We start from the raw sequence: 56,025 nt of genomic DNA on the forward strand, positions 1-56,025 counted from the left end.
TGGACCCCAAGCACCGCGACCGCATCGCGTTCATGCGCATCTGCTCGGGCAAGTACGAGAAGGGCATGAAGATGCGCCACGTGCGCACCGGCAAGGACCTGCGCATCGGCGACGCACTGACGTTCTTCTCGTCCGAGCGCGAGCAGCTCGAAGAGGCGTTCGCCGGCGACATCATCGGCCTGCACAACCACGGCACCATCCAGATCGGCGACACCTTCACCGAGGGCGAGAGCCTGGGCTTCACCGGTATCCCGCACTTCGCCCCTGAGCTGTTCCGCCGCGTGCGCCTGAAGGACCCGCTCAAGTCCAAGCAGCTGCGCCAGGGCCTGCAGCAACTGGCCGAAGAGGGCGCCACCCAGGTGTTCTTCCCCGAGCGCAGCAACGACATCATCCTCGGCGCCGTGGGTGTGCTGCAGTTCGACGTGGTCGCCAGCCGCCTGAAGGAAGAGTACAAGGTCGAGTGCGGCTACGAGCCGATCACCGTGTGGTCGGCGCGCTGGATCAGCTGCGACGACAAGAAGAAACTCGAGGAATTCAGCAACAAGGCCGTGGAAAACCTGGCCATCGACGGTGGCGGTCACCTGACCTACCTGGCGCCGACCCGGGTCAACCTGGCGCTGATGGAAGAACGCTGGCCGGACGTGAAATTCCGCGCCACCCGCGAACACCACTGAGTTTTCGCACACCCCACGCCCGCGCAGCCCCCTGGCTGCGCGGGCGTTTTCGTTTCAGCCCCCCGCCGCCGGTGGGCGATGGCTTGCCTGGCCCAGGCGGTAGACCAGCAGGGTCAGCGAGTCGGCGTTCTTGAGCATGATTCGCGAGCGCACCACCGCATCGTCCAGAAAGCGCTGGCGCGCGACCGCCAGGTCACGGGTGTCGGCGATCTTGAGGATCAGGCTCAGGCCCTTGTTGTCGTCGCGGGTGATGTCGCGTCGGGTACCGTCGCGTGAGCGCACCACGAACAGGCGCCGGGCCGGTGAACGGTGAGAGAACGCCTCGTCGTGCTGGCGCCTGAGCCAATCCTGCTGCTCGCCGGGCATGAGCAGGTCGGCAAATGCCAGCGAGGCATCCAGGTAGCGCATGTCGCGTGTGTCATAGGCGATATGCGAGAACTCGTGCAGCAGGCAGTTGGCACGCGCAATGGCATCGGCTTCCTGCCAGGACAGCTCGGGCCTGAGCTGGAGCCTGCCCAGGTAGCTGACGTCGAAATAGGCGTCCAGCAGAAACAGTTGCCGGAGCGGGTCATGGGGCGAGGTGAAGGCGATGCCGGTGTAGTTGCCGATATTGCTGGCCAGGATGTAGCGCCTGGACGTGGCGACCGAATAGTCCTGCGAGGTCATCAGTTCGAAGAGTTTTTCCACCGGTTCGCGTACGCGCTGCAGCAGGGCTTCGTCGGGTTCGACGCCGAAGAAATCGCTGAGGATCGTGCGGGTCTGTGCAGGCATGCGTTGCACCGGGCTGGCCTGCTGCAGGTTGTCCAGGCAGATGCCCAGGTAGTCGAGCGCCGTGCGGTGAGCCTGGCGCAGCATGCGCGCGCGGGCCGGCATGAGTCGCTGGATCTGGCGCATGCCCACGGCCCGGATGACGATATCGTTGCCGGCCATCACCTGACGCGAGGCCCACCCGCCCAGCCTGCCGATGATGCCACCACTTAGCACGGGTATGGCCTGCTGCGGGTCGATCTGCCAGCGGCCGTTGCCTTCGCTGAGCAGGCGTGGCCCTGGTTCGTCGATGTCCGGCGCACTCAGGTGCCAGCGCTGGTCCAGCTGGCGAACGCCGTACACCTTGCCCTCCAGGCAGGCGAACTGCGTCTGGCCATCGACGTCGGTATAGATCTGCTCGCGGCTGGCCAGGCCATCGAGGGACTGCTGCGGCACTTCGTAGGCGGACAGCCGCTGGTGCGACGCCTGCCCCAGGCGCCGCCAGAATTCGCCTTCGTCGGCCGGCAGCGCGCCAGGGCCCTGTTCGCGCACGCCATGCCCGGCCAGCAGGCCCTGCACCAGGGTGCAGGTCAGTTCCGACAAGGCCTGCGCCCAGTCGCCCGAGGGGCGCTCGGCCAATTGCAGCAGCGACAGTTCGCCCTGCCACGCGGCCAGCAGCAGGCCGATGCGGCCGGGGATGAACAGGGTCAGTTGGCTCCAGAGCAGCCCGAGTACCTCTTTCAGGGTGGCCCAGCGGGCTTCGGCGGTACTCACCAGTTGCGTATGGGCCATGCCCTGCAGCAACGCTGCATTGGTCTCGAACAGGTACTGCAGGGCGTTGCCATGCACCGGGCGCCAGGCCAGGGTCACCGGCTGCTGGGCATACAGCGGCAGCTCGAAATCGAATTCGGCGCTGTAGGGCAGGTGGGCCTCGGTGAACCCACCGTGGTCGTAGCGCGGGCGCATCGTGTCGGGCATGCAGGCCAGTATCCGGGCCTGCAGGGCCGGCACGCTGCGAAGCTGCTGCAGCAGGTCGGCCGAACTGCTGAAGGCCTGGAACAGACCGCCAGCATGGTACGGCGTGTACATCACCACGGGGCCGGGCGCGGGGCTGGCGTACATGAACAGGTACACCCCGGGCACGGTATCGGGGGGCAGGCCGCTGTCGGCGATCAGTTCCAGGGGCACCAGTTGTGCGGCGGGGGCTGGCAGCTGGTCACGGGCGGTGGCGTCGGGCTGCTCGACGACGGCGCGGATGCACTCGACGTCGGCTGCGCCCAGTTGCCCCTGGAGCCGGGCGCGCCACGCCGCCTCCAGCAGTTGCCCCGGCAATTGCCGGCAGAACAGCCGCAGGCGCCTGGGGTAGCTCGCATGGTTGCGGTCCAGTTGCTCGGCCAGCAGCTGGCGATAGCCTTGACCCAGGTCCAGTTCGCGCACCAGCGCCCGCAGGTAGGCGGCATCGATGCGCGCAGGCACGGTCATGTCGCCCTCGAGCGTGATTGCGGTGATGGCGTGGTCCCAGTCGCGGTAATGGTTGAGCGCGTAGTCGACCAGCGTCTGGCGATGCTGGATGCTGGCGGCCGCTTCGCCTGTGGGGACCTCACCGGTGGGCGGCAACGCGGTGACCCAGCGCGTGGTGGTGATCAACAGCTGGTCGGCAGGGTAGCGGCCGGCCGCGAAGTCCTGGTCCAGGCGGGCCTGAACCCGTTGGCGGGCATAGTCGGTCACCGCCGGGATGTCGAACAGGTAGTCCTGTGGTGACGGGCTTTGCAGCAGGTTGCGCCCCAGAACCTGCAGGTAGCCGTACTGTTCGGTGGGGGCGGCCTGCGCCAGCCAGTCAGGCAGATGGCCACGCAGGCGCCGGGCACTGGCCAGGCGCTGCAGACGCTGCAGGTAGCGCAGCGTGCCAGGCGTGTCGAGCGTGCTGCGCAGCAGGTCGGGCAGGTGCGCGCCAGGCAGGCCGCGCCGGGTGAGCCGGTCGAAGGCGCGCCGCGTTGCGGCCACGTCGTGTTCGGCCTGCCAGCTCTGCAGGTGGTGCGCAGGCGCGCCTGCCAGCGCCAGCCATTGAAAGCGTTGCGCGGCGGGGTAGCGCGCTGCGACGGCCTGCTCCAGCGCAAGGCGCGAGGTGAATGCGGCAAAGCCCTGGTCGAGGGTCCACAGCAGCCACAGATCGGGCTGTGCCTCGAGCGGCTGGCGGGTCAGCAGCAGGGCCTCGCTGCTGGGCGCCTGGTCCAGGGCCAGTTGCCAGGCCCAGGCCGGCGCTGCCGGCGAGGGCGCCGGAAACAGGGCGGCGTGAATCAGCGCGCGTGCCGGGGCTGGCAGCAGGCTGTCGTGGTCGAGCAGACGGTATTCGAGGGTCAGGGCCACTTGCCACAGGTGCTTGAGGTACGTGCGTCGCTGCGCTTGATACTGCGTCAGGGCGCTCGCCAGTTGGCTGCCGGTGGCATCAGCGACCTGTGCGACAGCCTGTCGGGTCAGCGCCAGGTCGAGCGCAGGCAAGGCCACAGGCTGTTCGGCCACCACCGGGCCGCTGACCAGCCAGCGTTCATCCAGCGAGGTACCGATACCGCCGAGCCGCTGCCACACCAGTTCGGCCAGGCTCAGCCAGGTGCGCCCGGCGTCGGGCTGGCCCAGGCGTACCTGGGTCACTGGCGGGCCCTTGTCCAGCACTGCGGCAAGGGCCTGGTCGAGCCCTGCCGCAGTCACCGCCTCCAGGCCTGGCACCTCTTCGAACAGTGCCTGCGCGTGGCCGGTCAGTGCGCTCACCAGCCGGTTCAGTTCCTCCAGGTCAGCGCCGGCTGCCTGTGCCGACGCTTGCAGCCGGGCCAGGGTGGCCGGGCTGTCGTGGGCGTGGGGCGAGGTGCCCAGGCGCGCGAGTTCGCCGGCCAGTCGGCTGTCGAGGTCCAGCGCCTGGCGGCATGCCTGATAACCGTCGTGGCCGCTGTCAGGGCGCAGTTGTGTTTCGATGTCCTGTTGCTGGGCGCTCAGCACCTGGCCAACCCAGCTGTCCAGTGCAGGGGCGGCCAGCGGTTGCAGGTGCAGGGCCCTGATGCGCAAGGCGCCCAGTTGGCTCTGCCGCGATGGGCTGACCACCGGGCGCCAGCTGTCGCGCAACCGGGGGTCGGTCAGCGACGATAACAACGCCCGCTTGCTGGCATGGCGCTCCAGCCCGCGTGCAGCACACCAGGTGAACACCGGGCCGGCACGGGTGTCGAGCGCGAGCACGCCCTCCAGCAGTTGGCTGTGGCCTTGCGCGGTGGTGACGTTGAGGCTGAACGCCTGCAGGGGCGAGAGGGCCTCGGTGTCCAGCCATTGCAGCAGCGCTGCATGGTCGGTTTCGGCAAGGGCGCCGGCCCAGGCCTGGCGCGTGATCGCCTCGCGCACGCGCGCGCCCATCAGGCGGGCCAGTTGCCGGGCCGGCGTTTCGCTGCCGGCCTTGGCGGTATGCCAGTACCGGTGCAGTTGCCGTTGGCCGTCGCGTGCCGCCGCCAGGCGCTGCGGCGCCGCTGCAGCGGTAGCGGTGGTGGTGGCCAGGGCCTGCTCCCACAACGAGTCGGCTGGCGGCTGGCCCAGTACCTGCTGCTGCAACTCGCCCAGCGCCTGGCCCTGGCGAGCGGCGATGACCAGCATCAGGTACTCGAACACCTCGTCCTCCAGCCGTTCGACCTGAACATCCACGATGCCGCCCTGGCCTGCCAGCAGGCGATCCCTGGGGGCGATGTAGTGCAGCAGTACGTGCGGGTGGCCGCTGCTCAGCAGTTCAACGAGGTGGTGCTTGAGCTGGGTACGGTCTTCGAAGCGCAGCAGCCCCAGCAACGGGTGGTAGAAAAAAACACGGGGGTGCGTGCTGCGGCTCAGCAGCAGGCTGGCGGTCAGTTCGCTGGCGTGGGCGCTGGCGGTGATCGCGCTCAGGCGGTCGATTCGCGGCGCGTCGGACCCTGGCGCCTGCAGCCAGCCTTGCAGCCAACGATGCTCCTCGTCATCGAGGCTGTCTCGGGCCTGTGCCAGGTGATCGGCAAAGCGCTGGCGCAGCGCAACGCGGTGAAAGTACGGCAGGGTCTTCAAGGGCATGGTGTGTGCTCGGCAGTGGGTGGGCGCCGGGCAACGGGCGGGCTGCGCTGTTGCCCCGGCAAGGGCTTCAGGCTGCCGGGGCACACAGGCCGAGGGTGGTATCTATTGCAGGGTGGCTCAGTTGCCGGCCTTGATGCTGGTCCAGATACGGGTGCGCAGGCGGTCGATCTTGGCCGGCATGGCCTGCAGGGCGAACAGCTTGCCGAGCATGGCATCGGTCGGGTAGATCATGCTGTTGGCCTTGAGTGCCGGGTCCACCAGGCGGTCGGCTGCCTGGTTGCCGTTGGCGTACTGCACATGGTTGCTGATGTCGGCCATCACCTCGGGTTGCAACAGGTAGTTCATGTAGGCATAGCCGGCCTTTTCGTCCGGGGCATCGGCGGGCATGGCGACCATGTCGAACCACATCGGCGCGCCTTCCTTGGGAATCTCATAGCCCACCTTCACCCCGTTTCTGGCCTCTTCTGCACGGTTTCTGGCCTGCAGCACGTCGCCGGAGAAGCCCACCACCACGCAGATATCGCCGTTGGCCAGGTCGCCGGTGTATTTGGAGGAGTGGAAGTAGCTGATGTACGGGCGCACCTTCATCAGCAGGGCCTTGGCCTTCTCGTAGTCGGCCGGGTCCTGGCTGTGGTGCGGCAGGCCCAGGTAGTTGAGCGCGATCGGCAGCAGTTCGGGGCCGTTGTCGAGGATCGCCACGCCGCAGCTCTTGAGCTTGCTGATGTTCTCTGGCTTGAAGATCAGGTCCCAGGAGTCCACCGGGGCATTCTCGCCCAGCGCCGCCTTGACCTTGTCGATGTTGTAGCCGATGCCGGTGCTGCCCCACAGGTAGGGGAAGCCGTAGCGGTTGCCCGGGTCGTTGACTTCCAGCGCCTTGAGCAGCACCGGGTTGAGGTTCTTCCAGTTGGGCAACTGGCGCTTGTCCAGCGCCTTTAGCGCCTTGCCCTGGATCTGCCGGGCCATGAAGTGGTTGGAGGGGAACACCACGTCGTAGCCCGAATTGCCGGTCATCAGCTTGCCGTCGAGGGTCTCGTTGCTGTCGAACACGTCATAGGTGGGCACGATGCCGCTGGCGGCCTGGAAGTTCTTCAGGGTGTCGGGGGCGATGTAGCTGGACCAGTTGTAGATTTTTACCGAGTCGGCCGCCTGGGCGATGGAGGCGGCCAGCAACAGCGGGGCGAAGAGCAATGGGCGCATGTCCGGATTCCTTGCTTGGTCTGTTTTTGTCGAAGGAGGCAGGCGATCAAAGGATCAGAAAATCAATACGTAGGTCTTGCGCACGGTCTCGTGGATATCCCAGATACCGGTGCTGTTGGCCGGCAACATCAGTGCGTCGCCGGCTTCTATGGTCAGCGGCTCGCCGCCATCGGGGGTGAAGGTGCAGCGGCCCTTGATGAAGTGGCAGAACTCCTGCTGCTCGATCTGGCGCCGCCAGCGGCCCGGGGTACATTCCCAGATGCCGGTTTCGACGCCGTCGTTGCGCTCCACGCAGGTCACCGAGGTGACCGCCACCGGCTCGCCCAGGGGCACGGCCACCGGGTTTGACTGTTCGAGAGCGACGCTATGGGTGTGCTTGAACTGGGTAATGCGCATGCCGGTGGTCCTGTGCAGGGGGAAGTCAGTGCATCAGGCTTTCCATGAAGTCCGCCACACCGCTGGCCAGGCGCCGGCGCCAGGGGGCGCTGGCCGGGTTGGCAAGGGTCTGGTCTTCGTGGACGAAGCTCTTGATGATCGCGTTGTAGCCGAGCCAGCGGCATGGCTCGGGCTCCCAGCGCGCCAGGCTGGTCAGGCGCGCCGCGGGGTGTACCCAGGGCTGGGCGGTGAGTGCGTTGCGTTGGCCCAGGATCAGCGCCGCCACGGTGCGCCCGCCCAGGTTGCTGGCGCCCACGCCTTCGCCGCCATAGCCGCCGGCCAGGGCGATTCCCTGCTCGGCATCGCACAGCATGTGCGGGCGAAAGCGCCGCGCCATGCCCAGGTTGCCGCCCCATGCGTGGGTGATGTCGACGTTCTTGAGCTGCGGAAACAGCTCGCCGAACAGGTAGCGGCGCAGGCCGATTTCGCTGTCGCTGAGGGTGAAGTCTTCGCGCAGGCGCCCGGCGAAGCGATAGCCGCCGCGGGCGCCGAACACCAGGCGGTTGTCGGCACTGCGCTGGCCGTAGGTGACCTGGCGGCTGTTTTCGCTGAAGGCCTGACCGGCGTTCAGGCCGATCTGCTCCCACACCTGCTCAGGCAGCGGCTCGGTGGCCACCAGCAGGCTCTGTACCGGCAACTGATAGCGACCCAGCGGCGGCAGCCCGACGGCATAGCCTTCCACCGCCGGCACCACCCACTGGCAGCGCACCTGTGCCTGGGCGGTGCGTACCTGACCCTTGTGCCAGTCGATGACCGGGCTGTTCTCGTAGAGCTTCACCCCCAGACGCTCGACGGCCCGGGCCAGGCCGCGCACCAGTTTGGCCGGGTGCACGGTGGCCACGTTCGGCGTGTAGATCGCCCCATAGGGCTTGGCGATGCGCAGCTGCGCGGCCAGCTCGACCGGGCTCAGCCAGCGATACTCGGCCTCGTTCAGGCCCTGCCGGTAGAGCTTTTGCAGGTAACTGCGCAGGCTCGCTTCCTGCTCGGGGTAGCGCGCCGCGCAGTAAAGGGCGCCGCCCTTGCGGTAGTCGCAGTGGATGCCTTCGCGCTCGAGTACCGTTTCCACTTCGTCGGGGATGCCGTGCAGCAGGTCATAGGCGTCGCGGCGCTGTTCGGGGGAGCAATCGGCCAGCAGGCGGTCTTCGCCCAGCAGGTTGCCCATCAGCCAGCCGCCGTTACGCCCCGAGGCGCCGAAGCCTGCGATGTTGGCCTCGACGATGGCGATGTTCAGGTGCGGTGCCTGGCGCTTGAGGTAGTAGGCGCTCCACAGGCCCGTGTAGCCGGCGCCGATGATGCATACATCCACGTCCAGGTCCTGGCGCAACGCCGGGCGCGCGATCAGCGGCTCGTCAAGCTGGTCCATCCAAAGGCTGATACTGCGCCATGCCTGCATTGTGTTCGGCTCCACATCCGTAACGGTGTGGGCCGATGCTAGGGCCGGGCGGGCGGATTGTCTTGCGTGCGTGTCCGCAGAGAAATCTGTTGCACGTAGGCCTTGGGCGACAGGCCGGTGTGCTGGCGAAAGCACTTGTAGAACGCCGACAGTGAATTGAAGCCGGCGGCGAAGGCCAGGTCATCGACCTTGGGCGCCGGGCCTGCGCGCTCCAGTTCAGCCAGCAGATGCTGCAGGCGGGCCTGGTTGACGTAGCGGTAGAAGCTCTGGCCCAGCACCTGGTTGAGCAGGTAGGAGATCTGGTTGCGGCTGTAGCCGCACTCGCGGGCGACCTGTTGCAGGTCCAGTTGCGGGTCCAGATAGGGCTGGCGACGGGTGAAGTAGTGCTGCAGGTCCTGGGCCATGAAGCTCAGCTGGCGCGGTGACAGGCCCAGGCGGCTGGCGGCCGGGCGCAGGCTGGGGTGGCCGGTGTGGCGTGAAGGCTCGCGCACCAGCGAGGCGTATTCGTTGACCTGCCAGATCAGGCCGTCGCGCACGGTGATGGCCTCGCTGGCACGAAACGCGGTGATGCCGTCGCCGCCGCGCAGCGTTACCTGGTACTGGATGAAGGCGGTGCAGCCGTCGGTGCGGATGCGGTCGCTGTGCACGATGTCCTCGCCGTCCTGGCGCGGCATGCTGGCGGCCACGTATTCGCGCAGCTCGGCCAGGTGCAGTACGCGGTTCTGGAAGAAGTCGTTGTACTGGATGTCGGGGTGATAGAGCGCCATCACGCCGTCGAGGTCGCGGTGTTTCCAGCACAGGTGGTAGCGCAGCACGGTAGCGGCGGTTTCGGCGGTGTGTTCGGGGCCGTCGGGGATCGGGTGTGCGGCCATGGGGCTGGCTCATTGGAGGTAGGAAAGCAGAATACCTGCAGGGCCCTATCGCGGGTCAAGCCCGCTCCCACAAGGACAGCAGTGATCCGTGTGGGAGCGGGCTTGACCCGCGATTGCTGGCGCAGCGGTTCTAGAGAAACTGCTCCGCATAGTGGCACGCCACCTACCGTGTACCCACTGGCCGGAACGCCGGCTCTTCACTGGCACAGCGCTCGGTGGCATACGGGCAACGCTTGTGGAACGCGCACCCCGGCGGTGGGTTCAGCGGGTTGGGCAGCTCGCCCACGATCCTGATCTTTGGCTTGAGCGGGTCGGGGTGAATGGTCGGGGTCGCCGACAGCAGGGCCTGGGTATAAGGGTGCAAAGGCCTGGCATAGATATCCTCCTTGGGCCCCATTTCCGCCGGGCGCCCCAGGTACATCACCAGTACCTGGTCGGCCACATGCCGCACCACCGCCAGGTTGTGCGAGATGAACACGTAGGCGGTGTTGAACTCCTTCTGCAGGTCCATGAACAGGTTCAGCACCTGCGCCTGGATCGACACGTCCAGCGCCGAGGTCGGCTCGTCCGCCACCAGCACCTTGGGTTGCAGCATCATGGCCCGCGCCAGGGCGATGCGCTGGCGCTGGCCACCGGAGAACATGTGCGGGTAGCGCTGGTAGTGCTCGGGCCGCAGGCCCACCTGCTGCATCATCGCCTGCACCTTCTCGCGGCGTTCGGCCCTGGACAGCCGGGTGTTGATCAGCAGCGGCTCGGCCAGTTGGTCACCGACCTTCTGGCGCGGGTTGAGCGAGGCATAGGGGCTCTGGAACACCATCTGCACATCGCGGCGCAGTTGCCGGCGCTGCTGCTTGCTGGCACCGGCCACCTCCTGCCCGGCGATCTGCAACGAGCCCGACGAGGGTTCCTCGATCAGGGTCAGGGCGCGGGCCAGGGTCGACTTGCCGCAGCCGGATTCGCCGACCACGGCCAGGGTCTTGCCGGCCTCCAGTTCGAACGACACCCCATTGAGGGCGCGTACCAGGGCATGGCCCTTGAACAGGCCCAGGGACACTTCGTAATGACGGGTGAGGTCACGGGCGGTCAGTACGACGCTCATCACGCCACCTCCTGGTTGAGCGGGTAGAAGCAGCGGGCCAGGCTGTGGGCCTTGGGGTCCAGGCTCGGACGTTGCTGGCGGCAGTGGTCCTGCACGTAGGGGCAGCGCGGCGACAGCAGGCAGCCGTGGGGCCGGTCGTAGCGTCCGGGCACGATGCCGGGCAGGGTCGCCAGGCGCTCGGCGCCTTCGCTGTGCTCGGGGATCGCTGCCAGCAGGGCTTCGCTGTAGGGGTGCGCAGGCACCTCGAACAGCTCGGGCACCTGGCCGACTTCCACTGCCTGGCCGGCATACATCACGCACACGCGGCGGGCGGTTTCGGCCACCACGGCAAGGTCGTGGGTAATCAGGATCAGCGCCATGTCCTGCTCTTTCTGCAGGTTGAGCAGCAGCTCCATGATCTGCGCCTGAATGGTCACGTCCAGGGCCGTGGTGGGCTCGTCGGCGATCAGCAGCTTGGGTTCGCCGGCAATCGCCATGGCGATTGCCACGCGCTGGCTCATGCCGCCGGAGAGTTGATGGGGGTAGGCATCCAGGCGGCTTTCCGGGGCCGGGATCTCGACCTTCTTCAGCAGCTCCAGCGCACGCTGGCGCGCCGCCTTGCCGCGCAGCCCCAGGTGCTGGCGCAGCACCTCCTCGATCTGGAAACCCACGGTGTAGCTGGGGTTGAGTGCGGTCATGGGGTCCTGGAAGACCATCGCCATGTCCTTGCCGACCACCTTGCGCCGCTGCCGGCCGCTCAGGGTGAGCATGTCGCTGCCGTTGAAGGTCAAGGCGTCGGCGGTGATGCGCCCGGGGGCGTCGATCAGGCCCATCAGCGCCATCATGGTCACCGATTTGCCCGAGCCGGACTCGCCGACAATCGCCAGCACCTCGCCCTTTTCCACGCTCAGGTCGAGGCCGTCGACCACCGGTACCGCCGAGGCGTCGCCGAAGCGCACGCTCAGGTTCTTGATGTGTAGAAGTGACATGGGCTTCTCCTCAGGCGGCATTCTTGAGTTTCGGGTCCAGCGCATCGCGCAGCCCGTCGCCCATCAGGTTGATTGCCAGCACGCTGAGCAGGATGGTCAGGCCCGGCAGGCTGACCACCCACCAGGCGCGTTCGATGTAGTCGCGGGCCGAGGCCAGCATGGTGCCCCACTCCGGGGTCGGCGGTTGCACGCCCAGGCCCAGGAAGCCCAGCGCGGCGGCATCGAGAATCGCCGAACTGAAACTCAGAGTGGCCTGCACGATCAGCGGCGCCATGCAGTTGGGCAGCACGGTCACGAACATCAGGCGCGGCAGGCGTGCCCCGGCCAGGCGTGCGGCGGTGACGTAGTCGCGGTTCAGCTCGCCCATTACCGCGGCGCGGGTGAGGCGCACGTAGGCCGGCAGCGAGACGATGGCGATGGCGATCACGGTGTTGATCAGGCCAGGGCCCAGGATCGCCACGATGGCCACCGCCAGCAGCAGCGAGGGCAGCGCCAGCATCACGTCCATCAGGCGCATGATGGACGGGCCAAGCAGACGCGGGAAAAACCCGGCCAGCAGGCCCAGCAGCACGCCCGGGATCAGCGAGATCAGTACCGACGACAGGCCGATCAGCAGCGACAGGCGCGAACCCTGGATCAGCCGCGAGAGCAGGTCGCGGCCCAGCTCGTCGGTACCCAGCAGAAACTGCCACTGGCCGCCTTCGAGCCATACCGGCGGGGTCAGCAGGAAGTCGCGGTACTGCTCGCTGGGGTTGTGCGGCGCCACCCACGGGGCGAACAGCGCGCAGAACACGATCAGGCACATGAACAGCAGGCCGGCCACCGCGCCCTTGTTACGCGAGAAGGCGTGCCAGAATTCCTTGTAGGGGGAGGGGTAGAGCAGGCTCTGGTCGAGCGGCGCGGCGTCGACGGCAGTGGTCTTTGCAAGCGGATTGGTCATGAGCGAAGGCCTCAGCGCTGATGTCGGATGCGTGGGTTGGCCAGGCCGTAGAGGATGTCCACGACGAAGTTGACCAGGATCACCAGGCAGGCAATCAACAGGATGCCGTTCTGTACCACGGGGTAGTCACGGGCGCCGATGGCTTCGATCAGCCATTTGCCGATGCCCGGCCAGGAAAAGATGGTTTCGGTAAGCACCGCGCCACCGAGCAACGTGCCGACCTGCAGGCCGACCACCGTGAGCACCGGGATCAGCGCGTTGCGCAGGCCGTGCACGAACACCACCCGTGCCGGCGACAGGCCCTTGGCCCGTGCGGTGCGGATGTAGTCCTCGCGCAGCACTTCGAGCATCGAGGAGCGGGTCATGCGTGCGATCACCGCCAGCGGGATGGTGCCGAGCACGATGGCCGGCAGGATCAGGTGCATCAACGCGTCCTTGAACGCGCCTTCCTCGTCACTGAGCAGGGTGTCGATGAGCATGAAGCCGGTGGTCGGCTCGATGTCGTAGAGCAGGTCGATGCGCCCGGACACCGGCGTCCAGCCCAACCCGACCGAGAAGAACATGATCAGGATCAGGCCCCACCAGAAGATCGGCATCGAGTAGCCGGCCAGTGAGATGCCCATGACCCCGTGATCGAACAGCGAGCCGCGCTTGAGCGCGGCGATCACCCCGGCCAGCAGCCCGACGATGCCGGCGAACAGCAGCGCGGCCATGGCCAGTTCGAGGGTGGCGGGGAACAGCGCGAGAAACTCGTGCCACACGCTTTCGCGGGTACGCAGCGACTCGCCCAGGTCGCCCTGGGCCAGCTTGCCGACGTAGTCCAGGTACTGCTGCGCCAGCGGCTTGTTCAGGCCGAGCCGTTCCATGGCCTGGGCGTGCATCTCGGGGTCGACCCTGCGTTCGCCCATCATCACCTCCACCGGGTCACCGGGGATCAGGCGTATGAGCGCGAACGTGAGCAGGGTGATGCCGAAGAACGACGGGATCAACAGGCCCAGACGCCGTGCAATAAAACTAAACATCGTGTGGTGTACCTCATCAGCCTAAGGCATGCCTGCGAGCGCCCGGGGGCGGGCGCTGCAAGCGTTATCGTTCTACTTCACCCGCGTGGTGGCGAAGTTGTTGTTGGTCATCGGGTTGATGACGTAGCCCTCGACGTTCTCGCGCAGGGCGGTGAACACCTTCGGGTGGGCCATGTTGATCCACGGTTTGGCCTCATCGTACACCGCCAGTGCCTGGACATAGAGTGCGGCGCGTTGATCGGGGTCGGCGGTTTCGCGGGCGTGGTCGATCAGCACCTGGAATCGCGGGTTGCACCAGCGTGCGTAGTTTTCCCCATTCTTCGCTGCGGCGCAGCTGAGCAGCGGGGTCAGGAAGTTGTCCGGGTCGCCGTTGTCGCCCGCCCAGCCGGCCGACACCATGTCGGCTTCGCCGGCCTTGGCGCGGCGCAGCATCTCGGCCCATTCCATCACGCGGATGTCGACCTTCAGGCCGACCTGGGCGAGGTCGGCCTGAAGCATCTCGGCGCTCAGGCGCGGGTTGGGGTTGGTGGGCCCGCCGCCGTTGCGGGTGAACAGGGTGAGCACGGTGCCTTCGGGTACGCCGGCCTCCTTGAGCAGCGCGCGGGCCTGGTCCAGGTCGCGGGGCGGGTTGCGGTTCTGGCTGTTGTAGCCCATCAGGGTCGGCGGGTAGGGGTTCACCGCCAGCAGGGCGTTGCCCTTGCCGAACAGTTGCTCGACATGGTGTTCGCGGTCGAAGGCCAGGTTGATGGCGCGCCGTACGCGCACGTCGCTCAGGTACCTGTGCTCGGTGTTGAGCGAGATGTAGCCGGTGGTCAGGGCCTCCATTTCGGCCACCTTCAGGCGCGCGTCGGCCTTGATGCCGGGTATGTCGTCGGGCTTGGGGTACAGCGCCACCTGGCATTCGTTGGCGCGCAGCTTCTGCAGGCGCACGTTGTTGTCGGGGGTGATGGCGAAGATCAGCGCATCGCTCGGCGGCTTGCCGCGAAAGTAGTCCGGGTTGGGCCTGTAGCGCACCTGCGCGTCCTTGTTGTAGCGCTGGAAGATGAACGGGCCGGTGCCGACCGGCTTGCTGTTGAGTTCGGCGGTGGTGCCGGCCTTGAGCAACTGGTCGGCGTATTCGGCGGAATAGATCGAGGTGAAGGCCATGGCCAGGTCGCGCAGAAACGGTGCCTCGGGGCGGGTCAGGTGAAACGCCACGGTGTGCGGGTCGAGCTTTTCCACCGACTTGAGCAGGTGCTGGAAACCCATGCTCTCGAAATAGGGGAAGCCGATGCTGGTCTTGTCGTGCCAGGGGTGGGCGGGGTCGAGCTGGCGCTGGAAGCTCCACAGCACGTCGTCGGCGTTCAGGTCGCGGGTGGGGGTGAAGTAGTCGGTGGTGTGGAACCTGACCCCGCTGCGCAGGTGAAAGGTGTAGGTCAGGCCGTCGGGGCTGACCTCCCAGCGTTCGGCCAGGGCCGGCTGCACCTCGGTGGTGCCGGGCTTGAAGTCCACCAGGCGGTTGAACAGGGTTTCTGCGGCGGCATCGGCGGTGACGGCCGTGGTGTACTGCACGATGTCGAAGCCCTCGGGGCTGGCCTCGGTGCACACCACCAGGGGCTTGGCCATCAGCGGGGCTGCGGCGCTCAACAGGATGGCTGCAAGGGCAGCCTGTAGGGTTGACTGTTTCATGACACTTCCCTGCATTCGATTAAACCAGCGTAGCCATCGCGGCCGATTCGGCGAATCGGCCGCGACCCGCCGCCCTAGAGGATGTTGAACGGAATGGTTGTGACCACGCGCACCTCGTTCAGGCTCCCGTCACCCTGCAATTTGCTGGCGCGGTGGGTGGTGTAGGTGGCGCGCACGGTGGTGTCCTTGAACGCGCCGCCTTGTACGGCATAGCTGGTGCCGATGCCCCATTCGTCGTGGTGCTCGCCGTCGAGGTTCTTCACGTCGTAGCCACCGCCCTTGTAATGGGTGCCGTCGATGCCCCAGCCGCGGGCGTTGTACAGGTTGAACTTGAGGCCGGGCACGCCGAAGGGGGCCATGTTCAGCACGTAGCCGATCTGCAGTGATTTCTCGTTGGGGCCGTTGAAATCCGACAGCAGCGAGTTGGCCAGGAAGATCGCGTTGGTGTCGTGCAGGTAGTCGAAGTACTCGTTGCCGTTGACCTGCTGGTAGGCGACCGACACGGTGTGCGCCTGGTGGGTCAGGGCCAGCGACAGGCTGAAGGTGTCGTTGTCGATGGCGCCCAGCTTGCTCTGACCGGCGTCGCGGGTCTTGTAGTAGTTGAGCCCGGTGTTCAGGCCCAGCACCGCGTTGTCGCCCAGCAGGTGGTTGGCGCCGAAGTAGTACTGGTTCCACAGGTCCTCGACCTTGGACACGTAGAGGCTGGTGCTCAGGCTCTGCAGCGGCTGGTAGTTGACCCCGGCCATGCTGACCCGGTCGGTGAACTGGCGGGAATCGCCATACTCGGAGCGAAACTTGCTCTGGCCCTGCTCGGTACGCATCGACACGCGGTCGAAGGTGCCCACGTCGAAGCTCAGGTTGTCGAACTCGGCGCTGTGCAGGCTCACGCCCTGGAAGCTGGAGGGCAGTGCGCGGTTGCCGATGTAGGCGATCACCGGGGTGTCGATGGACTGGCGGCCGGCGGTGAGGGTGGTGTTGGACACCCGGGCCTTGAGGTTGGCCAGGCCGACCTTGCTCCACTGGTCGAGCACCTCGCCGTCGCCGTGGGTGAGGGTGCGGTTGTTCGGCCCGGCCACGCTGGCGCGACCGCGCTGCAGGGCCACCGCGTTGTACAGCGCCACTTCGGTGCTCAGGCCCACGGTGCCCTCGGTGAAGCCGGAGGTGTAGTTGAGGAGGGTGCCCTGGACCCAGTTGTCGCGGCTGCTGGTGGGGTGGCGGCTGCCGTCGCGCTTGCTGTACGACCACAGTGGCCCGCGGGTGGCGTGCTCGTGGGCGTACCAGTTGCGGGTCGAGCCGGACAGGCGCTGGCCGTCGAGAAAGCCGCTGGCCTGGGCCTGGTCGGAGGTGGTGCGCAGGGTAAGCGCAACGAAATCCTGGCTGACGGGCTCGGCCTGGGCCAGCGCGCTCAGGCCGCCAAGGGCCAGGCAAAGTGCTGCGTGTCGGGTAGGTCTCAAGGTGATGCTCCTTTGCATGTTTTTATTAGCCGCCGGGCCTCGTGAGCCCGGCGGGTGCGGCGGTGAACCTTGGGAGGGGGCGGGCAGAGGTCAGTCGACGCTGACGCCCGAAAAACTGTTGCGCCCGAACGGGCTGACCTTGAAGTCCTGTACCCGGACGCTCAGCGGTTGATGCACGGTGGAGTGGGCGACCGGGGTGATCGGCACCTGCTGCTTCATGCGCTGCTGGGCCTGCTGGTACAGCGCGGTGCGCGCGGCGGGGTCGGTGATGCGCTTGGCCTGCTGCACCAGGGCGTCGTATTCGGGGTCGCACCACATCGACACGTTGTTGCTGCCGATGGCACCGCAGCTGTAGAGGGTGCCCATCCAGTTGTCGGGGTCGCCGTTGTCACCGGTCCAGCCCAGCAGCATCACGTCGTGCTCGCCGTTCTTGGTGCGCTTGATGTACTCGCCCCATTCGTAGCTGACGATCTTCACGTCCAGCCCGACCTTGCCCCAGTCGGCCTGGAGCATCTCGGCCATCAGCTTGGCGTTGGGGTTGTAGGGGCGCTGCACCGGCATGGCCCACAGGGTGATGGGCGTGCCGGGCTTGACCCCGGCGGCCGCCAGCAGGGCGCGGGCCTTGTCGGGGTCGTAGCCGGCATCGCGGATGCTCGGGTCGTAGGACCACTGGGTGGGCGGCATGAAGTTCACGGCCAGTTGCCCGGCATCCTGGTACACCGCCTTGACGATGGCCGCCTTGTTCACCGCCATGTCCATGGCCTGGCGCACCTGCAGCTGGTCGAACGGCGGGTGCTGCACGTTGTAGGCGATGTAGCCCAGGTTGAAGCCGGGCTGGTCGAGCATGTTGATCTTCGGGTCGGCGGCCAGGGCCTTGAGGTCGGCGGGGCGCGGGTTGACGGTGACCTGGCATTCCCCCTTGCGCAGCTTCTGCACCCGCACCGAGGCGTCGGTGTTGATCGAGAAGATCAGCTGGTCGAGCCTGACCTGCTGCGGGTCCCAGTAGTCGGGGTTGGCCCGGTAGCGGATCTGCGCATCCTTCTGGTAGCGCTGGAACACGAAGGGGCCGGTGCCGATCGGCTTCTGGTCGAAGTCGCTGAGGCGCCCGCTGGCCATCAGCTGGGTGGCGTATTCGGCCGAGACGATCGAGGCAAAGCCCATGGCCAGGTTCTGGATGAAGGCGGCGTCGACGCTGTTGAGGGTGAAGACCACCGTGTAGGGGTCGCGCTTTTCGACCCGGGCGATGTTCTTGTCCAGGTCCATGCTGACGAAGTAGGGGAACTCGGCCGGGTAGGCCACGCGAAACGGGTGCTGCGGGTCGAGCATGCGCTGGAAGGTGAGCAGCACGTCGTCGGCGTTGAAGTCGCGGGTGGGGGTGAAGTCCTTGTTGGCGTGGAACTTCACGCCCTGGCGCAGGCGGAAGGTATAGGTCAGGCCGTCATCGGAAACGTCCCAGCCGGTCGCCAGCGAGGGGATGACGCGGGTGGCGCCGCGTTCGAATTCCACCAGGCCGTTGTACAGCGGCTCGGCGGCGTCGTTTTCGATGGAGGTGGTGTACTGGGCGATATCGAAGCCGCCCGGGCTGCCCTCGGAGCAGAACACCAGGTTGCCCTTGGCCAGGGCTGTCGGGCCATAGGCCAGTGCCCCCAGGCCCAGCAGTGCGGCGAAAACCGGAGAAATACGCATGCGGTCCCATTCCTTTGTTGTTGTACGAGGCGTGGGGGGCGCGGCGACAGCAGGGTGCCAGCACCACCACGCGCTCCACGGTAGGGACGCGGGCGGCGGGCGTGCAGGTAAGGAAGTGGGTGTGAGGCGTGGGAAAAATCTTGGTGTGGTGTCGTAACTTTCAAGCAGGTATCAGTGCCCCGCGTGCACCGATGAGCTCGGCGCCCGCAGGGACAGGCTAAACATCGCGTTGCGTGTCTATTGGCTGACGCTTACGCCGTAGAAGGCATTCAGGCCGAAGGGGCTGATCTTGAAGTCCTGCACGGTCTTGCGCATCGGCTGGTACACCGTGGAATGGGCGATCGGGGTGATCGGCACCTGCGCCTTGATGATGTGCTGCGCCTGCTTGTACAGCTCGGTGCGTCGGGCCTGGTCGGGGGTGGCCTTGGCATGCTTGATCAGTGCGTCGTAGGCGGGGTCGCACCATTTGGAGAAGTTGTTGCCGTTCACCGCGTCGCAGCCGTAGAGGGTGCCCAGCCAGTTGTCCGGGTCGCCGTTGTCGCCGCTCCAGCCAATCAGCATGGCGCCGTTCTCACCGGCCTTGGCGCGCTTCATGTATTCGCCCCACTCGTAGCTGACGATGCTGGCCTTGATGCCGATCTTCGCCCAGTCGGCCTGGATCATCTCGGCCATGAGCCGGGCGTTGGGGTTGTAGGGGCGTTGCACCGGCATGGCCCACAGGGTGATCTCGGTGCCTTCCCTGACCCCGGCCTCGTGCACCAGCGCCTTGGCTTTGGCCGGGTCGTAGGGCACGTCCTTGATGGTGTCGTCGTAGCTCCACTGGGTGGGCGGCATGGCATTGACCGCCAGTTGCCCCGCGCCCTGGTACACCGCGTCGATGATCTGCTGCTTGTTCACCGCCATGTCCAGGGCCTGGCGCACCTTGAGCTGGGCCATGGGGTTGGGCGCGGTGGTGCCCTTGATCGGGTCGGTCACGTTGTAGGCGATGTAGCCCAGGTTGAAGCCGGCCTGGTGCGGCAGGTTCAGGTTGGGGTCCGCTCCCAGCGACTTGAGGTCGGCCGGGCGTGGGAACAGGGTGATCTGGCATTCGTTCTTCTTGAGCTTCTGCATGCGCACCGACGGGTCGGTGGTGATGGCGAAGATCAGGTTGTCGATCTTCACGTCCTGCGGTTGCCAGTAGGTCTTGTTGCCCTTGAAGCGGATCTGCGCGTCTTTCTGGTACTTGGCGAACACGAAGGGGCCGGTGCCGATCGGCTTCTGGTTGATGTCGGCCGGCTTGCCCTGCTTGAGCAGTTGCTCGGCGTATTCGGCGGACTGGATCGAGGCGAAGCTCATGGCCATGTTCTGGATGAACGCGGCGTCCACGCTGGCCAGGGTGAACCTGACCGTGTGTTCGTCGAGCTTTTCGAGCTTGACGATGTTCTTGTCCATGCCCATGTCGGTGAAGTAGGGGAACTCGGTGGGGTAGGCCTTGCGAAACGGCAGGTTCCTGTCGAGCATGCGGTTGAAGGTGAACAGCACGTCATCGGCGTTGAAGGGGCGGCTGGGCTTGAAGTAGTCGGTGCTGTGGAACTGCACGCCTTCGCGCAGGTGGAAGGTGTAGCTCAGGCCGTCGTCGCTGATGTCCCAGCGTGTGGCAAGCCCGGGGATCACCGCCGTACCGCCGCGTTCGAACTGGCTGAGGCGGTTGAAGACGGTCTCGGCCGAGGCGTCGAAGTCGGTGCTGGTGGTGTACTGGCCCGGGTCGAAGCCCGCCGGGCTGCCCTCGGAGCAGAACACCAGGTTGCTGGCCGCATGGGCCAGCGGTGCGCCGGCCAGCAGGCCTGCGCCGAGCAGGTAGGGAAGGACCGCGTGTTTGAGCATTGTTGGCCTCATCGATGTCATTGGTGCGCCGGGCGGCCAGTGGGGCCGCTCGGCGGGCAGGGAGGCTGGCCTGTTGACCAGCGCGACCCTCAAACCATAGCTGACAGCGATGCAGGCGTTGCCCGCGGGTGAATCAGGGCATCAGCACTTCGATGGTGCCGTCTGCGCTGAGGCTGACCTGGCTGGTACCGGCTTCGATTTCCGGGCTTGGCGCGGCTTCGGCGTCCATGCTGGCCTTCATCATCATGGCGCCGCGGGCGTAGGGGTGCGGGTAGCCGCTGCTGTTGAGGTTCAGGTTGACCACCTTGTAGCCCTTGCCGCCGAGGGCTTCGGTGGTCAGCTGGGCGCGGGCCTTGAAGGCGTCGATGGCATCCTTGAGCAGGGCGTCTTCGCTGCTCTTGCGGGTGGCCGGGGCGATGGCGAAATCCATCCCGCCCATCTTCAGGTCCTGCAGCAGCTCGCCGGTGAGCTTGGACAGCGCCGGGAAGTTCGCGCTTTCCAGGCGCAGCTCGGCACGTTCGCGCCAGCCGGTGATCTTCTGGTTCTTGTTGTCGTAGATCGGGTAGCTGTTGCGGCTGTCCTGGCTGAGCTTGACGTCCTTGACCGCACGGGCCTTTTCCAGCGCCTTGTTCATGCTGGTGGTGATCTCGTTGGCCAGCTTGGCCGGGTCGGTGTTCTGCGCCTCGGTATACAGGGTCACGACCATCAGGTCGCGGGCGACTTCCTTGCTGGCTTCGGCGCGCAGTGAAACCTGGTTGTAGCGAGGCTCGTCGGCCAGTGCCGCAAAGCTGGCAAACAGGCCGGTCGCGAGGACGAGGGTGGTACTGGCGCGAGACACAGTGTGCATGGGCAACTCCTTGAAATTGAGGCGTGGCGGCGGTCGATCCCGACCACGCAGACCCCATCAGACTCGCACAAACCGACGAGGTTCAAAAAGCCATCATCGATGCCGGTGTGCCTGTGGCGCTTTGCCGCATTGCTGCAGCGCGGGGTGCAGCTTGGGTATACTCGCCACGATTCACCTGGAGCACTCATCAGGAGAGCTCATGCTCGCCCCCGTACTCATGCTGTCTGCCACACGTCAGAACCTCTGGCGCCTGACCTTCATCCGCACCCTGGTGCTGGCCGCCCAGGCCGGTTCGGTGGCGGTCGCCTACTGGACCGAACTGCTGCCACTGCCGTGGCTGGCGCTGAGCATCACCCTGGGGTTCTCCATGGTGCTGTGCGTGCTCACGGCCATCCGGCTGCGCACCTCGCTGCCGGTCACCGAGCTGGAGTATGCGGTGCAGCTGGCCTGCGACCTGCTGATCCACAGTGCGCTGCTGTATTTTTCCGGGGGCTCGACCAACCCCTTCGTGTCCTATTACCTGGTGCCCCTGGCGATTGCCGCGGTGACGCTGCCATGGCTGTATTCGCTGATTCTGTCGGGCATTGCGCTGGTGGCCTACACCCTGCTGCTGGTGCAGTACTTCCCGCTCGAAACCTTCCCCATGGCCCGCGAGAAGATGCAGATCTACGGCATGTGGCTGAGTTTTGCCCTGGCCGCCGGGGTGATCACCTTCTTTGCCGCCAAGATGGCCGAAGAGCTGCGTCGCCAGCAGCAGTTCCAGGCCCAGCGCCGCGAGGAAGGCCTGCGCGACCAGCAACTGCTGGCCGTGGCCACCCAGGCCGCCGGTGCCGCCCATGAGCTGGGTACGCCGCTGGCGACCATGAGCGTGCTGATCAACGAGATGCGCCAGGACCACACCGACCCGCTGCTGCAGGAAGACCTGGAGACGCTGCAGGAGCAGGTCAAGCAGTGCAAGCACACCTTGCAGAACCTGGTGCGCGCCGCCGAGGCCAATCGGCGCATGGCGGTGCAGGAGCAGGAGGCGAGCTTCTGGCTGGACGAGGCGCTCAACCGCTGGCACCTGATGCGCCCCGAGGCCAGCTATCGCTTCCAGCGCCTGGGCCAGGGTACGGTGCCGCGCCTGGCGCCGCCGCCGGACCTGACCCAGGCCCTGCTGAACCTGTTGAACAATGCAGCCGATGCCTGCCCCAATGACCTGGAGGTGTACCTGGACTGGGACGCCGAGGACATCGTGATCAGCATTCGCGACCATGGCCCCGGCGTGCCGGTGGCGATCGCCGAGCAGATCGGCAAACCCTTCTTTACCACCAAGGGCAAGGGCTTCGGCCTGGGCCTGTTCTTGAGCAAGGCCAGCGTGACCCGTGCTGGCGGCTCGGTAAAACTCTATAGTCATGAGGAAGGCGGTACGCTCACCGAGCTGCGCCTGCCGCGTGACGCGCGAGGAGACGTGTGATGAGTGATGAAATTCAGGCTGAAGGCGAAGAGCTGCCGCACCTGCTGCTGGTGGATGACGACGCCACGTTTACCCGGGTGATGGCCCGGGCCATGAGCCGGCGCGGGTTTCGCGTGAGCACGGCGGGTTCTGCCGAAGAGGGCCTGCAGATTGCCCAGCAGGACGTGCCGGACTACGCCACGCTGGACCTGAAGATGGAGGGCGACTCCGGGCTGGTGCTGCTGCCCAAGCTGCTGGAGCTGGACCCGGAGATGCGCGTGGTGATCCTCACCGGCTATTCGAGCATTGCCACCGCGGTGGAGGCGATCAAGCGCGGCGCCTGCAATTACCTGTGCAAGCCGGCCGATGCCGACGACGTGCTGGCGGCGCTGGCGTCCGAGCACGCCGACCTGGACACGCTGGTACCGGAAAACCCGATGTCGGTGGACCGCCTGCAGTGGGAGCACATCCAGCGTGTGCTGACCGAGCATGAGGGCAATATCTCGGCCACGGCACGGGCGCTGGGCATGCACCGGCGTACCCTGCAGCGCAAATTGCAGAAGCGCCCGGTTCGGCGCTGAACCTCAGGGCCTCTTCGCCGGCAAGGCCGGCTCCTACGTGGTCGGTGTGAACCTGATGGCGCCGGCACTGGCGCCGAAGGGGCTGCGTGGCAGCCCCAAGGTTGACGTATGATTAGCTCCCTAACGACGCCGACGGGACCACCTGCATGCTCGCCCTTTTTCTCCAGACCCTGAACATCACCGCGCCGGTGTTCGCGATGATGTTCATGGGCGTGCTGCTGCGCCGCATCAACGCCATCAACGACAGCTTCATCCAGACCGCCTCGGCCCTGGTGTTCAACGTGAGCATGCCGGCGCTGCTGTTTCTGGGCATCTACCACGCCGATCTCGAGGCGGCGGTCCAGCCCTCGCTGCTGCTGTACTTCACCGTCGCCACCCTGGGCAGTTTCGGCCTGGCCTGGCTGATCGCGATCTGGCGCTGCCCCCGTGAAGATCGCGGCATCTACGCCCAGGGCGGCTTTCGCGGCAACAATGCGGTCATCGGCCTGGCGCTGGCCGGGAGCATGTACGGCGATCATGGCATCTCCATCGGCGCGGTGCTGGCCGGGCTGGTGATCCTGCTCTACAACTCGCTGTCGGCCGTGGTGCTGGCGGTGTACAGCCCGACCATCAAGTCCGACCCCTGGAGCATCCTCAAGAGCATCCTGCGCAACCCGCTGATCATCAGTGTGCTGGTGGCCGGCGTGCTGGCGTATGCCAAGGTGGGGCTGCCCAACTGGCTGCTGACCTCCGGTGACTACCTGGCGCAGATGACCCTGCCGCTGGCGCTGATCTGCATCGGCGGCACGCTGTCGATGGCCTCGTTGCACGCCAGCGGGCGCATGGCGCTGAGTGCCAGCCTGGTAAAGATGGTGTGGCTGCCGCTGCTGGCCACCTTCGGTGCCTGGCTGTGCGGCTTTCGCGGCGCGGAGCTGGGGGTGCTGTTCCTGTACATCGCCAGCCCCACCGCCGCGTCCAGCTACGTGATGGCGCGCGCGGCCAACGGCAATCACCAGCTGGCCGCCTCGATCATCGTGATTACCACGCTGATGGCCGCAGTTACGACGAATATCGGCATATTTATCTTGCAGTGGGGCGGCTGGATCTAGATCCTGTCGCCCACACTCAAAATAACGGCCTCCCTGCCTGAGGACACTTCATGCAAGACCAGATCACGCCCGAGCGTTTGCATCGCGGCCTGAAGAACCGTCACATCCAGTTGATCGCGCTGGGCGGCGCCATCGGCACCGGGTTGTTCCTGGGCATCGCCCAGACCATCCAGATGGCAGGCCCTGCCGTGCTGCTGGGCTACGCCATCGCCGGCCTGATGGCCTTTTTCATCATGCGCCAGCTGGGTGAGATGGTGGTCGAGGAACCGGTGGCGGGCAGCTTCAGCCACTTTGCGCACCGCTACTGGAACGAGTTCGCCGGCTTCGTCTCGGGCTGGAACTACTGGGTGGTCTATGTGCTGGTGGGCATGGCCGAGCTGACGGCGGTGGGTATCTACGTGCAGTACTGGTGGCCGGACTTCCCCACCTGGGCCACTGCAGCGATCTTCTTCGTGGCGATCAACCTGATCAACCTCACCCAGGTCAAGGTGTACGGCGAGCTGGAATTCTGGTTCGCGCTGGTCAAGGTGATCGCCATCGTCAGCATGATCGGCTTCGGCGCCTGGCTGCTGGCCAGCGGCAGCGGCGGGCCGGATGCCAGCGTGGCCAACCTGTGGCAGTACGGCGGGTTCTTCCCCAATGGCATCACCGGGCTGGTGATGGCGATGGCGGTGATCATGTTCTCCTTCGGCGGGCTGGAGCTGGTCGGCATCACCGCGGCCGAGGCGGACAACCCGCGCTACAGCATTCCACGCGCGACCAACCAGGTGGTGTACCGCATCCTGATCTTCTACATCGGCGCACTGGCGGTGCTGCTGTCGCTGTACCCCTGGCAGAAGGTGGTGCAGGGCGGCAGCCCGTTCGTGATGATCTTCCACAACCTGGACAGCAACCTGGTGGCCACCATTCTCAACGTGGTGGTGCTGACTGCCGCGCTGTCGGTGTACAACAGCTGCGTGTACTGCAACAGCCGCATGCTGTTCGGCCTGGCCAGCCAGGGTGATGCGCCGCGCGCACTGCTCAAGATCAACCGTCGTGGCGTGCCGCTGGCGGCGCTGGGCGTATCGGCGGTGGCCACCGGCCTGTGCGTGCTGATCAACTACCTGATGCCGGGCGAAGCCTTCGGCCTGCTGATGGCGCTGGCGGTGTCGGCACTGGTGATCAACTGGGCGAGCATCAGCATCACCCACCTGAAGTTTCGCAAGGCCAAGATCGCTGCCGGCGAGTCGACCTTCTACAAGAGCTGGGGGCACCCGGTGACCAATTACCTGTGCCTGGCGTTCATCGTGCTGATTCTGGTGGTGATGTACCTGACCCCGCCGATCCGCATCTCGGTACTGCTGATTCCGGCCTGGATCGCCACCCTGGGCGTGGCGTTCTGGCTCAAGAAGAAGGGGCAGAAGGCCGCCGCCGTCGCCGGCTGACGGCCCTGCGGGGTGATCGGTCAGCCCTGCTGGTAGCTGTCGATCACTTCCTGGGCGGCGCGAAACGCATCGATCGCCGCCGGTACGCCGGCGTACACGGCGCAATGCAGCAACGCCTCGCGAATCTCTTCCACCGTACAGCCGTTGTTCAGGGCGCCACGCACGTGGCCCTTGAGCTCCTGCGGGCACTTGAGCGCGGTCAGCGCCGCCAGGGTGATCAGGCTGCGGGTTTTCAGCGGCAGGCCCTCGCGGCTCCACACGCTGCCCCAGGCGTGCTCGTTGACGAACGCCTGCAGCGGCTCGGTGAACTCGGTGGCATTGCCCAGTGCACGGTCCACGAATGCATCGCCCATGACCTGGCGGCGAACCTGTTCGCCGGTTTTGTTGCTCTCGCCCATGTTGTTTTCCTTAGTGTTGGCGGCGCCAGGCGCGCACGGTGGTGTACATCAGCACCACCGCCAGCGTCGGCAGGACATAGAGCAGCATCAGCTGCTCCAGACGGTTGGCCAGCGGCATGCCGGTGGTGAAGGCCACCACGTGCAAACCATAGGCCAGGTAAAGACACAGGAACACCAGACCTTCGGCGCGGGTGACGCGGTAGCCGGAATAGAACACCGGCAGGGTCAGCACGGCCACGCCGAGCATCACCGGCAGGTCGAAGGCCAGCGCGTTGGGCGAGATCGACAGCGGCACCGGGGCCACCAGCGCGGTCAGCCCGAGCACCGCCAGCAGGTTGAACAGGTTGCTGCCGATCACGTTGCCCACGGCGATTTCACGCTCGCCGCGCAAGGCGGCGATCAGCGAGGTGGCCAGCTCCGGCAGCGAGGTGCATACCGCCACCACGGTCAGGCCGATCACCCGCTCCGACAGGCCCAGGTCGACGGCCACTTCCACTGCTGCCTCCAGCAACAGGTGCCCGGCCAGGCTCAGCAGGCCCAGGCCGGTGAGCATCAGTGCCAGGGGGCCGAACCAGAAGCCGACGCCACGCTGCGGCCGCGGGCCGGGGGCGGGGTAGGTGCGTGCGTGGTGGCGTGACTGGTGCCACAGGATGGCCAGGTAGGCAACCAGCCCGAGCAGCAGCAGGGCGCCTTCGAGGCGGCCGATGCGTTCGTCCAGGGCCAGCAGGTACACCAGCAGGCTGGCGCCGATCATCAGGGGGATATCCAGGCGTACCAGTTGCCGCGAAACGCGCAGGGGGATGATCAGGGCGGCCAGGCCCAGGGTGACCAGCACGTTGAAGATGTTGCTGCCGATCACGCTGCCCACCGCCACGTCGGGTGCGCCGGTGTAGGCCGCCTGCAGGCTCACGGTCAGTTGCGGGGCGCTGCTGCCGAAGGCCACCAGGCTCAGGCCGATGATCAGCGGACGCACCTGCAGGCTGGCGGCCAGGCGCAGGGCGGCGCGCACCAGCAGTTCGGCGCCGGTGATCAGCAGCAGCAGGCCCAGGGCCAGTTGCAGCAGGCTGAAGGTGGGTAAAGCGGCCAGGTCGAAAATGGTCGTGCTCCGAAGCAGGGTCAGTTGCTGAGACTTTGTACCCGTACCCGCGCGGTTCCGCTACGGAGCATGCCCAGTTGGTCGGCGGCGGCGCGTGACAGGTCGATGAGTCGACCCCGGGTATGCGGGCCGCGGTCGTTGATGCGTACCACGACGCGGCGGTCGTTGGCGAGGTTGGTGACCTGCACGCGGGTGCCGAAGGGCAGGCTGCGATGGGCGGCGGTCAGGCCGTGCTGGTCGAAGGGTTCGCCACTGGCGGTTCGCTTGCCGTGATGGCGGGAACCGTAATAGGAGGCAGTGCCGGTCTGGTCGTAACCGCGGGGGTCGAGGGTGTGGCTGGCACAGCCGGCGAGCAGGGTGAAAAGCGCGAGCAGTGCGCTGAGGGGACGCCACATGTATCCGGTTACTCCGTGGTGTGGCCTTCGCCGGCAACGCCGGCTCCTGCAGGGATTGGTGCGTCCTTGTAGGAGCCGGCGTTGCCGGCGAATGCAGGCGACGCGGTTCAGCCTTCGAGCTTGCTCTTGAGCAATTGGTTCACCTGTTGCGGGTTGGCCTTGCCCTTGGACGCCTTCATCGCCTGGCCGACGAAGAAGCCGAACATCTTGCCGCGCTTGGCCTCGTCCGCCGCGCGGTACTGCTCGACCTGCTCGGCGTTGGCCGCCAGCACTTCGTCCAGCACCTTCTCGATCGCGCCGGTGTCGGTCACCTGTTTCAGGCCTTCGGCCTCGATGATCTGGTCGGCATCGCCTTCACCGGCGGCCATCTTCTCGAACACCACCTTGGCGATCTTGCCGCTGATGGTGTTGTCCAGAATGCGCTGCAGCATGCCGCCCAGTTGCGCGGCGCTGACCGGCGCCTGGTCGATCTCCAGGCCCAGCTTGTTCAGCAGGCTGCCCAGCTCGACCATGACCCAGTTGGCCGCCAGCTTGGCATCGCCACACACACCGACCACCTGCTCGAAGTAGTCGGCCTGTTCGCGGCTGGAGGCCAGCACGTTGGCGTCGTAGGCCGACAGGCCGAACTGGCTCTGGAAGCGCTCGCGCTTCTGCGGCGGCAGTTCGGGCAGGGTGGCGCGGATGGCGTCGAGGAACGCCGGCTCGATGACCACCGGCAGCAGGTCCGGGTCGGGGAAGTAACGGTAGTCGTTGGCCTCCTCCTTGCTGCGCATGGAGCGGGTCTCGTCCTTGTTCGGGTCGTACAGGCGGGTTTCCTGGATCACCCGGCCGCCATCCTCGATCAGTTCGATCTGGCGCTGCACCTCGGTGTTGATCGCCTTCTCGATGAAGCGGAACGAGTTGACGTTCTTGATCTCGCAGCGGGTGCCGAACTCGACCTGGCCCTTGGGCCGGATCGACACGTTGCAGTCGCAGCGCAGCGAGCCCTCGGCCATGTTGCCGTCGCAGATGCCCAGGTAGCGCACCAGTGCGTGGATCGCCTTGACGTAGGCCACGGCTTCCTTGGCGCTGCGCATTTCCGGCTCGGAGACGATTTCCAGCAGCGGCGTGCCGGCGCGGTTCAGGTCGATGCCCGTGGCGCCGCTGAAGTCTTCGTGCAGGCTCTTGCCGGCGTCTTCCTCCAGGTGTGCGCGGGTGATGCCGATGCGCTTGACGGTGCCGTCTTCAAGGGCGATGTCCAGGTAGCCCTTGCCGACGATCGGCAGCTCCATCTGGCTGATCTGGTAGCCCTTGGGCAGGTCGGGGTAGAAGTAGTTTTTGCGCGCGAACACGTTGTGCTCGCCGATTTCGGCGTCGATCGCCAGGCCGAACATGCAGGCCATGCGCACGGCTTCTTCGTTGAGCACCGGCAGTACGCCGGGCATGCCCAGGTCGATCAGGCTGGCCTGGGTGTTCGGCTCGGAGCCGAACGTGGTGGCGCTGCCGGAGAAAATCTTCGACTGGGTGGCGAGCTGGGTATGAATTTCCAGCCCGATCACAACTTCCCATTGCATGTGTCTGTCCCTCAGAAGCCGGTAGGTGCGCGGGTGTGCCAATCAGTCACTTGCTGATAGCGGTGCGCGACGTTGAGCAGGCGGCCTTCCTGGAAATACGGGGCCAGCAGTTGCACGCCGACCGGCAGGCCGTCGACAAAACCGGCCGGCATCGACAGGCCTGGCAGGCCGGCGAGGTTGGCGGTGATGGTGTAGACGTCTTCCAGGTAGGCGGCGACCGGGTCGCTGTTCTTGGCGCCAAGCTTCCAGGCCGGGTTGGGCGTGGTCGGGCCGAGAATCACGTCGACCTCTTCGAAGGCGGCCATGAAGTCGTTCTTGATCAGGCGGCGGATCTTCTGCGCCTGCAGGTAGTAGGCATCGTAGTAGCCGGCCGACAGCGCGTAGGCGCCGACCATGATGCGCCGCTGCACCTCGGGGCCGAAGCCTTCACCGCGCGAACGCTTGTACAGGTCGGTGAGGTCCTTGGGGTCTTCGCAGCGGTAGCCGAAGCGCACGCCGTCGAAACGCGAGAGGTTGGACGAGGCTTCGGCCGGGGCGATGACGTAGTACGCAGGGATCGCGTGCTGCATGTTCGGCAGGCTGATCTGCTTGACCACCGCGCCGAGCTTTTCCAGCTCCTTGACGCTGGCCTGGATCAGGTCGGCGATGCGCGGGTCCAGGCCGGCACCGAAGTACTCCTTCGGCAGGCCGATGCGCAGGCCCTGCAGCGAGGCGTTGAGCGGGGCGCTGTAGTCGGGCACCGGTTCGTCGATGCTGGTGGAGTCCTTGGCGTCGAAACCGGCCATGGCCTGCAGCAGCAGCGCGCAGTCTTCGGCGGTACGCGCCAGCGGGCCACCCTGGTCGAGGCTGGAGGCGTAGGCAATCATGCCCCAGCGCGACACGCGACCGTAGGTCGGCTTGAGGCCGGTGAGGTTGGTCAGCGCCGCCGGCTGGCGGATCGAACCGCCGGTGTCGGTGCCGGTGGTGGCCGGCAGCAGGCGCGCGGCCACGGCAGCGGCCGAACCGCCGGACGAACCGCCCGGCACGTGTTCGAGGTTCCACGGGTTCTTCACCGCGCCGTAGTGGCTGGATTCGTTGGCCGAACCCATGGCGAACTCGTCCATGTTGGTCTTGCCCAGGGTGACCATGCCGGCCTCGGCCAGCTTGCTGACCACGGTGGCGTCATACGGCGAGACGAAGTTGTCGAGCATCTTCGAGCCGCAGCTGGTGCGCACGCCCTGGGTGCAGAACAGGTCCTTGTGGGCGATGGGGGCGCCCAGCAGGGCGCCGGTTTCACCGCCAGCACGGCGGGCGTCGGCGGCACGCGCCTGGTCCAGGGCCAGGTCTTCGGTGACGCTGATGAAACTGTTGATTTGCGGGTCGAGCTGCTGGATGCGCGCCAGTAGCGTGCGGGTCAGCTCTTCGGCAGAAAAGGCTTTGTCGGCGAGTCCGCGGGCGATCTCGGCCAGGGTCAGTTGATGCATGGCAGGCTCTATTCCCTTACTCGATGACTTTAGGAACCAGGTACAGGCCGCTTTCGGTCGCCGGGGCGATGGCCTGGTAGCTGTCTCTCTGGTTACTTTCTGTTACCACGTCGGCACGCAGGCGCTGACGGGCTTCAAGGGGGTGGGCCAGTGGCTCGATGCCAGTGGTGTCGACCGCTTGCATCTGGTCGACCAAACCCAGAATACTGTTCAAGGCATCGGTAGTGCGCGGAAGATCGGCTTCATTGAGGCCCAGGCGGGCCAGGTGAGCGATCTTTTCCACGTCGCAGCGTTCAAGCGCCATGGGGATCTCCAGGGGAAAACAAAAAACGGAATTGGTCCGCGAATGAGGAACATGCTGGCAGATTTACGGTCATAAGGCCGCGATTGTGTGCTGGCTTGCTCGGAAAAACTGCCAATTTAACATATTGGCGCCTTGCCCAAAATCCCCGCCGTTGTTAGAGTTTGCCGCACTTTTTTACCCACGCGTTGCCTAGGGTCACTTTCCCATGTTCAAGAAACTGCGTGGCATGTTTTCCAGCGATCTTTCCATCGACCTGGGCACTGCCAACACCCTTATTTACGTGCGTGAGCGCGGTATCGTCCTGAATGAGCCTTCGGTTGTGGCCATTCGTACTCACGGCAACCAGAAAAGTGTCGTCGCTGTCGGCACCGAGGCCAAGCGCATGCTCGGCCGTACGCCCGGCAACATCGCTGCCATTCGTCCGATGAAGGACGGCGTGATCGCCGATTTCAGCGTCTGCGAAAAGATGCTGCAGTACTTCATCAACAAGGTTCACGAAAACAGTTTTCTGCAGCCCAGCCCTCGCGTGCTGATCTGCGTTCCGTGCAAGTCGACCCAGGTAGAGCGCCGCGCCATTCGCGAGTCGGCCCTCGGTGCCGGTGCCCGTGAAGTGTTCCTGATCGAAGAGCCAATGGCCGCCGCCATCGGTGCCGGCCTGCCGGTCGAGGAAGCCCGTGGTTCGATGGTCGTCGATATTGGTGGTGGTACCACCGAAATCGCACTGATCTCCCTCAATGGTGTGGTGTACGCCGAATCCGTGCGTGTGGGTGGCGACCGTTTCGACGAGGCCATCGTCACCTACGTGCGCCGCAACTACGGCAGCCTGATCGGCGAGTCCACCGCCGAGCGTATCAAGCAGGAAATCGGTACTGCCTACCCGGGCGGCGAAGTGCGTGAAGTCGACGTACGCGGCCGCAACCTGGCCGAAGGCGTGCCACGTGCCTTCACCCTGAACTCCAACGAAGTGCTCGAAGCCCTTCAGGAATCGCTGGCGACCATCGTGCAGGCGGTCAAGAGCGCCCTGGAGCAATCGCCACCGGAGCTGGCTTCGGACATCGCCGAGCGCGGCCTGGTGCTGACCGGTGGTGGTGCGCTGCTGCGCGACCTGGACAAGCTGCTGGCCCAGGAAACCGGCCTGCCGGTGATCGTCGCCGAAGACCCGCTGACCTGTGTCGCCCGTGGCGGCGGTCGCGCGCTGGAGATGATGGACAAACACACCATGGACCTGCTCTCCAGCGAGTGATTTGCTGACCGCCCGCCCCGTCCCCCGGTTTACAGGTAGCGCCCACAGTGCTACCTGTATGTGCTGGTGGCGCGTGTGGGCGTCGTTTCCATCCATCCTGCAAGCAGGCCGGTGCGTTGCCGTATGAATGACCCCCTGAATCTTCGAGGAGCGGCCTATTAAACCGCTTTTCGCCAAAGGCCCTTCGCTGGGCGTGCACCTGCTTGTGCTGGTTGTGCTGTCTATCGCCCTGATGGTGGTGGACGCCCGCTTTACCTTGCTCAAGCCGCTGCGCAGCCAGATGGCGCTGGTGCTGATGCCTTCCTATACCATCAGCGACTTCCCGCAACGCATGTGGCAGGGCGTGGCCAGCCAGTTCGGCAGCCGCACCGAGCTGATCGCCGAGAACGAGAAACTCAAGACCGAAGCCTTGCTGCTGCAAGGTCGCCTGCAGAAGCTGGCGGCCCTGACCGAGCAGAACGTGCGCCTGCGCGAGTTGCTCAACTCCTCGGCGCTGGTCAACGAGAAGGTCGAGGTGGCCGAGCTGATCGGCGTCGACCCCAACCCCTTTACCCACCGCATCCTGATCAACAAGGGCGAACGCGACGGCGTGGTGCTGGGCCAGCCGGTGCTCGACGCCCGTGGCCTGATGGGCCAGGTGGTCGAGCTGATGCCGTACACCTCGCGGGTACTGCTGCTCACCGACACCACCCACAGCATTCCGGTGCAGGTCAACCGCAACGGCCTGCGCGCGATTGCCAGCGGCACCGGCAATCCCGAACGCCTGGAACTGCGCCACGTGGCCGACACCGCCGACATCAAGGAAGGCGACCTGCTGGTCAGTTCCGGCCTGGGCCAGCGCTTCCCGGCCGGCTACCCGGTGGCCACGGTGCGCGAGGTGATCCACGACTCCGGGCAGCCGTTCGCCATCGTGCGGGCGGTGCCGACCGCGGCGCTCAACCGCAGCCGCTACATGCTGCTGGTGTTTTCCGACAGCCGTACCCCCGAACAGCGCGCCGCCGATGCCGCGCAGGCTCAGGAAGCGGCTGATCGCCAGGCGCAGAGCCCGATCGATGGCAGCATGCCGGCTGCCGCGCCGGGCGCACCTGCCGCACCCGCTGCGCCGGGCACGCCTGCGCCAACCCCTGCACCTGCTCCTGCCGCCGCGCCCGCTGCCCCTGCAGCCGCCCCGGCCACTTCTCGGGAGAGACACTGATGAGCAGTACCCGTAGCCGCAACGGTTGGGTGGTCTGGTTGACCTTCCTGATCGGCCTGCTGCTGAGCGTGTGGCCCACGCTGCCGTTCATGGAGATTTTCCGTCCGCTGTGGCTGGCCCTGCTGCTGGCCTTCTGGACGCTGCACCTGCCGCACAAGGTCGGCATGACCACCGCATTCGTGCTGGGGCTTGCCGAGGACGTGCTGTACGGCACGCTGCTGGGGCAGAACGCCCTGGTGCTGGTGCTTATCACCTTCCTGGTGCTGTCGCTGCAGCAACGCCTGCGCATGTTCCCCATGTGGCAGCAGAGCCTGGTGATTCTGGTGATCTTCGGCCTGGCCCAGCTGGTTCAGCTGTGGCTCAGCGCCCTGACCGGCAATCGCCAGCCGACCCTGGCGCTGGTGTGGCCGGCGGTGATCAGTGCGCTGCTGTGGCCCTGGATCAGCTTCGCCTTGCGCGGCCTGCGCCGACGCCTGAGTATCAACTGATTCGCGTTGCCCACCGACGCTGACACGGAGACGTCACATGACCCCGCTGTACCTGGCCTCTGGTTCGCCACGCCGACGTGAGCTGCTCTCCCAGATCGGCGTGCCGTTCACCCCGGTGGCCGCCAGCATCGATGAAACCCCTCTGGATGCCGAACCGGCTGACGCCTATGTCGAGCGCCTGGCGCGCGAGAAGGCGGCTGCCGGCCTGGCGGTGTTGCGCGCCAGCGGCGTGGAAGGGCACCTGGCGGTACTGGGCGCCGACACTGCGGTGGTGCTTGACGGGCAGATCCTCGGCAAGCCGCAGGGGCAGGCCGACGCCCTGGCCATGCTGGCCGCATTGTCCGGACGCGAGCACGACGTGCTGACGGCAGTGGCGGTGACCGATGGCGAGCGCTGCCTGAGCGTGAACGTTGCCAGCCGCGTCAGCCTGCGCCCCATCAGCCCCGAACAGGCCCTGGCCTACTGGGCCAGCGGCGAGCCGCAGGACAAGGCCGGCAGCTACGCGATCCAGGGCCTGGCGGCAATTTTCGTCAAGGCGCTGCAGGGCAGCTACTCGGCGGTGGTCGGCTTGCCGCTGAGCGAAACCGCCGAGCTGCTGGAGCAATTTGCCATTCCCTGCTGGCAAGGCCTGCCGCCCCGTTGAGCGAGGAACTGCCCGTACCCCTTTAATTGCTCGCCAGCGACCGCCGGGCAATCCATCATTAGCTGAAGACCTTTGACGAGAGCCTGCCATGAGTGAAGAGATTCTGATCAATATCACGCCGATGGAATCACGCGTGGCGGTGGTGGAGAACGGTGTTCTTCAGGAGGTGCACGTCGAGCGCACCCAGCGGCGGGGCATCGTCGGCAACATCTACAAGGGCAAGGTGGTGCGGGTGCTGCCCGGCATGCAGGCGGCGTTCGTCGACATCGGCCTGGAGCGCGCGGCGTTCATCCACGCCTCGGAAATCTCCCAGCGCGAAGGCGCCAGTGTCGAGACCATCAGTGCCCTGGTGCACGAAGGCCAGAGCCTGGTGGTGCAGGTGACCAAGGACCCGATCGGCTCCAAGGGCGCACGCCTGACTACCCAGCTGTCGATCCCGTCGCGCTATCTGGTGTACATGCCGCGTACCAGCCATGTGGGCATCTCGCTGAAGATCGAGGACGAAGGCGAACGCGAGCGGCTCAAGCAGGTGGTCACCGACTGCATCGCCCAGGAGAACATCCAGGACGCCGGCGGGTTCATCCTGCGCACCGCGGCCGAGGGCGCCGGCGCCGACGAGATCGTCATGGACATCCGCTACCTGCGTCGCTTGTGGGACCAGATCGGGGCCCAGATCAAGACCGTTGGCGCACCCACCGAAATCTACGAAGACCTGGGCCTGGCCCTGCGTACCCTGCGCGACCTGGTCAACCCCAAGATCGAGAAGATCCGCATCGATTCACGGGAAACCTTCCAGAAGACCACGCAGTTCGTCGCCGAGCTGATGCCGGAAATCGCCGACCGCCTGGAGCACTACCCGGGGGAGCGGCCGATCTTCGACCTGTATGGCGTCGAGGACGAGATCCAGCGTGCGCTGGAGCGCAAGGTGCCGCTCAAGTCCGGCGGCTACCTGGTGGTTGACCCGGCCGAGGCTATGACCACCATCGACGTCAACACCGGGGCCTTCGTCGGCCACCGCAACCTCGAAGAGACCATCTTCAAGACCAACCTGGAGGCTGCCACGGCGATTGCCCGCCAACTGCGCCTGCGCAACATCGGCGGCATCATCATCATCGACTTCATCGACATGGAAGACGAAGAGCACCAGCGCCAGGTACTGCGTACCCTGGAAAAACAGCTGGAACGTGATCACGCCAAGACCAACATCATCGGCATCACCGAGCTGGGGCTGGTGCAGATGACCCGCAAGCGCACCCGCGAAAGCCTTGAACAGGTGCTGTGCGAACCATGCGCCAGTTGCCAGGGCCGCGGCAAGCTGAAGACCCCTGAGACCATCTGTTACGAAATTTTCCGCGAGATCCTGCGCGAGGCCCGCGCCTACCAGGCCGAAGGCTACCGGGTGCTGGCCAACCAGAAGGTGGTGGACCGCCTGCTCGACGAGGAATCGGGCAACGTGGCGGAGCTGGAGGCATTCATCGGGCGAACCATCCGCTTCCAGGTGGAGTCCATGTATTCCCAGGAACAATACGATGTGGTGCTGCTCTGACTCGCGTTGAAACCTACCCTGCGCTGGAAAACTGCGCGTACCGGGCCATAGTTAACGGACCACACGGGGAGCCCTTGCCATGGAGCGTCTGATCCGCGTTCTGGGCATCTTGACCCGTTGGGGGCTTGGCCTGTGCGCCTTGCTTGCCGTGCTGGTGGCGTTGTACGTCAGCCTTGGCCGCGAGCTGGTGCCACTGGTTGCCGAGTACCGCGCCGAGGTGGAGCAGAAGGCCGAGGCCGCACTGGGCATGCCGGTGCATATCGGTGCCCTGGAAGGCCGCTGGAGCGGTCTTGCGCCGGTGTTGCGCGTGCGCGACGTGCAGCTGGGCGAAGGCGCCGGCGCCTTGCGCCTGGACGAGGTCAAGGTGGTGCCCGACCTGTGGGCCAGCCTGATGCAGCGCCAGGTCCGCCTGGCCCAGGTCGAACTGGGCGGCCTGCAACTGAACCTGCACGAAGATGAAAACGGTCACTGGAGCCTCAAGGGTCTGCCGGTGCAGGATGATCAGCCACTGGATGTACAGCAGTTGCTCGAACGCAGCCAGGTGGTGGCGAAGGTGTCGGTGCTCGACAGCCAGGTGACCCTGGAGCCGTTCGCGCATGAGCCGATGACCCTGACCTATGTGAGCCTCGGGCTGCAGACCGGCAGCGTGCGCCAGCGCCTGGATGCGCGCCTGACCCTGCCCGACGGCCAGCCGATGAGCCTGAGCCTGCGCAGCCGCGTGCGCGCCGACCAGTGGCACGACGGTGCGGTGGATGCCTACCTCAGCCTGCCACAGAGCGACTGGGCCAAATGGGTGCCGGCGCGGCTGCTGGGCCCGTACACGGCCAGCGAACTGCGTGCCGGTGGCGAGGCCTGGGTAGGGTGGGGCAAAGGCCAGTTGCAGACCGCGACGCTGCGCCTCAACGCGCCGCAGCTCAAGGGTGCGCATGCCGGTCGCAAGGCGGTAAAGGTCGAGAACCTGGCGCTCAATGCCTGGTTCAGGCGTAGCGACAAGGGCTTTGACGTGGTGCTCGATTCCCTGGCCATGAGCCTGGGCGACACCCGCTGGGAATCCCACGTTCAACTCAGGCAGAGCGCCGCCACCGAGCCGGCCGATGAAGTGTGGGCGATCCAGGCCGACCGCCTCGATTTTACCCCGCTGACCCCGCTGATCCAGGCGCTCGCGCCGCTGCCGGAGGCGGGCATGGCCGTGGTCGAGGGCCTCAAGGTCACCGGCGGCCTGCGCAATGTGCGCCTGGACGTGCGGCCCAGGGCCGAAGGCGATCAGCGCCTGAGCTTTGCAGCCAACCTGGACCGCGTCGGCTTCAATGCCTACCACGGCGCCCCCGCTGCCGGGAATGTCAGCGGCAGCATCAGCGGCGACCTGGGCCAGGGCGAGCTGCGCCTGGACACCGACAAGTTCATGCTGCACCTGACGCCGATCTTCGCCGACCCCTGGCATTACCTGAAGGCCAATGCACGCCTGACCTGGCGACTGGACTCCGAGGGTTTCACCCTGGTTGCGCCGTACCTTAAGGTGCTGGGTGACGAGGGCAGGATTGCCGGCGACTTCCTGATCCGGCTGCTGTTCGACGATGCACGCGAAGACTACATGGACCTGCGTGTGGGCCTGGTCGACGGCGATGGCCGCTACACCGCCAAGTACCTGCCCGAAGTGCTCAGCCCTGCACTGGACCACTGGTTGCGCACCGCAATCCTCAAGGGCGCGGTGGATGAAGGCTACTTCCAGTACCAGGGCTCGCTGCACCACGGCGCGACCCCCGAGTCGCGCAGCATCAGCCTGTTCTTCAAGGTGCATGACGCCGAGCTGGACTTCCAGCCCGGCTGGCCCCACGTGAGCAAGGTCGATGGCGACGTGTTCATCGAGGACACCGGTGTGCGGGTCAAGGCGCGCAGCGGGCAGTTGCTCGGCACCCGGGTGCGCAATGTGGACGTGAACATTCCCCATGTGAACGAAGGCGAGCATACCCACCTGTACCTGGACGGAGAGTTCGACGGGCGCCTGGCCGACGGGGTGAAGATCCTGCAGGACGCGCCGATCGGTACCGGCCCGACCTTCGCCGGCTGGGAAGGCGAGGGCCCGCTGCAGGGCAAGCTCAAGCTCGATATCCCCCTGGAGCACGGCCAGCAGCCCAAGGTGCTGGTGGACTTCAGCACCGAACAGGCGCGCCTGAAGCTGAGTGAACCGCCGCTGGAGCTGAGCCAGTTGAACGGCACTTTCCGCTTCGACTTCGACAAGGGGCTCAGCGGCCAGAACATCACCGCGCGCGCCTTCGACAAGCCCATCAGCGCACAGATCTTTGCCGAGGGGCAGCCTGGGCAATTGCAGACCCGTATCGCCGCCAAGGGCCAGATCGCCTTGAAGGCGCTGACCGACTGGCTGAAATTCACCCAGCCCTTGCCAGCCTCCGGAGAAATTTCCTACCAGTTGCAGGTCAGTGTCGGCAGCCGCGAAAACCAGCTGAGCATCGACTCTACCCTCAAGGGCCTGAAAGTGGACCTGCCGGCGCCATTCGGCAAGGCGGTCAGCGAAACCCGGGCCACGCAGTTCAAGATGAACCTGCAAGGGCCGCAACAGCGCTTCGATGTGGCCTACGCCGACGTCGCCAGGCTGGCCTATGCCGCGCCTGCCGGCAAGCTCGGCCAGGGGCGCGGTGAGCTGCTGCTGGGCAACGGCACGGCGCAACTGCCGGCCGGTCAGGGCCTGCGGGTGCGTGGCCGGCTCGCCCAGCTGGACATTGAGCCCTGGCAGAAGCAGTTCGAGCAGATGGCCGGTGACGATCCGGGTGGCAATGCCCGGCAGGTGCTCAACAGCCTGGACGTGAGCATCGGCCAGCTCAAGGGCTTTGGCCAGACCCTCAACCAGGCAGTGGTACGCCTGGACCGCGGGAGCAACTTCTGGAACCTGCGCCTGGACAGCAAGGAGGTCATCGGCACGGCCCGCCTGCCCGATGCCAAGGGCGCCCCGATCGTGATCAACCTGCCGACCCTCCACCTGCCGCCGTCCGACCCGGCCGACGCCAGCGCAGTGGACGGACCGGACCCGCTGGCCGATGTCGACCCGCGCAAGATCCCGGCGATCGACCTGAGCATCGGCAGGCTGTTCCTTGGCGATGATCTGCTCGGCAGCGTCGCGCTGAAAACCCGTCCCACCTCCAAGGGCGTGGCCCTGAACGACCTGGACCTGAACCTCAAGGGCCTGGCGATCGATGGCACCGCCACCTGGGAAGGCACGCCGGGGCGCAGCGACAGCTGGTACAAGGGGCGCCTGGAAGGCAAGAACCTGGCCGATGTGCTGACCGCCTGGGGCTTCGCGCCGACGGTGACCAGCCGAGACTTCCGCCTGGACGTGGACGGACGCTGGCAGGGGTCGCCGGCCTGGGTCAGCCTCAAGCACTTCTCCGGCAACCTCGATGCCCTGCTGCGCAAGGGGCAGTTCGTCGAAGTGGAAGGCGGGGCGCAGGCCTTGCGCGTGTTCGGCCTGCTCAATTTCAACTCGATCGGCCGGCGCCTGCGCCTGGACTTCTCCGACCTGCTCGACAAGGGCCTGAGCTACGACCGGGTCAAGGGCCTGCTGGTGGCAAGCGAGGGGGTGTATGTGACGCGCGAGCCGATCACCCTGACCGGCCCGTCCAGTAACCTCGAGCTTGATGGCACCCTGGACATGGTTCGGGACCGGGTCGATGCGACCTTGCAGGTGACCTTGCCGGTGACCAACAACCTGCCCCTGGCGGCGCTGATCGTGGGCGCGCCAGCGGTGGGCGGGGCGCTGTTCCTGGTGGACCGGCTGCTGGGGGATCGGGTGGCGCGCTATGCCAGTGTGCATTACCGCGTCGAGGGCCCGTGGAAAGAGCCTAAGATTAGCTTTATCAAACCTTTCGAGAAGTCGCGCTAGAACATGGACATGACGTCAGCGGTTATTCAGATGGTCAGCCAGGACGATGTGCCGGGCAACCTGGCGCGGGCCCGTGCCCTGCTGGAGCGGGCTGCCGAAGGGGGCGCGCGGCTGGCGGTGCTGCCGGAAAACTTCGCTGCCATGGGCCGGCGCGACAGCGCCGCCATCGGCCGGGCCGAGGCGCTGGGGGAGGGGCCGATCCTGCCATGGTTGAAACAGGCCGCCCGCGACCTCAGGTTATGGATTGTAGCGGGCACCTTGCCGCTGCCGCCGCTCGACCGGCCCGAGGCCAAAGCCCATGCCTGCTCCCTGCTGGTCGACGAGCACGGCGAGCAGGTGGCCCGCTACGACAAATTGCATCTGTTCGATGTGGATGTGGCCGACAACCGTGGCCGCTACCGCGAGTCGGACGATTATGCCCACGGCGCGCGGGTGGTGGTGGCCGATACCCCGGTGGGGCGCCTGGGCCTGAGCGTGTGCTACGACCTGCGCTTTCCCGAGCTGTACAGCGCGCTGCGTGCGGCCGGAGCCGAACTGATCAGTGCACCGGCAGCCTTTACTGCAGTAACCGGTGCGGCCCATTGGGACGTGCTGATTCGCGCCAGGGCCATAGAGACACAGTGTTACGTATTGGCGGCCGCCCAGGGCGGCACGCACCCGGGGTCACGGGAAACCCATGGCCATGCCGCCATCGTCGACCCCTGGGGGCGTATCGTTGCCCAGCAGGCCAGCGGTGAAGCGGTGCTGCTGGCGCCCCGCGACAGCAGCGAACAGGCGTCCATTCGGGCGCGGATGCCGGTGGCCTCGCACCGGCGCTTTTTTTCGCAGGACGCATTGCGGCCTGCGCACACCTCGGAGTGACTATGAGCGAGTTGTTATCCACTGTCAGCGATCACCTGCTGGCGCCGGGCGGCCTGACCCTCGACAGCCTGCAATCGGTGCTGGGCGAGTTGGCCGGGCCGGGAATCGACGCCGCCGACCTGTACTTCCAGGGCCAGATTTCAGAGTCCTGGGCGCTTGAAGACGGCATCGTCAAGGAAGGCAGCTTCAACCTCGACCAGGGGGTCGGGGTACGCGCCCAGTCTGGTGAAAAGACCGGCTTTGCCTACAGCAACGCGATCAACCTCGAAGCCCTGACTTCCGCTGCACGCGCCGCGCGCTCCATTTCCCGCGCCGGCCAGAATGGCAGCGTGCAGGCCTTCAAGAGCCAGGACGTGACCGCGCTGTATGCGCCGGGCAACCCGCTGGATGTGCTCAGCCGCGCCGAGAAGGTCGAGCTGCTCAAGCGTGTCGACGTGGCCACGCGTGCCCTGGACCCGCGTATCCAGCAGGTCAGCGTGAGCATGGCCGGGGTGTGGGAGCGCATTCTGGTGGCCGCTGCCGATGGCAGCCTGGCGGCCGACGTGCGGCCGCTGGTGCGCTTCAACGTCAGTGTGATCGTCGAGCAGAATGGCCGTCGCGAACGTGGCGGGCATGGCGGCGGCGGGCGCACCGACTACCGCTACTTCACCGACGAGCGGGTGATGGGTTTTGCCCGCGAAGCGCTGCGCCAGGCACTGGTCAACCTCGAGGCCATTCCGGCACCGGCCGGCACCTTGCCGGTGGTGATGGGCGCCGGGTGGTCCGGTGTGCTGCTGCACGAGGCGGTCGGGCATGGCCTGGAGGGCGATTTCAACCGCAAGGGCAGCTCGGCCTACAGTGGCCACCTGGGCGAGAAGGTCGCGTCCAGCCTGTGCACCATCGTCGACGACGGCACCCTCGAAGGGCGCCGCGGTTCGTTGAGCGTGGATGACGAAGGCACCCCGACCGAATGCACCACACTGATCGAGAACGGCATTCTCAAGGGCTACATGCAGGACAAGCTCAATGCCCGCCTGATGGGCATGGCAGTCACCGGCAACGGGCGGCGCGAGTCGTATGCGCACCTGCCGATGCCACGCATGACCAACACCTACATGCGCGCCGGCGAAAGCGACCCGGCTGAGATCATCGCCTCGGTCAAGCGTGGCATCTACTGCGCCAACCTCGGCGGTGGCCAGGTGGACATCACCAGCGGCAAGTTCGTGTTCTCCACCAGCGAGGCTTACCTGATCGAAGACGGCAAGATCACCGCGCCGGTCAAGGGTGCGACGCTGATCGGCAACGGCCCCGAGGCCATGAGCCGGGTGTCGATGGTCGGCAACGACCTGTCGCTGGACAGTGGTGTGGGTACCTGTGGCAAGGATGGGCAGTCGGTGCCGGTGGGCGTTGGCCAGCCGACCCTGAAGATCGATGCGATCACCGTGGGTGGCACGGGCGCATGAGCATGAAACCGGGCGGGCAGGGTGCCTGCCCGGTGGCGAGAATCAGCGCAGGCCGCGCTGGATTTCGTCGAGGTCGCGGATGTACTTGAAGATCTTGCGGCTGGCGGTGGGCGCCTTGTTGCGCGCCAGCTCGTGCTGGGCCTGGCGGATCAGCGAGCGCAGCTGCTGGCGATCGGCGTCCGGGTATTCCTGGACGAACTTCTCCAGTACGTCGTCGGTGCCGCCGATCAGCCGGTCGCGCCAGCGTTCGAGGTTGTGGAAGCGTTCGTTGTACTGGCGCGAAGAGGCGTCGAGCTGGTCGAGCAGCGCGAGGATCGCGTCGATGTCCTGGTCGCGCATCAGCTTGCCGATGAACGACTTGTGACGGCGCTTGGCTTCGTTCGCGGTGTGCCGCTTGTGCTCTTCCAGGGCCGCGCGCAGTTCGTCGGTCAAGGGCAGTTTGGCCAGGATATCGGGCTTGAGCGTGGTAAGGCGCTCGCCCATATCAACCAGCGCCTGCATCTCGCGCTTGATTTGGGTTTTGCTTTTTTCGCCGTCGAAGGCGGTGTCGTAAGAATCAACCATGGGGGCAGTCCGCTGAGAATCGCCGCCATGATAACCAGTCGGGGGCCGCTTGTCCGGTCCGGTCGTAGATTGACCCGAGCCGAACGCAGAATTTGAGTGGAGAAAACCATGAGTGCAGTCCAGAGCGTAGGTCCGCAGGCCCTGCCGGCGTTGCAGGAACAGGTCGAACAGATCATCGCCGAAGCCCGGCGCCAGGGCGCCAGCGCCTGCGAAGTGGCCGTATCGCTGGAGCAGGGGTTGTCGACCTCGGTGCGCCAGCGCGAGGTGGAGACGGTGGAGTTCAACCGCGACCAGGGCTTCGGCATCACCCTGTATGTGGGCCAGCGCAAGGGCTCGGCAAGCACCTCAGCCAGTGGCAGCGATGCCATTCGCGAAACCGTGGCGGCGGCCCTGGCCATCGCCAAGCACACCTCCGAGGACGAATGCTCGGGCCTGGCCGACCCGGCCCTGATGGCCCGTGACCTGCAGGATTTCGACCTCTATCACGCCTGGGACATCACCCCCGAGCAGGCCATCGAAAAGGCCCTGGCCTGCGAAGCTGCGGCGTTCGACACCGATGCCCGCATCAAGAACGCCGATGGCACCACACTCAGCACCCACCAGGGATGCCGGGTGTACGGCAACAGCCACGGCTTCATCGGTGGCTACGCCTCCACCCGCCACAGCCTGAGCTGCGTGATGATCGCCGAAGGTGACGGGCAGATGCAGCGTGACTACTGGTATGACGTGAACCGCCAGGGCGAGCTGCTGGCCGATCCGCAGAGGATCGGGCGTCGCGCTGCGCAGCGTGCGGCGGCGCGCCTGGGCGCACGTCCGGTGCCGACCTGCGAGGTACCGGTGCTGTTCTCGGCGGAGCTGGCCGGCGGGTTGTTCGGCAGTTTCCTGTCGGCGATTTCCGGCGGCAACCTGTACCGCAAGTCGTCGTTTCTGGAAGGCTGCATGGGCCAGCGCCTGTTCCCCAGCTGGCTGACTCTGGACGAGCGGCCGCACCTGCAGCGTGCCCTGGGCAGTGCCTCGTTCGATGGGGACGGCCTGGCGACCTATGCCAAGCCGTTCGTCGAAAATGGCGAGCTGGTGTCGTATGTGCTGAGCACCTATTCCGGACGCAAGCTGGGGCTGCCAAGCACCGCCAACGCCGGTGGCGTGCACAACCTGTTCGTGACGCATGGGGTCGAAGATCAGGCTGCATTGCTGCGCCGCATGGGGCGCGGGTTGCTGGTGACCGAGCTGATGGGGCATGGCTTGAACATGGTGACCGGTGACTATTCGCGCGGCGCAGCGGGGTACTGGGTGGAGAACGGCGAGATCCAGTTTGCGGTTCAGGAAGTCACGATTGCCGGCAACATGAAGGACATGTTCCAGCAGATTGTCGCTATCGGCAACGATCTTGAAACCCGTAGCAATATTCACACAGGCTCGGTGCTGATCGAGCGCATGACGGTCGCCGGCAGCTGACACCGCCGGCCTGTGCGCGGTCCCCGTAGGCGCCGGCGTTGCCGGCGAAGGGGCCACCTCAGGTTACACATCGAAGCCCGGCCCCGTGCCGGGCTTTTTGCTTTTCGCCTTTGGTTGCACTTGAACTGATTCTGATTATCACTTAATAATGACTATCATTATCTAGGCGATGATGTTCATGAGACCTGTCCTTCACGAATTGCCCTACCTCGAAAACTGGCGCTGGCTGAGCCGGCGAATTCGCTGTGCCCTCGAGCCCGACGAGCCGCGCCTGATCGAACACTACCTGGCCGAAGGTCGCTACCTGGTCTGCTGCACCGAGACCTCGGCCTGGACCGTCGCCTTGACTTCCTTCCGCCTGCTGCTCGACACCGCGTGCGACCGCATGCTGCCGTGGCATTGGCGCTGCTTGTGCCTGGACCAGGCCTGGAAGCCGCTGCTGCAGCTGCGCAAGCTCGACGGCGGCGAGCACGGCCAGCGCTGGCAGCCCTTCGCCCTGCAACTGGCGAACTGCACGCTGCTGCCTTCGATTTCTTTCGCTGAACTGATGCAAGGACTTGATGATGAGTAATACCCGTATCGAGCGTGACAGCATGGGTGAGCTGCAGGTGCCGGCCGAGGCCCTGTATGGCGCCCAGACCCAGCGCGCGGTGAACAACTTCCCGATCAGCCAGCAGCGCATGCCGACCCAGTTCATCCGGGCCCTGCTGCTGGCCAAGGCCGCCGCCGCCAAGGCCAACGTCGAGCTGGAGCAGATCAGCCAGGCACAGGGCGCTGCCATCGTCACCGCCGTGGAACAGTTGCTGGCTGGCGATTTCATGCAGCACTTCCCGGTCGACGTGTACCAGACCGGCTCCGGCACCAGCTCCAACATGAATGCCAACGAGGTGATCGCGACCCTGGCCAGCCGTGTGCTGGGCGACACGGTAAACCCAAATGACCATGTCAACTGCGGCCAGAGCAGCAACGACATCATCCCCACCACCATCCACGTGAGCGCCGCGCTGGCCCTGCACGAACAACTGCTGCCGGCGCTCAAGCACCTGGTGCAGGTGATCGAGCACAAGGCCGAGCAAGTGCACCCGTTCATCAAGACCGGTCGCACCCACCTGATGGACGCCATGCCCGTGCGCATGAGCCAGGTGCTGGGCGGCTGGGCGGCACAGGTCAAGGCGGGCATCGGTCACTTGAACGACACCCTGCCAAGCCTGCAGGCCCTGGCCCAGGGCGGCACTGCGGTGGGCACCGGGATCAACGCCCACCCCGCGTTCGCCGCGCGCTTCAGCCAGCAACTGAGCGGCCTGACCGGGGTGCAGTTCGTGCCGGGGGAAAACCTGTTTGCCCTGATCGGCTCGCAGGACACCGCCGTGGCTGTTTCCGGTCAGCTCAAGGCCACCGCCGTGGCCCTGATGAAGATCGCCAACGACCTGCGCTGGATGAACTCCGGCCCGCTTGCCGGGCTGGGCGAGATCGAGCTTGAAGGGCTGCAGCCCGGCTCCTCGATCATGCCGGGCAAGGTCAACCCGGTGATTCCGGAAGCCACCGCCATGGTGGCCGCGCAGGTCATCGGCAACGATGCGGCCATCGCCGTGGCGGGCCAGTCGGGCAACTTCGAACTGAACGTGATGCTGCCGATCATTGCGCAGAACCTGCTGGGCAGCATCGAGCTGATGGCCAATGTGAGCCGTCTGCTGGCCGACAAGGCTATCGCCACCTTCAAGGTCAACGAACCCAAGCTCAAGGAAGCCCTGGCGCGCAACCCGATCCTGGTGACCGCGCTGAACCCGATCATCGGCTACCAGAAGGCTGCCGAAATCGCCAAGACCGCCTACAAGCAGGGGCGCCCGATCATCGAGGTTGCGCTGGAACACACCGACCTGCCGCGCAGCCAGCTGGAAGTCCTGCTCGACCCTGAAAAACTCACGGCCGGCGGTATCTGACACCGCCCACCGCTTCGGAGGTTTCTGTCATGCAGCATTGGAAACGCACCACTGAAATAGCCAACCGCCTGTTCCAACAGGGCGATCTGGTGGATGCCCGCGAGTTGTACTTGCAGGCCCTGGCCTTGGCCCAGGTGTTGTTCGAGCGCTGGCAGGACGCCGACGAGGCGGTGGCCGCCTGTGTGATTTCGCACCACAACCTGGCCGACCTGCATTTGCGCCTCAAGCAGCCGCAGGAGAGCGCCGAGTACCTGTGCGCCATCCACCAGCGCCTGTTGCAGGCCAGCCAGGATCAGCGCCTTTCGCCGTTGCTGCGCGATGCGGCGCTGCGCCAGAGCAGCAAGACCTACACCGAACTGCTCAATTTCATCAGCGAGTATGGCCAGTACCCCCGTACCGAACGCCTGCTCTACCGCCAGGGGGCGCAGCCGGCGCTGTTTGCCGGCCAGGAACAACTACAGCCCCCAGCCCTTCATTATGGAACCCACTGATATGCCGCATACCTTGCCTGCATTGCCGTACGCCTACGATGCGCTGGAACCGCACATCGACACCCAGACCATGCAGATTCACCACAGCAAGCACCACCAGACCTACATCAACAACCTCAATGCCGCCATCGAGGGCACCGAATACGCCGAGTGGCCGATCGAGCAGCTGGTCGCCAGCGTCAAGAGCCTGCCGCAGAATCTGCAGGCCGCAGTGATCAACCAGGGCGGCGGGCACGCCAACCACAGTCTGTTCTGGACGGTGATGGCGCCCGGCGGCGGCGGTCAGCCCCACGGCGCGGTGGGCGAGGCGATCGATGACCAGCTGGGCGGTTTCGAGGCATTCAAGGATGCGTTCACCAAGGCTGCGCTGACCCGCTTCGGCAGTGGCTGGGCGTGGCTGAGCGTAACGCCGCAGAAAACCCTGGTGGTAGAGAGCAGCGGCAACCAGGACAGCCCGCTGATGAATGGCAATACGCCCATTCTTGGCCTGGACGTGTGGGAGCATGCCTACTACCTGCTGTACCAGAACCGTCGCCCCGAATACATCGGCGCCTTCTACAACGTGATCAACTGGTCCGAAGTAGAGCGTCGCTACGTTGCTGCCCTGGTGTGAGTCCTAGCGGCATGCGCTCGGAGGTGATGGCCATTGGCGGTGTGCGCCTGTTCAGGTTGGCGCTGGGCACACTGCTGCTGTTGGTGGGGACGGCGTTGCTGCTGGTACAGGGCTTCGCCTGGCTGGACCTGGAACCGCGGATGTTGCGTGCGCTTGAGGGTGGGGCCATGTGTGCGCTGGGCACTGCCCTGGGCGCAGTGCCGGTGTTGGTGATTCGCAGCATGCCGGTGGCCGTGGCCGATACCCTGATGGGGTTCGGTGCAGGCGTGATGCTGGCCGCCACGGCGTTCTCGTTGATCATCCCGGGGCTGGACGCCGCACAGGCGGTCGGCTTCGGCAAATGGGGGGCAGGTGGCCTGATCAGCTTCGGCCTGCTGTTCGGTGCGTTCTGCATCTACCTGGTGGACCGCAGGGTCTCGGGCGCAACACCGGACGACCTGGTCGCCGTGCCCGGCAGGCCGGTGATTCCGGCGCGCATCTGGGTGTTCGTGATTGCCATCATTGCCCACAACATCCCCGAAGGCATGGCCATCGGGGTGTCGGCCGGTGGCGGCATGCCGGATGCCGACAGCCTGGCCATGGGTATCGCCCTGCAGGATGTGCCAGAGGGGTTGGTGATCGCGCTGGTGCTGGCTGGAGCGGGGATGGGCCGTTTCAAGGCGTTTCTGATCGGCGCGGCATCCGGGCTGGTGGAGCCACTGGCGGCGGTGCTGTGCGCGTGGGTGGTGAGCGTCGCCGAACTGATGCTGCCGCTGGGCCTGGCTTTCGCTGCCGGGGCCATGTTGCTGGTGGTGACCCAGGAGATCATTCCCGAGTCACGCAGCAACGGCAATCATCGCCTGGCCAGCCTGGGGCTGTGCATCGGCTTCTGCCTGATGATGGTGATGGATACCGCGTTGTCCTGAAGCGAGAAGGCGAGGTTACTCGCCTTCGTCGAAATAGTTGTTGATCAGTTCGACCAGGCCTTGCAGCGCTTCGGCTTCCTGTTCGCCTTCGGTCTTGAGGTGGATGCTCGTGCCCTTGCCGGCGGCGAGCATCATCACGGCCATGATGCTCTTGCCATCGACCATCGACTCCGGGGTACGGCCTACACGCACCGAACACGGGTACTTGCCCGCCACGCCAACGAACTTGGCCGCTGCCCGGGCGTGCAGCCCCAGCTTGTTGATAATCTCGATTTCAATGGCGGGCATCGCGGGCGGGATCCTGAGGGCTAGAGGTCGCGGTGGCGAACCTGGACGTTCTTCAATGTTTGTTGCAGCACCTGGCCCAGGCGTTCGGTGATGTACACCGAGCGATGATGACCGCCGGTGCAGCCGATGGCGATGGTGACATAGGCCCGGTTGCTGGCGGCGAACCGTGGCAGCCACTTGAGCAGGTACGACGAAATGTCCTGGAACATCTCCTCGACGTCCGGTTGCGCGGCCAGGTAGTCGATGACCGGTTGCTCCAACCCCGAATGATCCCGCAGCTCGGGCTTCCAATAGGGGTTGGGCAGGCAGCGCACATCGAACACCAGGTCGGCGTCGACCGGCATGCCACGCTTGAAGCCGAACGACTCCACCAGAAACGCCGTGCCAGGCTCGGGCTGGTTGAGCAGACGCAGCTTGATCGAGTCGCGCAGCTGGTACAGGTTGAGGTTGGTGGTGTCGATCTTGAGGTCGGCCAGGTCGGCGATCGGCCCCAGCAGGTCGCTCTCTACCCGGATGGCTTCGGCCAGGGAGCGTTGCGTGTTGGTCAGCGGGTGGCGTCGGCGCGTCTCCGAGAAGCGCTTGAGCAGGGTTTCCTCGTCGGCGTCCAGGTACACCACATCGCAATGGATGTGCTTGCTGCGGGCATCCTCCAGCAGCTCGGGGAAGCGGCTCAGGTGGCTGGGCAGGTTGCGCGCGTCGATGGAAACGGCCACCAGCGGCTGCAGCAGCTCGGTATTGATCAGTGCGTTTTCGGCCAGTTGCGGCAACAGCCCGGCAGGCAGGTTGTCGATGCAGTAGTAGCCGTTGTCCTCAAGTACCGCGAGCGCGGTGCTCTTGCCGGAGCCGGAGCGACCGCTGACGATGATCAAGCGCATGTTCAGTGCCCGTTTTGCACGTCCAGTACGACCTGGTACAGGGATTGGCTATCGGTGGCCGCACGCAGTTTGTCGCGCACGTCCTTGCGGTCGAGCATGCTGGCGATCTGGCGCAGCAGCTCAAGGTGCGCATCGGTGGCGGCTTCCGGGACCAGCAGCAGAAACAGCAGGTCGACGGGGGCGCCATCGATGGCGTCGAAGTCGATGGGAGCGTCCAGGTGCAGCAGGGCGCTTACCGGTTTTTCACAACCTTTCAAGCGGCAGTGCGGGATGGCGATACCATTGCCGAAGCCGGTCGAACCCAGTTTTTCACGGGCGATCAGGCTCTCGAACACGGTTTGGGTGTCCAGCTCGGGTACTTCCTTGCCGATCAGATTGGCAATCTGTTCGAGCGCACGCTTTTTACTGCCGCCCGGCACGTTCACGAGGGAACGGCCGGGGGTCAGGATATCTTCTAGTCGGATCATGGGTGGGGGGGATCAGCGGGCCGCTGCACCTTGCAGGAGGCTTTGCTGTTTTTCCTTGTGTTTTTTCAGTTGGCGGTCGAGCTTGTCGGTAAGGGCGTCGATCGCTGCATACATGTCTTGATGTTCGGCGTTGGCAACCACTTCGCCGCCCGGGATCTGCAAGGTAGCCTCAATTTTCTGCTGAAGCTTTTCGACCTTCATGATCACCGTCACGTTGGTGATCTTGTCGAAGTGACCCTCCAGTCGTTTCAGCTTCTGCTCGACATACTCGCGCAGTGGCGGAGTGACTTCTACATGCTGTCCACTGATATTGACTTGCATACAGCTTCTCCTTTTGTTGCCGGTGCATAAGAGGCAGGTGTTGCGCCTGCCACTGAATTGCGGTGGCACATCTCAGGGGATGTCACATCAATCGCTTGCGTTCGCTCGACGGTGCAATGCCAAGGGACTCGCGGTACTTGGCGACGGTGCGACGGGCTACCTGGATGCCTTGTGCCTCCAGTAAACCAGCGATCTTGCTGTCACTCAATGGCTTTTTCTGATTTTCAGCCGCGACCAGTTTCTTGATGATCGCGCGGATCGCCGTGGACGAGCATTCGCCGCCCTCGGAGGTGCTCACGTGGCTCGAGAAAAAGTATTTCAGTTCGTAGATGCCGCGCGGGGTGTGCATGTATTTCTGCGTGGTCACCCGCGAAATGGTCGACTCGTGCATGCCCACCGCCTCGGCGATATCGTGCAGTACCAGCGGTTTCATCGCCTCGTCGCCGTGGTCGAGAAAGCCGCGCTGGTGCTCGACGATCTGCGTGGCCACCTTCATCAGCGTCTCGTTGCGGCTCTGCAGGCTCTTGATGAACCAGCGCGCCTCCTGCAACTGGTTGCGCATGAAGGTGTTGTCGGCGCTGGTGTCGGCGCGACGCACGAAGCCGGCGTATTGCGGGTTGACCCGCAGGCGCGGCACGGCTTCCTGGTTCAGCTCGACCAGCCAGCGGTCGGAATCCTTGCGCACGATGACATCGGGCACCACGTATTCGGCTTCGCTGGACTCGATCTGCGAGCCGGGGCGCGGGTTGAGGCTCTGTACCAGTTCGATGACCTGGCGCAGTTCGTCTTCCTTGAGCTTCATGCGACGCATCAGCTGGCTGTAGTCGCGGCTGCCGAGCAGGTCGATGTAGTCGCTGACCAGGCGCTGCGCCTCGGCCATCCACGGCGTACGCGGCGGCAGCTGGCGCAGTTGCAGCAGCAGGCATTCGCTGAGGTTGCGGGCACCGATGCCGGCGGGCTCGAACTGCTGGATACGGTGCAGCACGGCCTCGACTTCGTCGAGTTCGATGTCCAGTTCCGGGTCGAACGACTCGCACACCTCTTCGAGGGTTTCTTCGAGATAGCCCTGGTTGTTGATGCAGTCGATCAGCGTCACGGCAATCAGCCGGTCGGTGTCGGACATCGGTGCCAGGTTGAGCTGCCACAGCAGGTGGCTCTGCAGGCTCTCGCCGGCAGAGGTGCGGGTGGTGAAGTCCCACTCGTCATCGTCATTGCTGGGCAGGCTGCTGGCGCTGGTCTGGTAGATGTCTTCCCAGGCCGTGTCGACCGGCAGTTCGTTGGGGATGCGCTCGTTCCATTCGCCTTCTTCGAGGTTGTCCACCGTGGGGGCGGACTCCTGGAAGCTGCTCTCCTGAGGTTCGGCAACCGGCTTGGTCTCGGCGTTGTCGGCCATCGGGTCGCTGTTGTCGAAATCCTCGCCTTCTTCCTGGCGTTCGAGCATCGGGTTGGACTCCAGCGCCTCCTGGATTTCCTGTTGCAGGTCCAGGGTGGAGAGCTGGAGCAGTCGGATAGCCTGTTGCAACTGAGGAGTCATCGTCAGTTGCTGGCCCATTCTTAGGACGAGCGATGGTTTCATGGCTGGGGCTTAACACCTTATTCGCCGGCGCACAGGCGCCATCTACTACAAGGGCGCGAGAGGCGCCAACTTTAAGCAAATTATATGCCTGAAATCAAAGCGTTTGCCTAGAGCGCTGGAACAATTAACCCCGGGTGGAGCCATTTGCCAGCGCCCAGGCAGCGCCATGTTCAGCCATGTGCCGCAGCTTACAGGCGGAACTCGTGGCCGAGGTACACCTCTTTCACCAGGTCGTTGGCCAGGATGGTCTGTGCATCGCCTTCGGCGATCAACTGGCCATCGTTGACGATGTAGGCGGTTTCGCAGATATCCAGGGTTTCACGGACGTTGTGGTCGGTGATCAGCACGCCGATGCCCTTGGCCTTCAGGTGATGGATGATCTGCTTGATGTCGCCCACGGAGATCGGGTCGACACCGGCGAAAGGTTCGTCGAGCAGGATGAACTTGGGCGCGGTGGCCAGTGCCCGGGCAATCTCCACCCTGCGCCGCTCACCACCGGACAGGCTCATGCCCAGGTTGTCGCGGATGTGGCTGATGTGAAATTCCTGCAGCAGGCTTTCAAGCTCCTTGCGGCGACCATCGCGGTCGAGTTCCTTGCGGGTCTCGAGGATCGCCATGATGTTGTCGGCCACCGACAGCTTGCGAAAGATCGAGGCTTCCTGCGGCAGGTAGCCGATGCCGGCACGTGCGCGACCATGCATGGGCTGGTGGCTGACGTCCAGGTCGTCGATCAGTACACGGCCCTGGTCGGCCTGTACCAGGCCGACGATCATGTAGAAGCAGGTGGTCTTGCCGGCGCCGTTGGGGCCGAGCAGGCCGACGATCTGGCCGCTGTCGATGGACAGGCTGACATCACGCACGACTTGCCGGCTTTTGTAGGCCTTGGCCAGGTGCTGGGCTTTGAGGGTTGCCATCTACTCGGCCTTCTTCTTCGGCTGGATCACCATGTCGATGCGCGGACGCGACTCGGTGACTTTGCCGCCGCGACCAGCGGTAGCGATCTGCTTCACCGTGTCGTAGACGATTTTCTCGCCTTCGGTGGTGTTGCCTTCATTGATGACCTTGGCGCGGTCGATCAGCACGATGCGGTTCTGTGGCGCATTGTACTGAATGGTCTTGCCGTAGCCCTGCATCTTGTCCGGCTTGGCTGCGCTCTGCTGCTGCTCGAAGTAGGCCAGGTTGCCCACCGAGGTCACGACGTCGATATCGCCGGAGGCAGTGCGGGTGATGGTCACGGTGTTGCCTTTGATCATCATCGAGCCCTGGGTGATGATCACGTCACCGGTATAGGTGGCAACGCCTTTCTTGTCATCCAGTTGAGCCTGGTCAGCCTGGATACGGATAGGCTGATCACGGTCGTTCGGCAGGGCCCAGGCGCTCGCGCTTCCCAGTGCTGCGCTCAGGCTGAGCAAAAAGGGGAGGGTTTTAACGAGCCTCATACTGTCCTCTTACGTTGGACAGCAGGTTCATCCTGCCGTCTTTCAGATACGCTTTCATTCCCTTGCCCGTAGTTGTGCCACCGGCGCCGTCGATTCTAACGGCTTGCTCGGTCTGCGCATATTGCTTCTGCGGGAAGACTGTCATGCGGGTGGTGGTAATGATGGTTTCGCGGTTCTGGTCGTCGGTGCGGGCAACCCGCACGTTGTCGATCAGTTCCACTTCGGTGCCGTCCGGGTTGACCTCGCCGCGGGTGCTCTGCACGTGCCACGGGTAGGCGGTACCGCGGTACATGTTGAGGTCCGGCGTGGTCAGCAGCGTCACTTCGCTGGCCTTGAGGTGTTCGACCTTGTCGGCGGTCATCTCGTACTGCAGCTTGCCATCGGGCAGAAACTGCACGCTGTGGGCATTGATGGCGTAGTAGTCGATGGCGCTTTCGTCGACCTGCGCTGCGGGCTCGTCGAGGAACGTCTCGGGGCTGATGTTCCAGTAGCCGACCGCTGCAAACAAGGCAGCGATCACACTGAACAGCGCGATATTGCGGATCTTTTTACTGAACATGGATCGCTCTACAGGTAGTTGGCATTCGCCGCGTCCAGGTTGCCCTGGGCTTGCAGGATCAGTTCGCAGAACTCGCGGGCTGCGCCTTCGCCTCCGCGCGCAAGGGTCACGCCATGGGCGTGCTGGCGCACGAACGGAGCGGCACTGGCTACGGCCATGCCCAGGCCGACCCGGCGAATCACCGGCAGGTCTGGCAGGTCGTCGCCCAGGTAGGCAACCTGTTCATAGCTTAGGCCCAGTTGACCAAGAAGGTCGTCGAGCACCACCAGTTTATCTTCCCGGCCCTGGTACAGGTGCGGGATGCCGAGGTTTTTCGCACGACGTTCGACCACCGGCGTCTTGCGCCCGCTGATGATCGCGGTGGTCACGCCCGAGTTCATGAGCATCTTGATGCCCTGGCCGTCGAGGGTGTTGAAGGTCTTGAATTCGCTGCCGTCCTCGAGAAAGTACAGGCGACCGTCGGTCAGCACGCCGTCCACATCGAATACCGCCAGCTTGATGGCCTTGCCGCGTTGCAGCAGATCGTCGTTCATTTACATCACTCCCGCGCGCAGCAGGTCGTGCATGTTCAGGGCGCCGACCGGCTGGTCGAGCGTGTCCACCACCACCAGCGCGCTGATCTTGTGGTCTTCCATGATCTTCAAGGCCTCGGCCGCGAGCATCTCGGCGCGGGCGGTCTTGCCGTGTACGGTCATCACTTCGTCGATCAGCGTGGTGTGCACGTCGATGTTGCGATCCAGGCTGCGGCGCAGGTCGCCGTCGGTGAACACCCCGGCCAGGCGGCCGTCGCTTTCGCGCACCACGGTCATGCCCAAACCTTTGCGAGACATTTCAAGCAGGGCGTCCTTGAGCAGCGTGCCGCGCTGAACCTGGGGCAGTTCGTCACCGCCGTGCATCACGTTCTCGACCTTGAGCAGCAGGCGTCGGCCCAAGGCACCGCCCGGATGCGAGAAGGCGAAGTCTTCGGCGGTGAAGCCGCGCGCCTCGAGCAGGGCGATGGCCAGGGCGTCGCCGAGTACCAGCGCAGCGGTGGTGGAGGACGTCGGGGCCAGGTTCAGCGGGCAGGCCTCCTGGCCCACGCGGGCGTCCAGGTTGACCTCGGCGGCCTTGGCCAGCGGCGAGTCGGGGTTGCCGGTGAGGCTGATGAGCTTGATGCCCAGGCGCTTGATCAGTGGCAGCAGGGTCACGATTTCGTTGGTGGTGCCCGAGTTGGACAGTGCCAGGATGATGTCGTCCCGGGTGATCATGCCCATGTCGCCGTGGCTGGCCTCGGCGGGGTGAACGAAGAACGACGTGGTGCCGGTGCTGGCCAGGGTGGCGGCAATCTTGTTGCCGATGTGCCCGGATTTGCCCATGCCCACCACCACGACCCGGCCCTTGCTGGCCAGGATCAGCTCGCAGGCCTTGACGAAATTGGCGTCGATATGGGCCAGCAGGCCCTCTACCGCTTCGATCTCGAGACGGATGGTGCGCTGTGCGGATTGGATCAGGTCGGTGGATTGGCTCATGTCGTAGATCGGATTGCCTGATGAAAAGGCGGGGATTATAGCGGTAATGCGCCAAAGCCTCACCTGTGATTGCAAGGATGCTCTGCCAGAAACCTTAAGTGAGCCTTAACTTGAGCTGAACAGCCTCGGTGATGGCCTTGGGGTGGCTCTATCAGCGGTGCTATAGTTCGCCGCCTGTTCGGCCCGCTCGGAGCGTGCGTGCCTCCATGAAGGAGGTTGGCGTCTGAGTGAAAAGGCTGCATCGCAAGGAGTTTAGATGAGCGTTGATAACGCCTACGCGGTCGAATTGAAGGGCGTGACCTTCAAGCGCGGCGCGCGCAGCATCTTCAATAATGTCGACATACGCATTCCCCGCGGCAAGGTTACCGGCATCATGGGGCCTTCCGGGTGCGGCAAGACCACGCTGCTGCGTCTGATGGGCGCGCAACTGCGCCCTGCCAGCGGCGAGGTGTGGGTGGCCGGGCAAAACCTGCCGACCCTTTCGCGCAGCGACCTGTTCGACGCGCGCAAGCACATGGGCGTGCTGTTCCAGAGCGGTGCACTGTTCACCGACCTCGACGTGTTCGAGAACGTCGCCTTCCCGCTGCGGGTGCATACCCAGCTGCCCGAGGAAATGATCCGCGACATCGTGCTGATGAAGCTACAGGCCGTGGGCTTGCGCGGTGCCATCGAACTGATGCCCGACGAACTGTCCGGCGGCATGAAGCGCCGTGTGGCACTGGCCCGGGCGATTGCCCTGGACCCGCAGATCCTCATGTACGACGAACCTTTCGTCGGCCAGGACCCGATCGCCATGGGCGTGCTGGTACGCCTGATCCGCCTGCTCAACGATGCGCTGGGCATCACCAGCATCGTGGTTTCGCACGATCTTGCAGAAACCGCGAGCATTGCCGACTACCTGTATGTGGTGGGGGACGGCCAGGTACTGGGCCAGGGGACGCCGCAGGAGCTGATGGAGTCGGACAACCCGCGTATCCGCCAATTCATGAAAGGCGATCCGGATGGTCCGGTGCCCTTTCATTTTCCTGCGCCTGATTA

General features: G+C 65.3%; 51 protein-coding genes (2 of these 51 running past the window's edge). 20 read left to right on the top strand and 31 right to left on the bottom strand.

Annotation, left to right across the window (positions count from 1 at the left end):
• Positions 1-674 carry the 3' portion of a peptide chain release factor 3 gene (locus NJH59_RS18930; RefSeq protein ID WP_043862501.1) on the top strand. It extends 910 nt beyond the left edge of the window, so the window shows 674 of its 1,584 coding nt (coding positions 911-1,584); its start codon lies off the left edge, out of view; it ends in the stop codon at positions 672-674.
• Between the two features lie 54 nt (positions 675-728).
• On the opposite strand, the gene NJH59_RS18935 is transcribed toward NJH59_RS18930, so the two are convergent.
• From NJH59_RS18935 to NJH59_RS19000, 14 genes are all read right to left on the bottom strand, one after another.
• Positions 729-5,492 (bottom strand): DUF6543 domain-containing protein, encoded by a 4,764-nt coding sequence (locus tag NJH59_RS18935; protein ID WP_253087172.1) that lies wholly within the window; start codon positions 5,490-5,492, stop codon positions 729-731.
• 117 nt (positions 5,493-5,609) lie between these two features.
• A complete protein-coding gene (locus NJH59_RS18940; RefSeq protein WP_229589539.1) occupies positions 5,610-6,689 on the bottom strand; it encodes a polyamine ABC transporter substrate-binding protein in 1,080 nt (359 codons plus the stop codon).
• 54 nt (positions 6,690-6,743) lie between these two features.
• Positions 6,744-7,085, bottom strand: coding sequence for a cupin domain-containing protein (locus NJH59_RS18945; protein WP_043862498.1), 342 nt, complete (start codon positions 7,083-7,085; stop codon positions 6,744-6,746).
• A gap of 25 nt (positions 7,086-7,110) precedes the next feature.
• The gene (locus NJH59_RS18950) at positions 7,111-8,517 is read right to left on the bottom strand and encodes an FAD-binding oxidoreductase (protein ID WP_253087173.1); all 1,407 of its coding nucleotides are present in this window, start codon (positions 8,515-8,517) and stop codon (positions 7,111-7,113) included.
• Between the two features lie 38 nt (positions 8,518-8,555).
• Positions 8,556-9,389 carry a nuclear transport factor 2 family protein gene (locus tag NJH59_RS18955; protein WP_253087174.1) on the bottom strand — a complete coding sequence of 278 codons (834 nt, stop codon included), beginning with the start codon at positions 9,387-9,389 and terminating at the stop codon, positions 8,556-8,558.
• Positions 9,390-9,552: 163 nt separating this feature from the next.
• Entirely contained in the window at positions 9,553-10,488 is a 936-nt protein-coding gene (locus tag NJH59_RS18960; RefSeq protein WP_253087175.1) for a peptide ABC transporter ATP-binding protein, read from the bottom strand.
• Positions 10,488-11,456, bottom strand: coding sequence for an ABC transporter ATP-binding protein (locus tag NJH59_RS18965; RefSeq protein ID WP_043862494.1), 969 nt, complete (start codon positions 11,454-11,456; stop codon positions 10,488-10,490). The genes NJH59_RS18960 and NJH59_RS18965 overlap by 1 nt, the downstream gene beginning before the upstream one ends.
• 10 nt (positions 11,457-11,466) lie before the next feature.
• Entirely contained in the window at positions 11,467-12,396 is a 930-nt protein-coding gene (locus tag NJH59_RS18970; protein ID WP_253087176.1) for an ABC transporter permease subunit, read from the bottom strand.
• Between the two features lie 11 nt (positions 12,397-12,407).
• Complete coding sequence (locus NJH59_RS18975) at positions 12,408-13,418, bottom strand: ABC transporter permease subunit (RefSeq protein ID WP_043862492.1); 1,011 nt, start codon at positions 13,416-13,418, stop codon at positions 12,408-12,410.
• Positions 13,419-13,490: 72 nt separating this feature from the next.
• Positions 13,491-15,086, bottom strand: a complete 1,596-nt coding sequence (locus NJH59_RS18980) for an ABC transporter substrate-binding protein (RefSeq protein ID WP_054916391.1) — start codon at positions 15,084-15,086, stop codon at positions 13,491-13,493.
• 74 nt (positions 15,087-15,160) lie between these two features.
• The gene (locus tag NJH59_RS18985; protein WP_236176966.1) at positions 15,161-16,540 is read right to left on the bottom strand and encodes an OprD family porin; all 1,380 of its coding nucleotides are present in this window, start codon (positions 16,538-16,540) and stop codon (positions 15,161-15,163) included.
• A 90-nt stretch (positions 16,541-16,630) separates the two neighbouring features.
• Positions 16,631-18,226 carry an ABC transporter substrate-binding protein gene (locus tag NJH59_RS18990; protein WP_043862489.1) on the bottom strand — a complete coding sequence of 532 codons (1,596 nt, stop codon included), beginning with the start codon at positions 18,224-18,226 and terminating at the stop codon, positions 16,631-16,633.
• 237 nt (positions 18,227-18,463) lie between these two features.
• Positions 18,464-20,089, bottom strand: coding sequence for an ABC transporter substrate-binding protein (locus NJH59_RS18995; RefSeq protein WP_253087177.1), 1,626 nt, complete (start codon positions 20,087-20,089; stop codon positions 18,464-18,466).
• 133 nt (positions 20,090-20,222) lie between these two features.
• Entirely contained in the window at positions 20,223-20,936 is a 714-nt protein-coding gene (locus tag NJH59_RS19000) for an SIMPL domain-containing protein (protein WP_043862487.1), read from the bottom strand.
• Between the two features lie 199 nt (positions 20,937-21,135).
• Here NJH59_RS19000 and NJH59_RS19005 point away from each other — a divergent pair, with 199 nt between their 5' ends.
• The 4 genes from NJH59_RS19005 (at position 21,136) to NJH59_RS19020 (ending at position 25,464) form a co-directional block, all read left to right on the top strand.
• Complete coding sequence (locus NJH59_RS19005; RefSeq protein WP_054916388.1) at positions 21,136-22,392, top strand: ATP-binding protein; 1,257 nt, start codon at positions 21,136-21,138, stop codon at positions 22,390-22,392.
• Complete coding sequence (locus NJH59_RS19010; RefSeq protein WP_043862485.1) at positions 22,392-22,952, top strand: response regulator transcription factor; 561 nt, start codon at positions 22,392-22,394, stop codon at positions 22,950-22,952. The genes NJH59_RS19005 and NJH59_RS19010 overlap by 1 nt, the downstream gene beginning before the upstream one ends.
• A 146-nt stretch (positions 22,953-23,098) precedes the next feature.
• Positions 23,099-24,040, top strand: a complete 942-nt coding sequence (locus tag NJH59_RS19015; protein ID WP_054916387.1) for an AEC family transporter — start codon at positions 23,099-23,101, stop codon at positions 24,038-24,040.
• A 50-nt stretch (positions 24,041-24,090) separates the two neighbouring features.
• Positions 24,091-25,464: an amino acid permease gene (locus NJH59_RS19020; protein WP_043862483.1), complete on the top strand. Its 1,374-nt coding sequence runs from the start codon at positions 24,091-24,093 to the stop codon at positions 25,462-25,464.
• Positions 25,465-25,484: 20 nt separating this feature from the next.
• Here the strand turns inward: NJH59_RS19020 and NJH59_RS19025 are convergent, their stop codons facing one another.
• From NJH59_RS19025 to gatC, 6 genes are all read right to left on the bottom strand, one after another.
• Positions 25,485-25,862, bottom strand: coding sequence for a carboxymuconolactone decarboxylase family protein (locus NJH59_RS19025; RefSeq protein ID WP_043862482.1), 378 nt, complete (start codon positions 25,860-25,862; stop codon positions 25,485-25,487).
• A 10-nt stretch (positions 25,863-25,872) separates the two neighbouring features.
• The gene (locus NJH59_RS19030; protein ID WP_253087185.1) at positions 25,873-26,916 is read right to left on the bottom strand and encodes a calcium/sodium antiporter; all 1,044 of its coding nucleotides are present in this window, start codon (positions 26,914-26,916) and stop codon (positions 25,873-25,875) included.
• Positions 26,917-26,978: 62 nt separating this feature from the next.
• Positions 26,979-27,353 (bottom strand): septal ring lytic transglycosylase RlpA family protein, encoded by a 375-nt coding sequence (locus tag NJH59_RS19035; RefSeq protein WP_043862480.1) that lies wholly within the window; start codon positions 27,351-27,353, stop codon positions 26,979-26,981.
• A 107-nt stretch (positions 27,354-27,460) separates the two neighbouring features.
• Entirely contained in the window at positions 27,461-28,906 is a 1,446-nt protein-coding gene (gatB, locus tag NJH59_RS19040) for an Asp-tRNA(Asn)/Glu-tRNA(Gln) amidotransferase subunit GatB (protein ID WP_054916385.1), read from the bottom strand.
• Positions 28,907-28,917: 11 nt separating this feature from the next.
• Positions 28,918-30,369: an Asp-tRNA(Asn)/Glu-tRNA(Gln) amidotransferase subunit GatA gene (gatA, locus tag NJH59_RS19045; RefSeq protein WP_043862478.1), complete on the bottom strand. Its 1,452-nt coding sequence runs from the start codon at positions 30,367-30,369 to the stop codon at positions 28,918-28,920.
• A gap of 16 nt (positions 30,370-30,385) precedes the next feature.
• On the bottom strand, positions 30,386-30,673 hold the full coding sequence (gene gatC / locus NJH59_RS19050) for an Asp-tRNA(Asn)/Glu-tRNA(Gln) amidotransferase subunit GatC (protein ID WP_043862477.1): 288 nt from the start codon (positions 30,671-30,673) through the stop codon (positions 30,386-30,388).
• 205 nt (positions 30,674-30,878) lie between these two features.
• On the opposite strand from gatC, the gene mreB reads away from it, so the two are divergent.
• The 8 genes from mreB to tldD all read left to right on the top strand — a co-directional run bounded on the left by mreB (position 30,879) and on the right by tldD (position 41,986).
• Positions 30,879-31,916, top strand: a complete 1,038-nt coding sequence (mreB, locus tag NJH59_RS19055; protein ID WP_008371426.1) for a rod shape-determining protein MreB — start codon at positions 30,879-30,881, stop codon at positions 31,914-31,916.
• Positions 31,917-32,073: 157 nt separating this feature from the next.
• Complete coding sequence (gene mreC / locus NJH59_RS19060) at positions 32,074-33,111, top strand: rod shape-determining protein MreC (protein WP_196933096.1); 1,038 nt, start codon at positions 32,074-32,076, stop codon at positions 33,109-33,111.
• A complete protein-coding gene (gene mreD / locus NJH59_RS19065; RefSeq protein ID WP_043862475.1) occupies positions 33,111-33,599 on the top strand; it encodes a rod shape-determining protein MreD in 489 nt (162 codons plus the stop codon). Before mreC ends, mreD begins: the two co-directional genes overlap by 1 nt.
• Before the next feature lie 37 nt (positions 33,600-33,636).
• Entirely contained in the window at positions 33,637-34,242 is a 606-nt protein-coding gene (locus tag NJH59_RS19070; RefSeq protein ID WP_043862474.1) for a nucleoside triphosphate pyrophosphatase, read from the top strand.
• Positions 34,243-34,330: 88 nt separating this feature from the next.
• Complete coding sequence (gene rng / locus NJH59_RS19075) at positions 34,331-35,788, top strand: ribonuclease G (RefSeq protein ID WP_043862473.1); 1,458 nt, start codon at positions 34,331-34,333, stop codon at positions 35,786-35,788.
• 79 nt (positions 35,789-35,867) lie between these two features.
• Entirely contained in the window at positions 35,868-39,683 is a 3,816-nt protein-coding gene (locus NJH59_RS19080; RefSeq protein ID WP_253087178.1) for a YhdP family protein, read from the top strand.
• Positions 39,684-39,692: 9 nt separating this feature from the next.
• Positions 39,693-40,544: a carbon-nitrogen hydrolase family protein gene (locus tag NJH59_RS19085; protein WP_253087179.1), complete on the top strand. Its 852-nt coding sequence runs from the start codon at positions 39,693-39,695 to the stop codon at positions 40,542-40,544.
• A gap of 2 nt (positions 40,545-40,546) precedes the next feature.
• On the top strand, positions 40,547-41,986 hold the full coding sequence (tldD, locus tag NJH59_RS19090; protein ID WP_043862470.1) for a metalloprotease TldD: 1,440 nt from the start codon (positions 40,547-40,549) through the stop codon (positions 41,984-41,986).
• Positions 41,987-42,028: 42 nt separating this feature from the next.
• Here the strand turns inward: tldD and yjgA are convergent, their stop codons facing one another.
• Entirely contained in the window at positions 42,029-42,550 is a 522-nt protein-coding gene (gene yjgA, locus NJH59_RS19095; RefSeq protein WP_043862469.1) for a ribosome biogenesis factor YjgA, read from the bottom strand.
• Positions 42,551-42,658: 108 nt separating this feature from the next.
• On the opposite strand from yjgA, the gene pmbA reads away from it, so the two are divergent.
• The 6 genes from pmbA to NJH59_RS19125 all read left to right on the top strand — a co-directional run bounded on the left by pmbA (position 42,659) and on the right by NJH59_RS19125 (position 47,954).
• Positions 42,659-44,005 (top strand): metalloprotease PmbA, encoded by a 1,347-nt coding sequence (pmbA, locus tag NJH59_RS19100; protein ID WP_253087180.1) that lies wholly within the window; start codon positions 42,659-42,661, stop codon positions 44,003-44,005.
• A 169-nt stretch (positions 44,006-44,174) separates the two neighbouring features.
• Positions 44,175-44,576, top strand: a complete 402-nt coding sequence (locus tag NJH59_RS19105) for a hypothetical protein (RefSeq protein ID WP_043862467.1) — start codon at positions 44,175-44,177, stop codon at positions 44,574-44,576.
• Complete coding sequence (locus tag NJH59_RS19110; RefSeq protein WP_058541428.1) at positions 44,569-45,945, top strand: lyase family protein; 1,377 nt, start codon at positions 44,569-44,571, stop codon at positions 45,943-45,945. The genes NJH59_RS19105 and NJH59_RS19110 overlap by 8 nt, the downstream gene beginning before the upstream one ends.
• A gap of 29 nt (positions 45,946-45,974) precedes the next feature.
• A complete protein-coding gene (locus tag NJH59_RS19115; protein WP_043862465.1) occupies positions 45,975-46,436 on the top strand; it encodes a hypothetical protein in 462 nt (153 codons plus the stop codon).
• Position 46,437: 1 nt separating this feature from the next.
• A complete protein-coding gene (locus NJH59_RS19120; protein WP_043862464.1) occupies positions 46,438-47,049 on the top strand; it encodes a superoxide dismutase in 612 nt (203 codons plus the stop codon).
• Between the two features lie 11 nt (positions 47,050-47,060).
• A complete protein-coding gene (locus NJH59_RS19125; RefSeq protein ID WP_058541430.1) occupies positions 47,061-47,954 on the top strand; it encodes a ZIP family metal transporter in 894 nt (297 codons plus the stop codon).
• A 15-nt stretch (positions 47,955-47,969) separates the two neighbouring features.
• Here NJH59_RS19125 and NJH59_RS19130 read toward each other — a convergent pair whose 3' ends face one another.
• From NJH59_RS19130 to NJH59_RS19175, 10 genes are all read right to left on the bottom strand, one after another.
• The gene (locus NJH59_RS19130) at positions 47,970-48,242 is read right to left on the bottom strand and encodes an HPr family phosphocarrier protein (RefSeq protein ID WP_043862462.1); all 273 of its coding nucleotides are present in this window, start codon (positions 48,240-48,242) and stop codon (positions 47,970-47,972) included.
• A 20-nt stretch (positions 48,243-48,262) separates the two neighbouring features.
• Positions 48,263-49,117, bottom strand: coding sequence for an RNase adapter RapZ (gene rapZ / locus NJH59_RS19135; RefSeq protein WP_043862461.1), 855 nt, complete (start codon positions 49,115-49,117; stop codon positions 48,263-48,265).
• A gap of 2 nt (positions 49,118-49,119) precedes the next feature.
• A complete protein-coding gene (gene ptsN, locus NJH59_RS19140) occupies positions 49,120-49,584 on the bottom strand; it encodes a PTS IIA-like nitrogen regulatory protein PtsN (RefSeq protein ID WP_043862460.1) in 465 nt (154 codons plus the stop codon).
• 12 nt (positions 49,585-49,596) lie between these two features.
• The gene (raiA, locus tag NJH59_RS19145) at positions 49,597-49,905 is read right to left on the bottom strand and encodes a ribosome-associated translation inhibitor RaiA (RefSeq protein ID WP_043862459.1); all 309 of its coding nucleotides are present in this window, start codon (positions 49,903-49,905) and stop codon (positions 49,597-49,599) included.
• Between the two features lie 82 nt (positions 49,906-49,987).
• Positions 49,988-51,481: an RNA polymerase factor sigma-54 gene (locus NJH59_RS19150; RefSeq protein ID WP_043862458.1), complete on the bottom strand. Its 1,494-nt coding sequence runs from the start codon at positions 51,479-51,481 to the stop codon at positions 49,988-49,990.
• A 188-nt stretch (positions 51,482-51,669) separates the two neighbouring features.
• On the bottom strand, positions 51,670-52,395 hold the full coding sequence (lptB, locus tag NJH59_RS19155) for an LPS export ABC transporter ATP-binding protein (RefSeq protein ID WP_043862457.1): 726 nt from the start codon (positions 52,393-52,395) through the stop codon (positions 51,670-51,672).
• Positions 52,396-52,920 (bottom strand): lipopolysaccharide transport periplasmic protein LptA, encoded by a 525-nt coding sequence (gene lptA / locus NJH59_RS19160; RefSeq protein ID WP_054916380.1) that lies wholly within the window; start codon positions 52,918-52,920, stop codon positions 52,396-52,398.
• A complete protein-coding gene (gene lptC, locus NJH59_RS19165; protein ID WP_043862455.1) occupies positions 52,907-53,479 on the bottom strand; it encodes an LPS export ABC transporter periplasmic protein LptC in 573 nt (190 codons plus the stop codon). The genes lptA and lptC overlap by 14 nt, the downstream gene beginning before the upstream one ends.
• A gap of 8 nt (positions 53,480-53,487) precedes the next feature.
• On the bottom strand, positions 53,488-54,012 hold the full coding sequence (locus NJH59_RS19170; RefSeq protein ID WP_043862454.1) for an HAD family hydrolase: 525 nt from the start codon (positions 54,010-54,012) through the stop codon (positions 53,488-53,490).
• Positions 54,013-54,987, bottom strand: coding sequence for a KpsF/GutQ family sugar-phosphate isomerase (locus NJH59_RS19175; RefSeq protein ID WP_253087181.1), 975 nt, complete (start codon positions 54,985-54,987; stop codon positions 54,013-54,015).
• Between the two features lie 256 nt (positions 54,988-55,243).
• Between NJH59_RS19175 and NJH59_RS19180 the strand changes: the two genes are divergently transcribed.
• Positions 55,244-56,025, top strand: partial view of an ATP-binding cassette domain-containing protein gene (locus NJH59_RS19180; RefSeq protein ID WP_043862452.1) — the 5' portion only. Its footprint extends 28 nt past the window's final position; only the first 782 of its 810 coding nucleotides appear in the window; its start codon is at positions 55,244-55,246; its stop codon lies beyond the right edge, outside the window.

Origin of the sequence: Pseudomonas sp. VE 267-6A, from assembly GCF_024126555.1 — a bacterium.
GTDB lineage: Bacteria > Pseudomonadota > Gammaproteobacteria > Pseudomonadales > Pseudomonadaceae > Aquipseudomonas > Aquipseudomonas palmensis.

What these genes read in the sequence shown, in the direction of transcription:
- NJH59_RS18935 (WP_253087172.1), bottom strand. Translation starts at nt 5,492, where the DNA reads ATGCCCTTGAAGACCCTGCCGTACTTTCACCGCGTTGCGCTGCGCCAG.
- NJH59_RS18940 (WP_229589539.1), bottom strand. Translation starts at nt 6,689, where the DNA reads ATGCGCCCATTGCTCTTCGCCCCGCTGTTGCTGGCCGCCTCCATCGCC.
- NJH59_RS18945 (WP_043862498.1), bottom strand. Translation starts at nt 7,085, where the DNA reads ATGCGCATTACCCAGTTCAAGCACACCCATAGCGTCGCTCTCGAACAG.
- NJH59_RS18950 (WP_253087173.1), bottom strand. Translation starts at nt 8,517, where the DNA reads ATGCAGGCATGGCGCAGTATCAGCCTTTGGATGGACCAGCTTGACGAG.
- NJH59_RS18955 (WP_253087174.1), bottom strand. Translation starts at nt 9,389, where the DNA reads ATGGCCGCACACCCGATCCCCGACGGCCCCGAACACACCGCCGAAACC.
- NJH59_RS18960 (WP_253087175.1), bottom strand. Translation starts at nt 10,488, where the DNA reads ATGAGCGTCGTACTGACCGCCCGTGACCTCACCCGTCATTACGAAGTG.
- NJH59_RS18965 (WP_043862494.1), bottom strand. Translation starts at nt 11,456, where the DNA reads ATGTCACTTCTACACATCAAGAACCTGAGCGTGCGCTTCGGCGACGCC.
- NJH59_RS18970 (WP_253087176.1), bottom strand. Translation starts at nt 12,396, where the DNA reads ATGACCAATCCGCTTGCAAAGACCACTGCCGTCGACGCCGCGCCGCTC.
- NJH59_RS18975 (WP_043862492.1), bottom strand. Translation starts at nt 13,418, where the DNA reads ATGTTTAGTTTTATTGCACGGCGTCTGGGCCTGTTGATCCCGTCGTTC.
- NJH59_RS18980 (WP_054916391.1), bottom strand. Translation starts at nt 15,086, where the DNA reads ATGAAACAGTCAACCCTACAGGCTGCCCTTGCAGCCATCCTGTTGAGC.
- NJH59_RS18990 (WP_043862489.1), bottom strand. Translation starts at nt 18,226, where the DNA reads ATGCGTATTTCTCCGGTTTTCGCCGCACTGCTGGGCCTGGGGGCACTG.
- NJH59_RS18995 (WP_253087177.1), bottom strand. Translation starts at nt 20,089, where the DNA reads ATGCTCAAACACGCGGTCCTTCCCTACCTGCTCGGCGCAGGCCTGCTG.
- NJH59_RS19000 (WP_043862487.1), bottom strand. Translation starts at nt 20,936, where the DNA reads ATGCACACTGTGTCTCGCGCCAGTACCACCCTCGTCCTCGCGACCGGC.
- NJH59_RS19005 (WP_054916388.1), top strand. Translation starts at nt 21,136, where the DNA reads ATGCTCGCCCCCGTACTCATGCTGTCTGCCACACGTCAGAACCTCTGG.
- NJH59_RS19010 (WP_043862485.1), top strand. Translation starts at nt 22,392, where the DNA reads ATGAGTGATGAAATTCAGGCTGAAGGCGAAGAGCTGCCGCACCTGCTG.
- NJH59_RS19015 (WP_054916387.1), top strand. Translation starts at nt 23,099, where the DNA reads ATGCTCGCCCTTTTTCTCCAGACCCTGAACATCACCGCGCCGGTGTTC.
- NJH59_RS19020 (WP_043862483.1), top strand. Translation starts at nt 24,091, where the DNA reads ATGCAAGACCAGATCACGCCCGAGCGTTTGCATCGCGGCCTGAAGAAC.
- NJH59_RS19025 (WP_043862482.1), bottom strand. Translation starts at nt 25,862, where the DNA reads ATGGGCGAGAGCAACAAAACCGGCGAACAGGTTCGCCGCCAGGTCATG.
- NJH59_RS19035 (WP_043862480.1), bottom strand. Translation starts at nt 27,353, where the DNA reads ATGTGGCGTCCCCTCAGCGCACTGCTCGCGCTTTTCACCCTGCTCGCC.
- gatB (WP_054916385.1), bottom strand. Translation starts at nt 28,906, where the DNA reads ATGCAATGGGAAGTTGTGATCGGGCTGGAAATTCATACCCAGCTCGCC.
- gatA (WP_043862478.1), bottom strand. Translation starts at nt 30,369, where the DNA reads ATGCATCAACTGACCCTGGCCGAGATCGCCCGCGGACTCGCCGACAAA.
- gatC (WP_043862477.1), bottom strand. Translation starts at nt 30,673, where the DNA reads ATGGCGCTTGAACGCTGCGACGTGGAAAAGATCGCTCACCTGGCCCGC.
- mreB (WP_008371426.1), top strand. Translation starts at nt 30,879, where the DNA reads ATGTTCAAGAAACTGCGTGGCATGTTTTCCAGCGATCTTTCCATCGAC.
- mreD (WP_043862475.1), top strand. Translation starts at nt 33,111, where the DNA reads ATGAGCAGTACCCGTAGCCGCAACGGTTGGGTGGTCTGGTTGACCTTC.
- NJH59_RS19070 (WP_043862474.1), top strand. Translation starts at nt 33,637, where the DNA reads ATGACCCCGCTGTACCTGGCCTCTGGTTCGCCACGCCGACGTGAGCTG.
- rng (WP_043862473.1), top strand. Translation starts at nt 34,331, where the DNA reads ATGAGTGAAGAGATTCTGATCAATATCACGCCGATGGAATCACGCGTG.
- NJH59_RS19080 (WP_253087178.1), top strand. Translation starts at nt 35,868, where the DNA reads ATGGAGCGTCTGATCCGCGTTCTGGGCATCTTGACCCGTTGGGGGCTT.
- NJH59_RS19085 (WP_253087179.1), top strand. Translation starts at nt 39,693, where the DNA reads ATGACGTCAGCGGTTATTCAGATGGTCAGCCAGGACGATGTGCCGGGC.
- tldD (WP_043862470.1), top strand. Translation starts at nt 40,547, where the DNA reads ATGAGCGAGTTGTTATCCACTGTCAGCGATCACCTGCTGGCGCCGGGC.
- yjgA (WP_043862469.1), bottom strand. Translation starts at nt 42,550, where the DNA reads ATGGTTGATTCTTACGACACCGCCTTCGACGGCGAAAAAAGCAAAACC.
- pmbA (WP_253087180.1), top strand. Translation starts at nt 42,659, where the DNA reads ATGAGTGCAGTCCAGAGCGTAGGTCCGCAGGCCCTGCCGGCGTTGCAG.
- NJH59_RS19105 (WP_043862467.1), top strand. Translation starts at nt 44,175, where the DNA reads ATGATGTTCATGAGACCTGTCCTTCACGAATTGCCCTACCTCGAAAAC.
- NJH59_RS19110 (WP_058541428.1), top strand. Translation starts at nt 44,569, where the DNA reads ATGAGTAATACCCGTATCGAGCGTGACAGCATGGGTGAGCTGCAGGTG.
- NJH59_RS19115 (WP_043862465.1), top strand. Translation starts at nt 45,975, where the DNA reads ATGCAGCATTGGAAACGCACCACTGAAATAGCCAACCGCCTGTTCCAA.
- NJH59_RS19120 (WP_043862464.1), top strand. Translation starts at nt 46,438, where the DNA reads ATGCCGCATACCTTGCCTGCATTGCCGTACGCCTACGATGCGCTGGAA.
- NJH59_RS19125 (WP_058541430.1), top strand. Translation starts at nt 47,061, where the DNA reads ATGCGCTCGGAGGTGATGGCCATTGGCGGTGTGCGCCTGTTCAGGTTG.
- NJH59_RS19130 (WP_043862462.1), bottom strand. Translation starts at nt 48,242, where the DNA reads ATGCCCGCCATTGAAATCGAGATTATCAACAAGCTGGGGCTGCACGCC.
- rapZ (WP_043862461.1), bottom strand. Translation starts at nt 49,117, where the DNA reads ATGCGCTTGATCATCGTCAGCGGTCGCTCCGGCTCCGGCAAGAGCACC.
- ptsN (WP_043862460.1), bottom strand. Translation starts at nt 49,584, where the DNA reads ATGATCCGACTAGAAGATATCCTGACCCCCGGCCGTTCCCTCGTGAAC.
- raiA (WP_043862459.1), bottom strand. Translation starts at nt 49,905, where the DNA reads ATGCAAGTCAATATCAGTGGACAGCATGTAGAAGTCACTCCGCCACTG.
- NJH59_RS19150 (WP_043862458.1), bottom strand. Translation starts at nt 51,481, where the DNA reads ATGAAACCATCGCTCGTCCTAAGAATGGGCCAGCAACTGACGATGACT.
- lptB (WP_043862457.1), bottom strand. Translation starts at nt 52,395, where the DNA reads ATGGCAACCCTCAAAGCCCAGCACCTGGCCAAGGCCTACAAAAGCCGG.
- lptA (WP_054916380.1), bottom strand. Translation starts at nt 52,920, where the DNA reads ATGAGGCTCGTTAAAACCCTCCCCTTTTTGCTCAGCCTGAGCGCAGCA.
- lptC (WP_043862455.1), bottom strand. Translation starts at nt 53,479, where the DNA reads ATGTTCAGTAAAAAGATCCGCAATATCGCGCTGTTCAGTGTGATCGCT.
- NJH59_RS19170 (WP_043862454.1), bottom strand. Translation starts at nt 54,012, where the DNA reads ATGAACGACGATCTGCTGCAACGCGGCAAGGCCATCAAGCTGGCGGTA.
- NJH59_RS19175 (WP_253087181.1), bottom strand. Translation starts at nt 54,987, where the DNA reads ATGAGCCAATCCACCGACCTGATCCAATCCGCACAGCGCACCATCCGT.